Source organism: Nonomuraea sp. NPDC049141, assembly GCF_040648415.1.
GTDB lineage: Bacteria > Actinomycetota > Actinomycetes > Streptosporangiales > Streptosporangiaceae > Nonomuraea.
In genome coordinates, this window is sequence record NZ_JBEZDR010000008.1 from 280718 (window position 1) to 337396 (window position 56679).

Here is a 56679-nt window from a genome sequence, read left to right on the forward strand (position 1 = left end):
TCCAGACCTTCCTCGACATCTTCGCCAACCCGAAGACGAGCACGATCCCGGCGCACGTCAACAGCGTGTTCAACCAGGAGGCGCTGCAAGGGTTCATCACCTCGTGGGAGAAGGGCTCGGTCAAGGACCTGGACGCGGGGCTGAAGGGCGTCGACAAGACCATCGACGCCAAGTTCAAGCTGTCGGGCGGCTGACGTGGCGTCCGTACCTCTCAGGCGCCGGGAGGGGCTCCGGGCCCTGCTGTGGCTGTCGCCGTGGCTGGTGGGCTTCGGGGTGTTCTTCGCCTACCCGCTGCTGGCGACCGTCTACTTCTCCTTCTTCAACTACGACCTGTTCTCGCTGAAGTTCAACGGCCTGGACAACTACCGCTACTTCCTCCAGGACGACCGGGCCTGGCTCTCGATCCGGAACACGGCGTGGCTGGTGGCCGTCATGGTGCCCGCCCAGGTGCTGTTCGCCCTGGGCGTGGCGCAGCTGATCACCAAGCTGAAGTCCGGCGTGGGGTTCTTCCGCACGCTGTTCTACCTGCCGTCGCTGGTGCCGGTGACGGCGGGGACGGTGGCCTTCGTCTTCCTGCTGAACCCGGCCACCGGGCCGTTCAACCGGATCCTCGCGCTGGTCGGCATCTCCGGGCCCGACTGGTTCGGCGACAAGGACTGGTCGAAGCCGGGGCTGACGCTGCTGGCCATGTGGGGCGTCGGCAACATCATGGTGATCTTCCTGGCGGCGCTGCTGGACGTGCCCCGGCACCTGTACGAGGCGGCGGCCATCGACGGGGCCGGGGCGTGGCGGCAGTTCCGCAGCATCACGCTGCCGACGATCCGTCCGGTGCTGATGTTCTCGGCGGTGACCGGGGTCATCTACACGCTGCAGTACTTCACCCAGGCGATGATCGCCTCCCGGGTCGCGGCGGGCGTCACCGACGCGCCGGGCACCTCGTTCGTGCCCGGGTATCCGGAGATGTCGACGCTGACGCTGCCGCAGTGGCTGTTCCAGACGGGCTTCCGTGACTACACGATGGGCTACGCCTGCGTGCTGGCGCTGGTGCTGTTCGCGGCGTCGATGGTGTTCACACTGGTCCTGCTGCGGCAGTTCCGCGGGTTCGAGGAGGTGGCTTGATGACCGCCACACTGCTGGCGCCGTCCTCCCAGGCGGCGGGGCGGCGCGTCCGGGTCCGGCGTGGCCGTGCCAAGAAGGTGCTGTACTGGATCGCGACGCACGCGACGGCCGTCGCGCTGGGGATCGCGTTCATCGGGCCGCTGGTCTTCGTCCTGCTGACGGCGGTCATGTCCGACAATCAGACGCTGACCGACGAGCTGTGGCCGCACACCTGGAACTGGGCCAACTTCGGCGAGGTGTTCGCCAAGTCGCCGATCCTGCTGTGGCTGCGCAACACGATGATCTACGCGGGGCTCGGCACGCTGTTCACGCTGCTGTCGTCGATCCCGGTGGCCTACGCGCTGGCCCGGTTCCGCTTTCGCGGGCGCAGGGTGGCGTTCCTGCTGGTCATCACGATGATGATGCTGCCGCCCCAGGTGGTCGCGGTGCCGATCTACCTGATCTGGGCGCGGCTGAACCTGACCGGGACGCTGCTGCCGCTGATCCTGCCGATGCTGCTCGGCGACGCGTTCTCGATCTTCCTGCTGCGGCAGTTCCTTCTCTCCATCCCGCGCGACTACACCGACGCGGCGCGGGTGGACGGCTGCACCGACTTCAGGACACTCATCCGGGTGGTCCTGCCGATGGCCAAGCCGGGCATCGCGGCGGTGGCGCTGTTCCAGTTCTTCTACTGCTGGAACGACTACTACGGGCCGCTGCTGTACGCCGCCACCAACGTCGACAGCTGGACCCTGTCGGTGGGGCTGGCCTCGTTCAAGGCGCTGCACAGCGTGCAGTGGAACCTGACCATGGCGGCCACGCTGCTCGTCATGGCGCCGGTGATCATCGTGTTCTTCTTCGCCCAGAAGGTCTTCATCGAGGGCGTGACATTGACAGGAGTGAAGGGTTGAAACTGGCCGTGGTGGGGGGCGGCTCGACGTACACGCCCGAGCTGATCGACGGGTTCGCGCGGCTCCGCGACGAGCTGCCGGTCACGGAAATCTCACTGATAGATCCCGATTTATCGCGACTTGAGGTCGTTTCCGGGATGGCGCGCCGCATGCTTGCCCATGCCGGGCATCCGGCCCGGGTGCTGGCCACCTCCTCGGTCGAGGAGGGCGTCTCGGGGGCGCAGGCCGTCCTGTTCCAGCTGCGGGTGGGCGGGCAGGCGGCGCGCGACGTGGACGAGACGCTGCCGCTGCGGTGCGGCTGCGTGGGGCAGGAGACGACCGGCGCGGGCGGGCTGGCCAAGGCGCTGCGCACGGTGCCGATCGTGCTGGACATCGCCGAGACGGTCCGTACGCACGCGCCGGAGGCGTGGATCGTCGACTTCACCAACCCGGTGGGCATCGTCACCCGCGCGCTCCTGGACGCCGGGCACCGGGCGATCGGGCTGTGCAACGTGGCGATCGGCTTCCAGCGCCGCTTCGCCGCCGCGCTGGGCGTGCCACCGTCGCGGATCTCGCTCGGCCACGTCGGGCTCAACCACCTGACCTGGGAACGGGCCGTGTACCTGGACGGCGAGGACGTGCTGCCCGCGTTGCTCGCCGCGCACGCGGAGTCGCTGGCCGACGACCTTGCGCTGCGTCCCGCGCTGCTGCGCCGGCTCGGTGTGGTGCCGTCGTACTATTTGCGCTATTTCTACGATCATGACGCGGTGGTGGAGGAGCAGCGGGCCAAGCCGTCGCGCGCGGCCGAGGTGGCGGCGATGGAGACCCGGCTGCTGGAGATGTACGCCGACCCGTCGGTCGTCGAGAAGCCGGTGCTGCTGGGCGAGCGGGGCGGCGCGTACTACTCCGAGGCGGCGGTCGCGCTGATCGCCTCCCTGCTCGGCGACCGCCCCGGCACCCACGTGGTGAACGTCCGCAACCGCGGCACGCTGCCCTTCCTGGCCGACGACGCGGTGATCGAGGTGCCCGCGGCCGTCTCCGCCACGGGCGCCGAGCCGCTGCCGGTACCGCCGGTCGAGCCGCTGTACGCGGGGCTGATCGCGCACGTGTCCGCCTACGAGACGCTCGCCCTGGAGGCGGCTCGGAACGGCGGTGCGGACCGGGTCCGTGACGCCCTGCTGGCCCATCCCCTGATCGGCCAGGACGCCACCGCGGAGGAGCTGACCGGCCTGCTGCTGGAGGCCAACCGCGCGTACCTCCCGTGGACGGTGAGGTAGTGGAGCACCGCAGGCTCGTCCTCGCGGTCGACGGCGGCAACAGCAAGACCGACGTGGCGCTGGTCACGGAGGACGGCGAGGTGCTGGCCACCGGCCGTGCGGGCCCGTTCGCGCCGCAGAGCGAGGGCGTGGCGGCGGCGCTGGACGTGGTGGAGGAGGCGGTACGGCAGGCGCTCGCGCAGGTACCCCTGGGCGGCGCACCCGGCCCGGACCGCTCCCCCGACGCGCCCGGCCCGGACAACTCCCCCAACGACGCGTCAGGCCCGGACCACTTCCCCGACCGGCCCACCGTCCTGGGCCGGTTCGATCATGTGGCGGCCTATCTGGCGGGGGCCGACCTGCCGGTCGAGGAGGAGGCCCTGGCCCACGAGTTCGCCCGCCGGGGCTTCGGCCCGGACATCTCCGTCCGCAACGACACCTTCGCCGTACTCCGGGCGGGCGCGTCGGGTCCCTGGGGCGTGGCCGTGGTGTGCGGCGCGGGCATCAACGCGGTCGGCGTCTCCCCCACCGGCGAGGTGACCCGCTTCCCCGCGCTCGGCCACCTCAGCGGCGACTGGGGCGGCGGCCAGGGCATCGCGGAGGAGGCGCTGTGGCACGCCGCCCGCGCCGAGGACGGTCGCGGGCCCTCGACCGCGCTGGCGGAACTGTGCACACGGCACTTCGCCGTGGGCACGGTCGAGGAGCTGATCCTGGAGATCCACTTCGGCCGTCTGGACGAGTCCCGCCTGCACGAGCTCACCCCGGGCGTCTTCGCGACGGCCGCGGCGGGCGACCCGATCGCCAGATCGCTGGTGGAACGCCAGGCGGAGGAGATCACCGTGCTGGCGGAGGTCTGCCTGCGCCGCCTGGACCTGCTGGAGACGCCCACGGAGGTGGTGCTGGGCGGCGGCATCCTCCAGGCCCGCGACCCGCTCCTGACGGCCCTCCTGGACGCCTCGTTCGCCGCCAGGGCGCCCCGGGCCAAGATCCTGGTGGTGGACGTCCCGCCCATCGTCGGCGCCGCTCTCAACGGCCTGGAGCACCTGGGCGCGACGGACCTGGCCAAGGCCCGCCTGCGCGCCCGCTACGAACGGGCCTGACAGGCCCTGGAAGCGATCACGACAGCGACCACGACGGCGGTCACGGCGCCGGGACCGGCTGCGGTCACAGCGGCGGTCGCGGCAGCGGCCACGACGCCGAGGTCACGACGCCAGGACCGGCAGCGGTCACGACGCCGGGACCGGGCCGCCGGTGAGGAGCGTCTCGACTCGGGTCCGGACGTCGGGGGTGTCGAGGCCGCGGACCGTGAGGGTGGTGCGGCGCCGTACGACATCGTCGACCGTCGCCGCCCACTCGTGGTCGCGCGCGTAGACCGCCTGCGCCCAGATGTCCGGCCCGTCCGGATGGATGCGCTCGCCGAGCGCGGGCGTGTCCCGGATGAGCCTGGCCAGGTCGAACGCGATCGAGCCGTAGTGCGAGGCGAGGTGGCGGGCCACCAGCGGGTCCATCCGGGCGCCCGGGTCGCGGTCGGTCCACAGGCGCATCGCGACCGCGTCGGGGCTGGCCAGGCCGGGCAGCGGCATGGCGGGCAGGATGGCCGCGAGGTCGTCGCCGAGCGGGTGGCCAGGCAGGTGGGCGAGCGTGTCGAGGACGACCTTGCCGATGTGCCGGTAGGTGGTCCACTTGCCGCCGGCCACCGACAGCATGCCGCCCTTGCCCCGGCTGAGCACCGTCTCCCGCTTGGCCGACGACACGCCGCCGGGACCGCCCGGCAGCACGCGCAGCCCGGCGAAGGCGTAGGTGATGTCCTCGCGCCGCAGTTGCGAGTCGCGTACGGCGTGCCCGGCCTCGTCGAGGATCTGGGCCACGTCGGCGTCGGTGGCGCGCACGCCGGCGGGGTCGCCCTCGTAGGCCTCGTCGGTGGTCCCGAGCAGCAGGTGGTCCTCCCACGGGACGGCGAAGGACACGCGGTACTTGTCGATCGGCGTGGTCAGGGCCGCCTTCCACGGCTCGTGGCGGCGCATGACCAGGTGGGCGCCCTTCGACAGGCGGATGCTCGGCGCGGCGCCGGGGTCCTCCATGCGGCGCAGGTGGTCGACCCACGGGCCGGTGGCGTTCAGCACGAGGCGGGCGTCGACGCCGAACTCGGTGCCGTCGAGCCGGTCGCACAGCTCCGCCCCTGAGACCGTGCCGCCGCTCTCGCGCAGGCCGACGACCTCGGCGTGGTTGAGCACGACCGCGCCCGCGTCGACGGCGGCGCGCACGGTCATCACCGCGACCCTGCTGTCGTTCATCTGGTGGTCGCCGTAGACGGCGGCGGCGCGCAGCCCCTCGGGCCGGAGCGCGGGCACCCGAGCCAGCGCCTGGTTGGCGGTGATGACCCGGCCGAGCCCGTCGCCGAACACCGACAGCGCCGAGTAGAGGAACACGCCCGCGCCCAGCTTGGCGGCGCCGTGCGGGCCGCCCCGGTAGACCGGCACCACGAAGGTGAGCGGCTTGACCAGGTGGGGGGCGATGTCGCCGGCCAGCGCCCGGCGTTCGCGGTGGTTCTCGGCGACCAGCTTGACGTTGCCGGTCTGCAGGTAGCGCAGGCCGCCGTGGACGAGTTTGGAGGAGGCGCTGGAGGTGGCGCCGGCGAAGTCGCCGCCGTCGACCATGGCGACGCGCAGGCCCGCCTGGGCGGCCATCCAGGTGACCGAGGTGCCGAGGATGCCGCCGCCGATGACCAGCAGGTCATAGGTGCCCCTGGACAGCTCCTCGCGGGTCTCGGCGCGGGAGGCGATCGTGGTCATGGGGTGCTCCAGTCGAGGCTGCGTTCGATGGCCTTGCGCCAGTTGCGGTATTCGCTGTCGCGCACGTCCTGGCCGATCTTCGGCCGCCACTCGGCCGCCTTGTGCCAGTTGGCGCGCAGGCTGTCGGTGTCGGGCCAGTAGCCGGTGGCCAGCCCGGCCGCGTAGGCGGCGCCCAGGCAGGTGGTCTCCGACACCATCGGCCGCACCACCGGCACGGCGAGCACGTCGGCGAGGATCTGCATGAGCAGGTTGTTGGCGGTCATGCCGCCGTCGGCGCGCAGCGAGGTGAGCGCGAGCCCGGCGTCGGCGTTCATCGCGTCGACCACCTCGCGCGTCTGCCAGGCGGTCGCCTCCAGCACGGCCCGCGCGATGTGCCCCTTGGTGACGAACCCGGTCAGCCCGGCGATCACGCCGCGCGCGTCGGAGCGCCAGTGCGGGGCGAACAGGCCGGAGAACGCGGGGACGAAGTAGCAGCCGCCGTTGTCCTCGACGGTGCCCGCGAGGGTCTCGATCTCGGCGGCGCTGGAGATCAGGCCGAGGTTGTCGCGCAGCCACTGCACGAGCGAGCCGGTGACGGCGATCGAGCCCTCCAGCGCGTACGTGGCGGGGGCGTCGCCGATCTGGTAGCCGACGGTGGTGAGCAGCCCGTGCTTGGAGGCGACCGGCTCGGTGCCGGTGTTCATCAGCAGGAAGCTGCCGGAGCCGTAGGTGCTCTTGGTCTCGCCCGGGCCGAAGCAGGTCTGGCCGAACAGGGCCGCCTGCTGGTCACCCAGCGCCGCCGCCACCGGCACGCCGCCGTCGGCCGTGCCGTACACCTCGGCGGAGGGGCGGATCTCCGGCAGCATCGCGCGAGGCACGCCGAGCGCGGCGAGCAGCTCGTCGTCCCAGCTCAGCGTGCGCAGGTTCATCAGCATGGTGCGGCTGGCGTTGGTGACGTCGGTGACGTGGCGGCCGGTGAGCCGCCAGATCAGCCAGCTGTCCACGGTGCCGAACAGCACGTCGCCGCGCTCGGCCCGCTCCCGCAGCCCGGGGGTCTCGTCGAGCAGCCAGCGGATCTTCGGCCCGGCGAAGTAGGTGGCCAGCGGCAGCCCGGCCCGCTCGCGGAAGAGCTCCTCGTGCTCCGACAGGGACCTGACCAGGGCGTCGGTACGGGTGTCCTGCCAGACGATCGCGTTGGCCACGGGCCGCCCGGTGTGGCGGTCCCACAGGACGGTGGTCTCGCGCTGGTTGGTGATGCCGAGGGCGACGAGCTGGGCGAAGTCGATCCCGCTGCCGGTGACGGCGTCGGCCACCACGCCCTGGACGGCGTCCCAGATCTCGGCGGCGTCGTGCTCGACCCAGCCGGGCCTGGGGAAGATCTGCCGGTGCTCCCGCTGCGCCACCGAGACGATCCGGCCGTCCTGGTCGAACACCATGCACCTGCTGGACGTGGTGCCCTGGTCGATGGCGGCTACGTACTGCGGTCGGGGCACGGCTTCCTCACTTCGATGTGTTCGGCATTGCCGAACGGGTTTGCTTGGCGTCTCAACACGTCACCGGCTCAGGTCGCGGGTGATGGCGCGGGCGGCGTCGCGGACGTAGGAGACGATCGTGATGCGCGGCTCGCCGTCGTCGGCCAGCCGTTCGACGGCGCCTCTGACGCCGATGGCGCCGACGGTGACGCCGCGGCCGTCCCTGATCGGGGCGGCGATGGAGACCTCGCCCTCGACCAGCTCCTCCACGTCGCAGGCCCAGCCCCGGCCGCGGACCAGCTCCAGCTCCTTGGCCAGGTCGTCGGCGCCGGTGATGGTCCTGGGCGTGAAGGCGGGCAGCCCTTCGACGGCGGGCTCGTCGCCGCGTGTCGCCGTGGCGCTCGCGTGGGACGTCTCGGCGGTCGCATGGGGCGCCCCGCCGGACGCGTGAGGCGTGTTGGCGGACGCGTGAGGCGTGGCGCCGGACGGCGGGTCGAACGCCGCCCCCGCGTCGCCGTACGGGTCGTAGGCGAGCAGGACCTTGCCGAGCGCGGTCGCGTGCGCGGGCAGCAACGTGCCGACCTGCAGGACCTGCATGCTGTCGTCGGGCCTGAACACGTGGTGGACCACCAGGACGCCGCCCTCGTGCGCGGTGCCGATCCACACGCTCTCCCTGCTCCGCCCGGCCAGGGCGTCGGCCCAGTTGAGCGAGCGGGTGCGCAGCTCGTTGACGTCGAGGTAGCTGCTGCCCAGGTGCAGCAGCGTGCCGCCGAGCCGGTAGCGGCCCGTGGCGGCGTCCTGCTCGACGAAGCCGACATGGACCAGCGTGCGCAGGATGCCGTGCAGCGTGCCCTTGGGCAGGCCCATCGCCCGGGCCAGCTCGGCCACGCCCAGCTCGCGCGGGCCGGAGGCGAGCAGCCTCAGGATGCCGGCGGCCCGTTCGACGGACTGGATGGTCTCTCCCACGCCCCACACCGTACCGTGGTTCGGCAATGCCGAACAGATGCAGCGTGAACTGTCATCAGGAAGGGGGCGCGGGGCTGGACATCGGCTCGTCGGCGCCGTCGGCCGCCACCTCGGGCGGCCGGTGCTCGTACGGGGTGCTCAGCACGACGGTGGTGCGCGTGGAGACGTTCGCCGACGCGCGGATGTGCTGCAGCAACTCCTCCAGCGCCAGCGGCGTGGCGACACGCACCTTGAGGATGTAACTCTCGTCGCCCGCCACGCTGTGACACGCCTCGATCGCGGTCAGGTGGGCCAGCCGCTCGGGCGCGTCGTCGGGCGCGGCCGGGTCGATCGGCTTGATGGACACGAACGCCGTCATCGGCAGCGCGATCGCGTCATAGTCGATGATCGCGGCATAACCGCGAACGACCCCGCGCTTTTCCAGGCGGCGGACCCGCTGGTGCACGGCGGACACCGACAGCCCGGTCTCCCTGGCCAGATCGGTGAAGCTCATCCGGCCGTCGCGGGCCAGCAGCGTGATGATCTGGCGGTCGATCTCCTCCATCGGTCAAAGGTAGCCGGTCGTGGTCACGACATGGTCCCGACCGGGGTGGCACCTCTGTTCATGGCATGTTCGACCAGCGTGATGAGCACTTCCCGGCCGGAATCCCGCCTGCGGGCGTCGCAGCGCACGATCGGGATGTCCGGGTCGAGGCCGAGCGCCTGCCGTACCTCGCCGACGGTGAACGGGCGCGCGCCTTCGAAGCAGTTGAGCGCCACCACGAACGGCTGCCCGCGCCGCTCGAAGTAGTCGATGGCCGGGAAGCAGTCGGCCAGCCGTCGCGTGTCGGCCAGGACCACCGCCCCGAGCGCGCCCATCGCCAGCTCGTCCCACACGAACCAGAACCGTTCCTGCCCGGGCGTGCCGAACAGGTACAGCATGTAGTCGTCCCGGATCGTGATCCGGCCGAAGTCCATGGCCACGGTCGTGGTCGGCTTGGCCTCGACACCCGAGAGGTCGTCGATGTCCGTGCCGATGTGCGTCAGCGCTTCTTCCGTACGCAGCGGACGGGTCTCGGAGACCGCGCCCACCATCGTCGTCTTGCCCGCGCCGAACCCGCCCGCGATCAGGATCTTGATCGCGGTCGGCAACCTCCATCGATCAGTACGACCGAAGTCCATCCAGCACCGCCTGTACATCCCTCCGCGGCCGTGCCGCGCATGCACAAATCCGCCCCGAGGAGCCGTGGTCAGTGGAACCTGTCAAGGCGCAGAGAAAAGGTCGAATCACATGCCTGGCATCGAGACACCCTAGCAACGCCACATATTCCACTCAAGCCACAATCATCCTCAGGAATGAATATGTCATGGTTTGTCGTATCTAGACCAGTTATTCGCTCCTGCTGTCCACTGCGGTAAAGGCCCCTGTCATGGCAGGTTGCGAGACCGTAACGGCTTCAGAGGGCCTAGCCGGAAATGCCGTGCAGCCCCGCGTTGAACCCGATCTGCCGCCGCAGGTACACGGCGGTGCGCGGGCTGCGCTCGCGTACCGGCTTGAGCAGCTCCAGAGCCTCACGCGCCAGCTCCGCCATCGCGTCCGTGACCTCGGTGCGGCTGACGCCGAGCATGAGCACGTTGAGGTCGCCCCAGCTGACGTCCCTGCGGTAGGAGGCGAGGTCGCCCAGCAGGTGCAGGTAGCGCTGCACGTGCGCGCTGACGGCCCGCAGCTCCCCCAGATGATGCCGGGCCCACTCGTCGCCCGCGTAGATCCAGTGCGACAGGTCCACGAAGCAGGATCCCCGGCTGTCGGCGTTGTCCAGGTAGCGGGCGAAGGTGGGGATGACCTGGGTGTCGCGCCACACCCACGCCCTGGCCATCGCCTCGAACATGCCGGCCAGCTGATCCCGCCAGAGCACGCGATGGTCCTCGAAGTCCTTGACCGTCGCCAGCTCGTCACGCAGGTCGGCCAGGAACCGGGTGACCGCCGCCCGTGGCACCGCGCCGTCGGCCACCGCCAGGCAGTCGCGGGCCAGGGCGGTCACCTGGGAACGCGTCGTCGTCGTGTGGTCCACCAGCCGGTCGACGGCCGACACCCAGAGCGCGGTCCGATTGACGATCTTGAGCGCGTTGGACGTGGCCCACGGGGCGCTGAAGGCACCGGTCAGCGCCAGAGCGGCGTAGAAGTCCGCGTCGAAGGCCGCCGGCGGGAACAGCCCGCGGTACATCTGGGCGCACCGACGTAGATCCCTGCCGCACTCCGCGGCCAGTGCGCACGCCATGCCGAGCTCGAACGCCTCGTCCAGCTCGTCGTCCGCCATCCTAGAGCCATCCCATGGGCATGCGGATCATGGGCGACGACCCCCCCAACCGGCATTGCTGCCTCTACTGGCGAATTCTCACATGATCAATCACATTCGATCAAGGCGGGGACACCACCCTGTAACCCCGCACTGTCACCTCCATGTCATCGAGAGTGTCAGCGTCCATGTGCCAGCATCCACCGAGTCGGCCCGCCTGTCAGCCACTGTTCTCAGCCCGCCCCGATCGCGATGAACGAGACGTCGTCGCCGCGGGCCGCGCGGAGCGCCTCCGCCAGGCTGAGTCCGCGCCGCAGCCCGTCGTGCAGGGCCACCATGACGGGCACCGCCGCCGCGTCGTTCACCGGCACGACACTGGCCACGATGCCGGCCGTGCCGAGGCGGAGCAGCGCGGTGGCCGGCCCGAGCACCTCATCGGCCCCCACCGCAGCGACCTGCCCGGAGTCGCAGCTCGACAGCACGAGCCGGTAGGGGGCGCGGCGCAGCCGTTCGAGGTCGTACACGGTGAGGGGGCCGTCGTCCAGCAGCAGCGAGGAGAACAGCGGACTGTCGGCCCGGAACGTCCCGTGCGCCGCCAGGTGCGCGAGACGGCAGCCGTCGATGGCCGCCAGCACGCCCTGGGCCGTCGCCGAGCCATCGGCCAGCACGGTGGCGAGTCCCGCGGCTTCGCGGTACAGCTCGGCGATGGAGCGCACCTCGCCGTCGGCGTTCGCCACGCCGGGCCCGCGTACGAGCACCACACCGCCGTCGGCGGGCGGGACGGCCGTCCTGGCGCGCAGCCACGCCGCCGCCGACGGCGCCACGCTAAAGGCCCTGCGGCGCAACGCGGGCAACAACGCCCAGGGCGCCCCGTGCAGCGTGCTCGCCGGCACCACGACCAGCGGCTCACCGCACGGCCGTCCGTCGCTCGGCTGCCTGTCGCTTGGCCAGCCGTCGCCTGGCCGCCCATCGCCTGCCGACGCGCCGTCCGGCCGCTCGTTGCCGAGACGTGTCGCTACCGGTCCCAGGAGGGCGCGTTGCAGCCGGTCGCCGAGGCGGGCGAGCTCCTGGGGGGCCGCGCGGTCCTGGTAGGCCAGCCGCCGCAGTCGCGATCTGGCGAACTCGATCTCCGTGACGGCCGCCGCCACGGGACCGACCGTGAACCGGCGTACCCGGCCGTCACCGCACAGCAGCGCGTACAGCACCCCGTCGACCACCACCAGCTCGACCAGCCGGCCGCCGCCGATCGCCGCCAGCAGCCGCCGGCCGCCCGGGCCCGGGTCGTCGTCGCGGGCCCCGGCGCCGCGTACGCGCAGTGTGGCGGCCCGCACCCGCGCCTCCAGCCGGTCCCGGTCGCGTTCCAGCGTGGCCGCCGACGAGCTGCCCTCGGACCGTGCCCGGCCCAGCAGGTGGTCGGTCTCGCGCAGCGCGGCGAGCTGGGCGAGCAGCCAATGGTCGTCGGGCGGGCGTACGGGAGGCACGTCCAGCGAGGTCGCCCGCCACCGTTCGGTCCAGGCGAGCAGCCGCCGGGGCCGTCCCACGCGCAGCCAGTGCCGCTGGGCGAGCGTGACCAGCTCGGCGCCGTGCGCGGTCGCCAGGGCCCGCAGCTCCGACGAGCCGAACGCGAGCCGGTGTTCCTCGATCAGCGCCAGTCCCGCCCGGCAGGCGTGCAGCAGCCGCCGGGGCCGCCCCGCCGCCTCCGCCCGCAGCGCCTCGGCCAGCCAGCCACCCGCCCTGGCCGTCGCGGGACCACGGTGCCGGGCCCGCGCCGCCTCCGCCAGATGATGATCCGCCTCCCGCCCCCTGCCGAGCACCAGCGCCGTACGGCCGGCGAGCAGGTGAGCCTGCCACACCTCAGGCGAGCCGAGCCCCGCCAGCCTGGCGGCCAACCGCCCGGCCTCGGCCAGCGCCCTGGCAGACACCACCCCATCCCCTGAACCCACACCACCGGCGGGCTGCCCGACCAACGGCCCGGAGGCCGCCACACCACCGGCCGCCCGCCCAACCGACGCCGCACCACTCACCGAAGGGCCGGACCCGCCACCAAGCAACCGGCCGGCCCAAGGACCGGAGGGCGCCGCGCCACCAGTCGATGCCACGGCCTCGGCGAACCCGGCCTGGACCAGGATGAGCTGGGCGTGTGCCGCCCACCAGGCGCGGCGCTGGCCGGCGAACAGGGCCCGCGCCTCCCCCGCCCGCGCCCGGGCCGTACCCGGATCCCCGGCCAGCAGCCCGGCCCGCGCGGCGATGAGCAGCAGCTCGGCCCGCATGGTCGCCTGCCCCCGGAGCCGCGCCAGGTGCCCCAGCGCACCGTCGGCCTGCTCCAGCGCGTCACGCGCGAGCCCGGCCGCCAGCAGCACCGCGCACCGGTCGGCGGCCAGGTCGAACATCGGGGTGCCGAGCGCCTGGAAACCCCGTTCGGCCTCGTCCAGCAGATCCAGCGCGACCGGCAGGTCACCCGCCCTGAAGGCGACGACCCCGCGGTTCTGGATGGCGACCACCGAGTCGTGTTCCTGGCTGGTGGTGGCGAACATCCGCTGGGCCACCCGGAAGTCCTCGTCGGCCAGGGCGACCGAGCCGCGCGCGAGCCGGACGTGCCCGCGCAGGGTCAGCGCGCGGGCCGCCCAGACGGTGTCGCCCGCGCCGAGCAGCGCCGGGGCGGCGATCTCCAGGTCGTCGAACGCCTCACCGTGCCGGCCGAGGATCCATCGGGCACCCGCGCGTCTGAACAGCACCCGCGCCCTGGTGGTGCCGCTGGAGAGGGCGGCCGCCCTGTCGAGCGCGGACAGGCCGGCCCTGGTACGGCCGTGCTGAAGGAGGGCGATGCCGAGCGTGGCCAGCACGTCGGCCTCGCGGTCGGGCGAGCCGGAGCGCCGCGCCAGCCGTACCGCCTGCCGAAGTTCGCGGATCGCCGCGTCGAGGTCGCCGAACTCGCGGCGCAGGATGCCGATCGCCTGATGCGCGATCGAGGCATCGTACGGCCCCCGCCCGTCGGCGAGCATGGCCGTGGCGGCCGTCATGGCCTGTCGCGGACGCGCGAAGACCATGGCCAGCACATCGTGCGGATCAGCCGGAATCCGGGAATCCCTCGCCGTTTCCCCAGACACGGAGTCGATGGTAAACGCGGCCCATCCGGGCGTCCATGCGGCACGTGTATCAGGGACGCGGTACGCCGCTCATACATGGCAAGCCCGCAGTCACCCACCGAGGAGGCCCCGAAAGATGAGCACACCACGCCACGGACGCGACATGCGTTTCTGGGAGCAGCTCGAGATCCTCAACGAGGCGCTGCCGGAGGGCAGGCTGGCCGTGGCCGGGCCGCAGGGCGCGACCCCGGAGTCCGACGTCCTCCCGCGCTTCGCCTATCTCGCCGAGCACCTCCTGGTCCGCGCGCCCGACGTGGAACGTGCCATCGACCGCCTCCAGTCCGCCCTTCCGTCGGGGCAGCCGGTCCGCGTGGTCTGGCCCCCGGACCAGGACGCGCGGCGGGTCACGGTACGCAGGCTGTCCATCGGCTCCCGGGACGTCTTCCGCAGCCTCGCCCTGCTCAGGGAGGCCGGGATCCAGAGCACGCTGGTCCACTTCGTCACGGTCTCGGGCGTCAACCTGTGCCCGGGTGACGAGCCGGTGCCCAGCGGCGAGCCGCTCAAGCCGCCGATCGCCGGCCGCGACCGGGGCGAGGACGCGCACGTCACGGTGATCGACACCGGGCTCGTGCACGACTACCTCGACCACCAGTGGCTGGCGCAGAGCTCCGGCCAGCCGAACATCCCGATGGTCGACGGCGACGTCACCACCCAGGCCGAAGAGGTGGACGCCGACGGCTTCATCAAGCCGTACGTCGGCCACGGCACGTTCATCGCGGGCGTACTGCGCTGCGTGGCTCCCAGCACGGATGTACGCGTCTACAACGGCTTCCCGTACGGCGGCGCGGTCGAGGAGGACCAGCTCGGCCTGCTCCTCCTGCAGACGCTCGACACCCACGGCTGGCCCGACGTGCTGTCACTGTCGGCGGGCACCAGGACGAACGACGCCCAGGCGCTGCTCGGCCTGACCGACTTCATCGGCGAACTGGCCGACCACCCCGAGACGCTCCTGGTGGCCGCGGCCGGCAACGACGGCGAGACCGTGCCGTTCTGGCCGGCCGCGTTCGCCGCGGAGGCGGTGAACGCCACCGGCGACGTGATCCTGTCGGTCGGCGCGCTGCGCGAGGACGGGCTCGGCCGGGCGTGCTTCAGCAACCACGGTGACTGGGTGACGGTGTTCGCGCCGGGAGAGCGGCTGGTCAACGCCTACACCTCGGGTGACTACGAGTACGACTACCCGCACAACACGACCTGCCGCTTCCACCCGGTCGTCCCGCTGTATCCGGGCTGCACCTGCGTCGCGCCGCTGTCGGAGGGGGACGTGGTCAAGTTCAGCGGGATCGCGCAGTGGAGCGGCACGTCGTTCGCCACGCCGTTCATCGCCGGTCTCATCGCGGCGCGCATGTCCGAGGCCGGGGTGACCTCACGGCGGGCAGCCGGGGACCTCATCTCGGGACAGCTGGCGATACCTGATCTCAGTGGTTTTCTGCGATGACTCAACCACTCCCTGTTCTGGAGCGTCTCACGAAATATCATGAGCATCCCGCTCCAGGACAGGGAAGGACCGCCGTGGACGACACCGCAGCCCTCGTCAGAGCAGCCGCGGACGGGGACGCCGGTGCCTGGAAGGAGCTCTACCAGCGCCACAGCGGTCTGGTGTGGGCGGTGGCGCGTGCCTATCTCGTCAACGGGTCCGACGCGCAGGACGTCTGCCAGACGACGTGGTTCCGGCTGGCGGAGCACCTCACCAGGCTCAGGGATCCGGACAAGGTGGGCGCCTGGCTGGCCAGCACGGCCCGGCACGAGGCGCTGCGGGTGATCCGCGCGAGCGGGCGGGCCACGCCCGTCAGCGACATGGGGCTGCTGGGGATGGACATCGACGAGCGCTCCCCCGAGCACCTGATCCTGGAGGCGGAGGAGGCCATCGCCGACGCCGAGCGCGCGCTGGTGATGTGGGGCGCCTTCGAGGAGCTGTCGGACCGCTGCCGCCGCCTGCTGCGGCTGCTGATCGCCTCGCCGCGCCCCACCTATCAGGAGATCGCGTCAGGATTGGGCATCGCGGTGGGCAGCATCGGCCCGATCAGGGCGCGCTGCCTCCAGCGGCTGCGCACGCTGGTGGCCGAACGCGGAGTGACCGGAATACGCAGGTGAGGCATATGGACGATGAGGGCTTCGACCTGGAAGACGAGCTGGAGGACGAACTGCGCGAGATCGCCGGCCTGCTCGACCCCGTACCTCCCGCGCTGCTCGACGACGCCATGCAGGCGTTCACACTGAGAACCCTGGACGCCGAGCTGGCCGCGCTCACCTTCGACTCCTGGGACGAGGAGCCCTCGACCAGGGTCAGGGGCGCCGGGCTGCCGCGGCTGCTCACGTTCGAGGCGGGCGGCGTGGCGGTGGAGCTGGAGGTGTTCGCGGCCCGGGTGGTGGGGCGGCTGTCGCCGGAGGGGCCCGCGGAGATCGATGTCCAGCGGCGTGACGAGGAGCTGCGCGTACGCTCCGACGAGCTGGGCCGCTTCACCGCCGAGGGCCTGACCCGCGGCCCGCTACGGCTCCGCGTCACCCCTGACGGAGGCGCGCCGATCGTCACCTCGTGGACACGTCTCTAGGGCACGACGCCGCGCCGGTCCCCTCCTCCGGCGCGGCGTCGTGGTCTCTGGGGGTGGTTCAGGCGCTCTCCTCCAGCGCGGCCAGCTTGGCGGCGAGCGCGACCCGGGAGCCGATGCCGAGCTTGGTGTAGATCTTGCCGATGTGATACTCGACGGTCTTGACGCTGATCAGCAGCTCCCGGGCGATCTGCCGGTTGGTCAGGCCGCTGGAGACGAGCCTGGCCGTGCTGTACTCCTGAGGTGTCAGCCCCAGCCGTACGGTGCCCGGCGGTTCCAGGCCGCAGGCCTCCAGCTCCTGCGCGCAGGCGGCCACGAGCGGGCGGGCGCCCAGCCGGGCGAAGATGGCCTCGGCGGCCCGGAGCCGGGCGGCGGCGGCCCTGCGTCTTCCGGTACGTCGCTGCAACCGGCCCAGGTCCAGCAGGACGCGGGCCTCCTCCAGCGGGCAGGCGGCGCCGTCCAGGAAGCCCAGAGCGGAGGTGAAGCTCTCCTCGGCCCGCGCCGGAACATTCCTGGCCGCCAAGAGCAGCCCGGTGAGCCTGGCCCGCCGGGCCCGCGCCCGCGCTCCGTCGCCGGGCAGCGCGCCCAGCTCCGTCTCGGCCTCCTCCAGGCGTCCCTCCGCGACGAGGGTCTCGATGAGCTGCGGCCGGTGGTCGGGTACGAACGGGTCGTCGGCGCCCGCCGGCGCGGCTCCGGCGCCGAGCAGTGCCAGCGCCAGGTCCGCCTGGGTCTCGCCCATCACGTTGCGCTGGCAGCGGGCGACGGCCCTGGCGGCGGTGGCGTGGGCGAGGGCCCGTTCGTGCTCTCCCAGCGCGGCCAGCGGCGCGACGCACGCGACGTGCAGAGTGGGCAGCAGCCAGCGCTGGCCGAGCCCCTCCGCCTCGGCCAGCGCCCGCTCCGCCCCCGTCAGCGCGTCCTCCCAGCGCCCGTCGCCGTGCTCGGCCACGGCGAGCAGCGCGCTGCCGACCAGGCGATGGTGCGGCAGCCCCGCCTCATCCCGCGCCGTCACGACCCTGGCCAGCACCTCGGCCGCCGCACCGGCCTCACCCTCCCGCAGGAGCCCGACGGCCGCCAGGACGCCCTCTTGCGCGAGTTCACCGCCGAAGGCGCCCACCGCCGCCCGCCCGCCATCGCCGAGCGGCGCGTCGAGCTCGGCCTTTAACTCGTGTCCTTCCGCGCCGAGCTCGGTCTGGTCCCGGCGGTCCTCCGCGCTGAGAGTGGCCGTGCTCAGGGCCAGCGCGTCGTACGGACGGGCGGTCGTGCTCTTGATCGGCTGCCCGGCCGCCAGGCGGGCCCAGGTCGCCGCGGCGGCGGGATCTCCCTTGACCAGGTGCAGCCAGGCGAGCTGCTCGGCCGTGTCCGCGGCGAAACAGGGCGAGCGATCCCGCCATGCCCCCGCGAGCAGTTCGGCGGCCTCGTCGAGCCGCCCGGCGGCCAGCGCGAGCCGTCCCAGGATGTAGCGGCGCACGGGCCGCGGGTCGGTGTTGCGGACGGCGGCCAGCTCGGCCGCGCGGACGACGTCGCCGCCCAGCAGCAGGTGCTTCAACGCGGCGGTAAGCAGCTCGTCGCGCCGGCCCGTGGACTCGCAGAGCCCGGCGGCCAGCTCCAGGTGGGCGGCGGCGTCGAGCCAGAGGCCGTGCTGGGCCTCCTTGGCCGCGTACCTGGTCAGCTCCTCGGCCAGCGGCTGGTCGGGCCCGCCCGAAGCGGCGGCGCGGTGGCGCAGCGCCCTGCCGGTGGCCTCGACGACCCGGGCGGCGGCCAGGTGCAGCCGCGCGCGGACGCCCGCGCCGAGCGAGCCGTAGACGGTCGCCGCGGCCAGCGGGTCGGGGAAGGCGACGAACCGTCCGGGGAGCTCGTCGAGCAGCCCGGCGCCGACCGCCTCTTCGAGCGCGGCCAGCGGCTCGCCGGCGACCGCGGCCACCGAAGCGACCAGGTGCAGCGGGTTGGGCTCGCCGAGCACGGCGCAGGCGGCGACGAGCGCGCGCGCCTCCGCGCCGCACACGCGGAGGCGGCGGGTGAAGGACCGGGCATAACCCTCGGGAGCGGGCAGCCGGGCGCCGGGATCGGCCAGCGTGGTCGGCGCGAGGGTGGCGAGCAGTTCGCGGGCGTACAGCGGATTGCCCGACGTGTGCTCGCGCAGCCGCCTGGCGGCACGCTCGCTCAACGGGTCCGGGGCCAGGCCGGCCAGTTCCGCGGCGGACAGGCCGCCGAGGACGAGACGGAGCCTGCCCTCGCCGGTCAGCAGCCGCCGCAGCCCCTCCGGCAGCCACGGGTCGGCGGTGCTGCGGCAGATGACCACCACGAGCACGCGGCCGGTGCGCAGGCGGCGCAGCAGGTAGCCGAGCGCCCGCAGCGACGCCCTGTCGGCCCACTGGACGTCGTCGACCAGGACGACGACGGGCCCGTCGGCCTGCAGGCGGCCGACCGCCTCACACAGGGCCTCCCCCACGGACCACAGCTCCCGCGCCGCGGCGCTCCTGGTGGCCGCGCCCTCCGGACCGGCGCCTCTCGACCTCGCTCCAGCGCCCCCCGATCCGGTCCTCCCCAGGCCGCCGCTCCCCAGACCGGTCCTCCCGAGTCCGGCGCCCAGCGGTCCGCCGCTCCCCTGTCCGGCGCCGTCCAGGACGAACCGTGCCTGGTCGGCGAGCTGGCGGACGACCCCGTACCGCAGGTGCCGCTCGGCCTCGTCCCCGCTGGCCGCCAGCACCCGTACGTTCGCCGCCCCGTCGAGTACCTGGCGGATCAGCGCCGTCTTCCCGATGCCCTCGGGCCCCTCGATGACCATCCGCCGCACGGCGCCGTTGCCCGCAGCACGCAATTCCCCGCGCACCAGGGCGAGCTCCGTTGCTCTCCCGACGAACATCCCCTCTCCCTCCGTCGCCCCTCGACTTCCCAGAGCGCGCGCGGAGGGTCCTGATACACCTCTTTCACCGCAAACGTGCAGCGAAGGGGCGGTAACCGTTTTCCCTTTTCGAAACCGCCCCCGGCAGAGCCGTCAGACGATCACGAGTTCGCGGGAGGTGACGTTCAGCCGCTCGCCGCCGGTCTCCGTGCACACCACGATGTCCTCGATGCGCGCCCCATGCCGTTCGGGCAGGTAGATGCCCGGCTCCACGGAGAAGGCGAAGCCCGGCTCCATCGGCTCGGCGTTGCCGGACACGATGTACGGCTCCTCGTGCGTCTCCACGCCGATCCCGTGCCCGGTGCGGTGGATGAAGTAGTCGCCGTAGCCCGCCGCGGCGATCAGGTCGCGGGCCGCCGCGTCGATCGACTCGCACGGCACGCCCGGTCGTACGGCGGCGCAGGCGGCGTCCTGGGCGCGGCGCAGCACCTCGTAGTACTCGGCGAACTCGGCCGGCGGGGCGCCGACGGAGTACGTACGCGTGGAGTCGGAGCAGTAGCCGTTGTGCAGTTGCCCGCCGATGTCGACCACCACGGGCTCGCCCGCCTGGATCACCCGGTCCGACACGTCGTGGTGCGGGCTGGCGCCGTTGGGCCCCGAGGCGACGATGACGAAGTCGACCGTCTCGTGCCCGGCGGCCAGGATCGCCTCGGCGATGTCCCGGCCGACCTCACGCTCGGTCCGCCCGGCCCGCAGGAACTCCGGCACCCGCCGGTGCACCGAGTCGATGGCCTGCCCCGCCTCGCGCAGCGCCGCCACCTCGGCCGGCGACTTGCGCATCCGCAGCTCGCGCAGCACACTGCCGGCCAGCACCTGCTCGGTCTCCGGCAGGACCTCGCGGAAGCGCAGCGACGACATCGCCCACATCCGGTCGGCCAGCCCGACCTTGGCCACCCGGCCGAGCCGAGCGGCCGCGATGCCGTAGGGGTCGTCGGTCTCGTCCCACGCCACGAAGTCCAGGCCGAGCCGCGAGGCGGGCGACGCCTGCGCGGCGGCCAGCTCCAGCCGGGGCACCATCAGGAACGGCTCGCCGGCGGCCGGCACCACCAGGCAGGTCAGCCGTTCGAGCGGCTTGGCGTCGTAGCCGCTCACATAACGCAGGTCCGGGCCAGGCGTGAGCAGGAGGGCGTCAAGGCCGGATTTCGCGGTGGCCTCCTGCACGGAGGCCAGGCGGGACACGGGGTACAAGTCTGAGGACGTCACAGGCACAATCTACTCGGACCGCTCCTCCTAAAATCCACGAAAAGCTCTCACAACGCGGTAAGCCATGGCTACACTCCGCAGATGGACGATCACGTAGTGTGGTGTCAATTGTCCGGTTCCACCGCGTTTCGAGAGAGAGACTCATGGTCGACGTCTGGGGCAGCCACCAGCGCCGCCCGATGAGTGCCGCCGACCTGCTCCGGCGCCTCGCGCAGCCGCCCGCGGCCGAGCGCGACGCCGAGCTGCTCGCCGCACGGATGGCGCACGCCGAGCGGCTCGGCAACATGGGCTGGGCCGAATGGAACCTCCACACCGGTGCGGCCACCTGGTCCGACCACGTCTACCTGATCTTCGGGCGGGACCGGGACGACGGGCCGATCCACCTGCCCGACCTGCCCAAGCACGTCGAGCCCGGCGACCTGGACGCGCTCGACCGGCTCCTGTGGAGCGTCGTACAGGGTGAGGAGCCGGTCCAGGCCGAGTTCCGCATCCGGCGTGGCGCCGAGCTGCGCAACCTGCGCGTCGTCCTGGAGCCGCTGATGACGCCCGGCGGGCCGGAGGGCGTGCACGGAGTGGTCCAGGACATCACCGGCCGCCGCCGCGCCGAGCGCATCATGTCGGAGTCGCGCCGCCAGCTCCTGGAGGCGCGGGAGAAGGCGGCCGAGGAGCGCCACGTGATGCTGGCGCTGCGCGAGGCGATCCTGCCCGAACCGGTCGGCTGCCTCGACCTGCCGTGCACCCGGATCGCGGTCCGCTACGTGCCGGCCGAGAAGACGTCGAACCTGGGCGGTGACTGGTTCGAGGCCGCCGCGCTGCCCGACGGCCGGATGCTGCTGGCGATCGGCGACGTCTCCGGCCACGGCCTGCCCGCCATCGCGCACATGGCGCAGCTCCGTCATGCCCTCATCGGCCTGACGATGACCGGCGAGCCGCCGAACCGGCTGCTGGCCTGGCTGAACGAGCTGGTCATGCACCGGCTGCGGGAGACCACGGCGACCGCGATCATCGGCCACCTCGACCCGGCGAGCCGGATCTTCACCTGGGGTCAGGCGGGCAACCTGGCGCCGATCCTGGTCCGCGACGGCGTGGCGGGCCCGCTGAGCCAGCCGAAGGGCGTCCTGCTCGGCGCCACCGGTGACCAGCCGTACGGCCTGGCCAGTACGGCGCTGCGCGAGGGGGACGTGCTGCTGCTGTTCACCGACGGGCTGGTGGAGCGGCGTACCCGCGACATCGACGAGGGCCTCGCGCTGGCCACGGCGGCCGCCTGCGAGCTGCCGGGCCACGACCTCGACGCCGGGCTGGACCGGCTGCTGACCGGCATCGGCGGCCCCAACCCCGAAGACGACGCCTGCCTGCTTGCGGTGGGGCTGGGAGTGGGCGGCCGACCTGCGGGAGTGCGACCATAGGCGGGTGCTGATGCTTCTCGACACCCCGTCGCTGTACTTCCGCGCCTTCTACGGCATCCCGGAGTCGATCACCGCGCCCGACGGCTCGCCGGTGAACGCGGTACGCGGCCTCATCGACATGATCGCCACCCTGGTGCGCCACCACTCCCCCACCGAGCTGGTCGCCACGATGGACGCTGATTGGCGCCCCGCCTTCCGGGTGGCCGCGATCCCGACGTACAAGGCGCACCGGGTCGCCCACGGCGACACCGAGGAGGTGCCCGCGGCGCTGGTGCCGCAGATCGCGGTCATCGAGCAGGTCCTCGACGCGCTCGGCATCGCCCGGCTGGAGTCGCCCGGCTACGAGGCCGACGACGTGATCGGCACGCTGACCCACCGCGCCGGCGGGGCGGTCGACATCGTGACGGGCGACCGCGACCTGTTCCAGCTGGTCGACGACGCCCGCCCGGTGCGCGTCCTCTACACCGTGCGGGGCATCCGCAACCTGCAGACGGTCGACGAGGCGTTCGTGGCGGACAAGTACGGCATTCCCGGCCGCGCCTACGCCGACTTCGCCACCCTGCGCGGCGACCCCAGCGACGGCCTGCCGGGCGTGGCGGGTGTCGGGGAGAAGACGGCGGCCTCGCTCATCACCCGGTTCGGCTCGCTCGGCGCGCTGCTGGAGGCCCTCGACGCGGGCGCCACGGACGGCTTCCCCGCGGGCAGCCGCACCAAGCTGGCCGCCGCCCGCGACTACCTGCGGGTCGCCCCCGCCGTGGTGGAGGTGGCCCCGGACGCGCCACTGCCCGACACCGACCTGACGCTGCCGCGCAAGCCCCGCGACCCCGAGGCCCTCGTACGGCTGGCCGACCGGTACGGCCTCGACAGCCCGCTCAACCGCCTGCTGGAGGCGCTCGGCCAGAGGTGACCCCGGCCAGCGCGCCGCGACGCCCGGGAATCGGCCCGGCGGGCCTGTGGCGATAGGTTGGCCCGGTGACGAACATCCGGGTTCCCAGCGACGTCCCCGCCCGCCTCGACGACGGGTTCGAGCGCATCCGGCGGGAGCAGCGGCTGCCGGGCGAGTTCCCGAGGGCCGTGCTCGACGAGGCCGACTGGGTGGCGTCGGTGCCCAGGTTCGGCGGCAGGGACCTGACGGAGCTGCCGTTCGTCACCATCGACCCACTCGGCTCCATGGACCTCGACCAGGCCCTCCACCTGGAGCGGCTGCGCGGCGGCTACCGCGTCTGGTACGCGATCGCCGACGTCGGCGCGTTCGTGCGGCCGGGCGGCGCGATCGACGGCGAGGCCCGCACCCGGGGCGAGACCGTCTACATGCCCATGGACAAGGTGCCGCTGCACCCGAAGGTGATCTCGGAGGACGCGGCCAGCCTGCTGCCCGGCGTGACCCGCCCGGCCGCGGTGTGGCGGATCGACCTCGACGCGGAGGGCCGCACGGTTGGCGCCGACGTCCAGCGGGGCCTGGTACGCAGCCGCGAGCGGCTCGACTACGACTACGTGCAGGCGGCGGTCGACACCGGCACCGCCGGCGGCACACTCGCCCTGCTGGCCGAGGTCGGCAGGCTGCGGCTGGAGCTCGAACGCGAGCGCGGCGGCGTCACCCTGCCCACCCCCGAGCAGGAGGTGGTGCCGGACGGCGGCGGCTACCGGCTCGAATACCGGGTGCCGCTGCCCGCCGAGGCGTGGAACGCGCAGATCTCCCTGCTCACCGGCATGGCGGCGGCCTCGATGATGCTCGACGCGGAGATCGGCGTGCTGCGCGTGCTGCCGCCACCGCGCTCCGGCGACCTGGCCAAGGTGCGCCGGGTGGCCGAGGCGCTGGGCGTCCCGTGGCCCGGCGGCGCCTCCTACGGCGACGTGGTCCATGACCTGGATCCGAAGAACCCGCAGCAGGCGGCGTTCCTGCACGAGTCGAAGGTGCTGCTGCGCGGCGCCGGCTACGTGGCGTTCAACGGGGAGCCGCCGAAGCTGGCCGAGCACGTCGCGGTGGCCGCGCCCTACGCGCACGTCACGGCGCCGCTGCGGCGCCTGGTCGACCGTTACGCGACGGAGGTCTGCCTGGCGGTCGCCGCGGGCGAGCCGGTGCCGCAGGACGTGGAGGAGGCGCTGGCGGGCCTGCCGGACATCATGTCCGCGACCGGCCGCCGGGCGGGCGCGGTGGAGCGCGCCTGCGTCGGCCTGGTGGAGGCGTTCCTGCTGCGCGACCGCGTCGGCCAGGCGTTCGACGCGACGGTGATCGACACCGACGAGCACCGCGAGGGCGGCCAGGTCCAGCTCGCCGACCCGGCGGTGATCGCCCGCTGCGACGGCCCGCTCCCCCTGGGCGAGCAGGTCTCGGTACGCCTGACCCAGGCCGACCCGGCCACCCGGGAAGTACGTTTCACGCTGGCGTGAGCACGAAGGAGCCGCGTACGGAGATTCCATACGCGGCTCCTTGAGGTCCCGGCTACCGCTTCAGCGGCTTCCAGCCCGCCCCCAGCCCCATCAGGTGCAGCGCGACGCAGAGCAGTCCGGCGGTGGTGAGCGTGGTGGCCGTGAGCACGCCGCCCACGGCCACGTTGGCGATCTCGAAGATCAGCGCGAGCAGGAACAGAAGTGCGGCGACGAGAGCGAACATGGCGTCCTCCGGCTCAGGGAAAAACCGCTTCGACCTGGGCATGTCCGCCCCGAAACACACAGAAACTGACCACAAAGTGACGTTACGTATACAGCCGACTACATCCCCTTGACCGGACGGTCAGTCGGCCAGGAAGGCCCTGGTCAAGAGGACGCATGTCACGGCGCCCAGCCCCGTGAACCGGAGGAGCGTGCCCCTGGACAGGGCCCGGCCACGTATGGCGGATGGGGCTGGCCCATGCCGGCCGTAAAAAAATAATCAAGAAAGGGACGAATAAGCGACTACCCCCCGGCGCATGGCGTCCATGGCCTTGCCGGCGGTCTGCTTGACCTTGCTCCCCTGCGGGGCCGCGTTGCCGAGCTGGCCGAGCAGGTCCATCAGCTGCTTCACCCAGCGGACGAAGTCGCCGGCCGCCAGCTCGTTGCCGTTGATGCCGTCCATGAGCACCGCGTCGAGGCTGTGCCCCTTGGTCCAGCGGAAGGCCGCCCACGCGAACCCCAGGTCGGGCTCGCGGATCGTGGACAGCCCGTGGTCGGACTCGATGCCCTCCAGCTCCCCCCACAGCCGCATCATGGCCGTCAGCGCGTCCTGCGCCCGCCCGGCGGGGATCTTGGGGCGGCGGGCGTCGTCGGCGTTGCGCGACTCGAAGACCAGCGCCGACACGCACGCCGCCAGCTCCGCCGGGTCGAGCTGCTCCCACAGCCCGCTGCGCAGGCACTCCGCGGTGAGCAGGTCGAGCTCGGTGTAGAGGCGGCCCAGGCGGCGGCCCTCGTCGGTGACGGCCTCCTCGTGCAGGTAGCCGAGCTGCTCCAGCACCGAGCAGATCCGGTCGAAAGTACGGGAGATGACGTGCGAGCGGCCCTCGACGCGGCGCCGCAGCCCCTCGGTCTCACGCGACAGCTTGTAGTAGCGCTCGGCCCAGCGGGCGTGGTCCTCCCGCTCGTCGCAGCCGTGGCACGGGTGCTGGCGGATGCTCCGGCGCAGCTCGTTGATCTCCTCGTCCTCGATGGTGTGGTCGCGGGCCCTGGCGGGCTTGCCCAGGTCGCGGTCGCCGATCTTGGCGAGCAGCGTGGAGACGAGGTTGGCGCGCTCCTTCGGCGAGCGGCCGTTGAAGTTCTTCGGGATGCGCAGCTTCTCGATCGGCTCGACCGGGACGGGGAAGTCGGCCGGGTCGAGCTTCTTGACCTGCTTGCCGATCGTCAGCACCAGCGGGCTGGGGCCGTGACCACGCGGGTTGCGGCCCGGGTCGAGCACGATCGCCAGACCGGCCCGGCGCCCGCCCGGCACGCGGATGACGTCGCCGGGCTGCAGCGCCTCCAGCGACTTGACGGCCGCGGCCCGGCGCGCGGCGCCGCGCTGCTTGGACAGCTCTGCCTCACGGTCGGACAGGCGGCGGCGCAGTGCCGCGTATTCGGGGAAGTCGCCCAGGTGGCAGGTCATCGCCTCCTTGTAGCCCTCCAGCGCCTCCTCGTGCTTGCGCAGCTGCTTGGCCAGCCCGACGACCGCCCGGTCGGCCTGGAACTGCGCGAACGACTCCTCCAGCAGCGTACGGGCGCGCTCGCGGCCGAACTGGCCGACCAGGTTGACGGCCATGTTGTACGAGGGCTGAAAGCTGGAGCGCAGCGGATAGGTGCGGGTGCCCGCCAGCCCGGCGACCGACAGCGGATCCATGCCGGGCTGCCAGAGCACCACGGCGTGGCCTTCGACGTCGATGCCGCGCCGCCCGGCCCGGCCGGTGAGCTGGGTGTATTCGCCGGGGGTGAGGTCGGCGTGCGTCTCGCCGTTCCACTTGTCGAGCTTCTCGATGACGACGCTGCGGGCGGGCATGTTGATGCCGAGCGCCAGCGTCTCGGTGGCGAACACCGCCTTGACCAGCCCGCGGGTGAACAGCTCCTCGACGACCTCCTTGAAGGCCGGCAGCATGCCCGCGTGGTGGGCGGCCAGGCCGCGCTCCAGGCAGTCGCGCCACTCCAGGTAGCCGAGCACGGACAGGTCCTCGTCGGGCAGGTGCGCGGTGCGCTCGTCGACGAGCTGCCTGATCTCGTGCCGCTCCCGCTCGTCGGTGAGCCGGATGCCGGCGTACAAGCACTGCTTGACGGCCGCGTCGCAGCCGGCGCGGGAGAAGATGAACGTGATCGCGGGCAGCAGCGCCTCGGAGTCGAGCTTCTCGATCACCTGGGCGCGGTCCGGCGGGCGCGAACGCTGCGGCCGGCCGTAGCCCCGCCTGCCGCGCCCGGCGGTCAGCCGCTCGGTCTCACGGGTGACCCGCATCAGCGTGGGATTGAGGCGCGGCGTCAGCTCGTCGGTCATGAACAGGTCGTAGATGCGATTGCCGATCATCAGGTGCTGCCACAGCGGCACCGGCCGGTGCTCGTCGACGATGACCGTGGTGTCGCCGCGTACCTCGCCCAGCCATTCGCCGAACTCCTCGGCGTTGCTGACCGTCGCCGACAGCGCCGCCAGCCGCACCGACTCCGGCAGGTGGATGATCACCTCTTCCCAGACCGCGCCGCGAAAGCGGTCGGCCAGGTAATGCACCTCGTCCATGACGACGTAGCCCAGCCCGGCCAGCGTGGCCGAGCCGGCGTAGAGCATGTTGCGCAGCACCTCGGTGGTCATGACGACGATCGGGGCCTCGCCGTTGACGCTGTTGTCGCCGGTCAGCAGCCCGACCTTGGCCGTGCCGTAGCGTTTGACCAGGTCGTTGTACTTCTGGTTGGACAGCGCCTTGATCGGGGTGGTGTAGAAGCACTTGCGCCCCTGCTCCAGGGCCAGGTGGACGGCGAATTCGCCGACGACCGTCTTGCCGGACCCGGTGGGTGCCGCCACCAGCACCCCGTCGCCTGCTTCCAGCGCGCGGCAGCCGTCGATCTGGAAGTCGTCGAGCTCGAAGTCGTAGTGACTCCGGAACGATGAGAGGGCGACTCCGTCGTCCCCGTACTTCTCGCGGAAAGCCGCGTACCGTTCCGCTGGACTCGTCATAACCGTCACCCTACCGAAATCGCCATTCCGGTCCGTCCCGGCTAGCCCGCCAGATAGTCGCCGAGGCCGCCGCGGAGATGGCCTCGGTCAACTTGGCCTCGGCCTCGACGTGGAACAGCAGCAGCCTGGCCGCCAGCGAGGGGGTCTTCGTCAACTTGACCCGGCTCTGAAGGGACCGAGCTTGGAGGTAGGGCACCACTGGCTGTGGTGTGGCCTCCTCCGTCCAGACCACCTAGGGGGCGGCTGGGACGCGTGACTCACGCCCCGCAATCCACGCAGCCTCGCCGCGTGCGGCGATGTTGCGGGAGGCATTCCGGTCGGCGTGGGCAACGACCCCGCAGTTCCGGCAGATGAACAGGGCCTGGTTGACCCGGTTGTGCTTGTCGATGTGGTGGCAGTCGGCGCATTCCTGACTGGTGTACGCGGGATCGACGTGCACCAGCGGGACGCCCGCCCGCCGCGCCTTGTAGGCAAGGAAGGTCCCGAGCTGGTGGAAAGCCCAGGAATGGAACGTGACCCGTTGGGGCTTGCGGAGCCGTACCCTGTCCCGGATTGCGCCCAGGTCTTCCAGGGCGATACCGGAACAGGTGCGTGCGGCCTCGGTCACGATCTTCTTGGAGATGATGTGGTTGACGTTCGCGGCGTGCCGCTGCTCTTTGCGACGGCGGTGCTTGAGCCGCCGTCTGGCGGACTTGGTGGCCTTGGCCTGGAGCTTGCGGCGAAGTTCGAGTTGCCGCTTGCGGTGCCGGTTCAGGCCGCGTCCGGTGAACGGCGTCATGCCGTCCACGGTGGCGATGTTGACGATGCCCAGGTCCACGCCGAGCCAGCCGCCGGGCTGCTCGTTGAGCGGTGCTTCGGGTACCTCGCACACGGCGATCAGGTAGAACACGCCGTCGCGTTCGATCAGATCGGACTCACCCTTACGGTGTTCATGCAGCGTCTTGAGCGCGTCGGCGGAACAGACGAAGCGGACGTTCTTGATACGCCCGGCGGTGGTCCAGATACTGACCGTCTGAGCGTCGTACTGCCAGCTCAGACACCGGTCGTCAAACGGGTGCGCCGCCTGAGGGCGGAAGGTGATCGGCTTGGATTCGGCTTTGGTCCGGCGCTTGGAGCCCTTCTCGCCGAGGTTGCCCGCGCGGATGTTCGCCTGCAACGTGGTGTAGGCGTCGCGGACCTTCTTGATGGTGTGCTGAGCGGCCTGCGCCCCCAGCCCCCGCCGCTTCAACTCGGCGTAGGTGTGCTTGCGCAACACATACTCACGCGGCACACCGTGCTCGAACGCCACGCCCGACACCCAGTTCGCGGCGTCGTTGACCGCCCGCAGGGTCGCCGACAGCGCGTCGGCCTGATCGGCCTGCGGCATCAGCTTCACCCGCACGGCGATCTTCACAGGCAAGATCGTAGCGTTACTCTACGTGACCACGCGTGCGAACCCCGACATTCGCGGAGGCCCTACGGTCGTCTCCACCCTCCACACGCACGTGGTCTGCACACCCCAGCACCGGCGCGGACCGTTCACCGACGACATCCGCACCCGATGCGAACACATCATGCGGGCCGTCGGCGCCGAGTTCGACGGCGAGCGTGACCACGTGCACCTGTCGGCGTACTCCCCGCCGAAAATCTCCCCGTCCAGGCTGGCCGACTCCCTCAAGGGTGTGTCCGCCCGAAGATCGCAACAGCAATACCCCGACCACATCCGCACCTACCCGTGGGTGCCCACTTCTGGCCATCCTCGCACCTCGCAGCCTCCTGCGACGAAGCACCGCCGTCCATCATCATGCAGGTCATCGAGAACCAGAAACGCCCAGGCTGAGCCGCTCCCCGAACGTTGCCGTCACCGCACCGCCCGGCCCTTGGCGGGTCTCCCGCGCTGCCATTTCCTCCCGGGCGCCCAGACTGTCGGCCACCACCGCCAAGTGCTTCACGCCGAGGTCAACACCCACAGCGGCATCGGGCCGCGTCACGCGTTGTGTCTCGCGCTCGACCTCGACCTGGAAGGACACGAACCACCGGCCACGCTCGTGCCGGACGGTGGCGGACAGGATGCGGGCGGTGCCGTTATCGATGCGGCGCTGGACCTGTTCGTGATGGGCGTCGGGTTCGGCCTGGTGCTCGGCATCGTCGTACTGCTGGTACAGAACGCGGCGCCGGCCTCCCAGCTCGGCGTGGCCACCACGTCGATCCGCTTCGCCCAGGTGCTCGGCTCGGCGCTGGGCGCGGCCATGTTCGGCATCCTGCTGAACCGGGCCACCGCGTCACACCTGCCGCCGGGCTTCAGGGCCGGGAGCCTGGCGGGGGCGCTGCGGCCCGAGGTGCGCGAGCAGGCGGTCGGCGCGCTGGTGTCGGGCGTTCAGGTGGTGTTCCTGTCGGCGGCGGGCGTGATGGCCGCCGCCCTGGTGCTCGCCCTGTTCCTCAGGACCAGCCCCGCGCTGCCCGCCGACCCGCCCGCCCCACAACGCGTCACAGTCTGACCCCTCTGTACGGCCTGGCGCCCCATACGATCCGGCACCTCGTACGGCCCACGCCTTTACGTTGTAGATCTCAAGCGATGACCCGCAGCGCCCCCGGCTGGATCTCGCACGTGACGGGGACCGGCCCGATCCGCTCACCATCGGCGTAGGCCACCACATCGGGCGCCTCCAGCCGCACGCGCCGCACCCGCCTGACCGACACGGCCTCGTGAGAGACGTGCACCCCCCGGTAGACGCTCGGGAACACCCGGACGAACTCGGCCTTGGACACGGCCCCCAGCATCATCACGTCGAGCAGCCCGTCGTCAGGCCGGGCGTCGGGACAGACCCGCATCCCGGCACCGTAGGAGGAGGTGTTGCCCACCGCGACCAGCATCGCCTCCCGCTCGATCGGCTCATCGTCGTCGAAGGTGATGCGGAAGGGGATGGGCCGGAACCGCCGCAACTCCTGGAAGGTGGCCAGCAGGTACTTGGCCATCCCCGGCGGCCAGGTGAGCCCGTTGGCCCGCTCGTTCACCCGGGAGTCGAACCCGCAGCACACCACCCCGGCGAACAGCTCGTCGGCCTGACCGGCGCGGATGCGGGCGGCGTCGACCAGGCGGGATCTGCCGCGCAGCACCGCGCGGGCCGCCGCGATCGGGTCCTTGCGCGGCACTCCCAAGGCGGTGGCGATGTCATTGCCGGTCCCCGCGGGGATGATGCCGAGCGGCACGTCCGTCCCGGCGACCGCCTGCACGGCCAGGTGGACCAGGCCGTCACCGCCGAAGGCCACCAGCGCGTCGGGGCGCTCGGCGACGGCGGCGCAGGCCCGCTCCAGCGCGTCGGACGCGCTGTCACCGACGATCACCGACACGTCGGCCCCGCCCGCGCGCAGGCGGCGGGCCACGGGTCCGAGCAGGCGCACCGCACGGCCGCCGCGGGCGGCGGGGTTGACGAGCAGGACAAGTTGAGGGGCCACGCCCGGAACTTATCGCCTATCGGTCCGAATCGGAATCCTGTTCCAGGGGTGACGCTTCGGCTGCCAGAGGCGACGCCTCGTCGTCGGACAGATAGGAGAAGTCCTCGCCGGCGGGCATTCGCCGCTCGCGTACGTACATGAACAGCTCGGCCGCCGCGAACAGGATGATCATCGGTGCGGCCAGGGCCATCATCGCGAACGGATCGCCACCCGGCGTGATGACGGCGCCGAACACGAACATGAGGAAGATGACCATGCGCCGGTGCTTGGCCACCGTCGCGTGCGACAGCACCCCGAGCACGTTCAGGAAGACCAGGAAGAGCGGCAGCTCGAACGAGATCCCGAAGATGGCGATCATGATCAGGACGTAGTCGAGATAGTCGTCGATCGCGATGGTGGCGACCGTGTCGTCGAGCGAGAAGCCCAGCAGGAAGCCCAGGCTGGTGTGCATGATGATGTAGGCCAGCACCGCGCCCAGGGCGAACAGCGGGATCGCCAGGGCCAGGAACACCACCGTGTGGCGCTTCTCGTTGCGGTAGAGCGCCGGCGTGACGAACGCCCAGATCTGGTAGAGCCAGACCGGCGACGCCAGCACCAGGCCGATCATCGCCGACACCTTCAGCGTGATGAAGAAGGACTGGAAGATGCCGTTGTAGGTCAGGCTGCAATGGCCCGTGAGCTGCTTCGACTGGAAGGTGTCGCAGTAGGGCGCCTTCAGGATCGCCCACACCGGGTCGAAGAAGATCCAGCCGATGATGATGCCGACGACCACCGCGATCGTGGCGATGAGCAGCCGGTTACGCAACTCCCGCAAGTGGTCCATGAGCGGCATGCGGCCCTCGGGATCGCGGGCCGAACCTTCTCCGCTCGACTTCTTGAGCAGCGCCATCTAGCAGTCCCAGGAGTGCGAGGAGGGGCAGGGTCAGACTTTCTTGTCGGCGCCGGCGCGCAGCTTGGCCGCCTGCTCCTCCAACTGGCGGGCCTGCTCCTCCACCGACAGCGCGGGCGCGGCCTGGATGGGCTGCGCGGGCGCCGGCTGCGGCTGGGCGGGCGTCTGCGTCACCGTCTCGACCGTGGCCGGACGGTCGTCGTAGTCGTCTTCGCGCAGCTTGGCCGTCTCCGACTTGAAGATGCGCATCGACCTGCCGAGGCCCCTGGCCATCTCCGGCAGCTTCTTGGCACCGAACAGCAGGACGAGCACGCCGGCAATGATCAGAAGCTCAGTAGGTCCGAGGTTTCCCATGAAACGTCCTTTTTGAGCGAGTGCTGTTTCAGCCACGATCGTACGCTGCCTGGGGGTCGCTCTCATCCCCCCGGTGCCTCAATCTGGCCTGCCGCGGCTCGAGCTGGGCTCGCGCCCCGGCTACTTCCCTGTTCAGATTACGCGCCGCGGCGAGCAAGCGCGTACCCGCGACCGCCAGCGCGGCCAGCCCGGCGACGCCGAGCCCGGCCGCCACGATGATCCAGGTCATGACCGGTGAGCGTAGCGGCTCAGAGCCCGTTCGGCCTCCTCACGCACCCGGTCGGCCAGCGCGGGCGGCGTGACCACCCGGCCGGTGTCGCCCAGGCGCAGTGCCAGTTTGAGCAGCCAGTCCTCGTCGCGGGCCCGCAGCGCCACCCGCAGCCGCCCCTCGCCCAGCTCGGTGACCTCCTCGCACGGGTAGTACTCGGCCACCCAGCGGCCGGCGGCGGTCACCTCCAGCTCGACCAGCTCATCGGTGGGCGAAGGCCGGAACACGCCCTGCGCGACGTCGATCGGCTCGGCCTCGGCGGGCGGGTCGGCGGCCACGTCGAGCACCTCGACGCCGAGCATCCGGTCGAGCCGGAACAGCCGCATCGCCTCGGCCCGGTAGCACCAGCACTCCAGGTAGGTGCGGCCGTCGACGACGACCAGCCGCATCGGGTCGACCTCGCGCGGCGTCACCTCGTCGCGGCCCGGCACGTAGTAGCGCAGCGACAGGCGCCGCCGCCTGGTCAGCCCCTCACGCACGCGCAGCAGCGCGTCGGGGGTGGCGTCGACGTCGACCGCGACCTGGCTGCTGACGGCCGCCGCGCCCTCCCCCGCGGCCCGCTCCAGCTTGGCGACCACCCGGGGCAGCGCGTCGCCGGGCACCTCGGCCAGCTCCGGCATGGCGCCGAGCATGCGCAGCGCGACCAGCAGCGCGCTGGCCTCGTCGATGCCGAGCCGCAGCGGCCGGGCGATGGTGTCGGCGTTGTCGATGAGGATCTCGCCGCCGTCCCACGACACGTCGATCAGGTCACCGGGCGTGTGCCCCGGCAACCCGCACATCCACACCAGTTGCAGGTCGTCGATGAGCTGCTTCTCGCTCAGCCCGAACACCTCGGCCACCTCGCCGAGCTGCGCGCCCGGGTGCGACATCAGGTACGGCACGAGCGCGAGGAGCCTCGGCAGCCGGTCGGCGGATCCACTCACGCCAGTGCTCCCTTCAGGCGGCGGATGACGGCCTCGCGGGCGTCCGGCGGGTCGACCACCTCGACGTCGGCGCCCAGGCTGGCCATCCAGCCGGCCAGCCGTTCGGGGTCGGTGAAGCCCAGCTCGGCCTCGTCCCACCCGTCGGAGCCCGTGCGTACGACCCTGGACAACTGCCGCAGCCCCTCGCAGGCGCCCTGCCGTACGCGGATGACGGCCATGCGCTCCTCGACCGGCTCCTCGGGGAAGCCGACCATGGCCCGCAGGTCGACGCCGGGCGGCACCTCGATCGAGCCCGGCCGGCCGATGGTGACGACCTGACCGGTGATGCGGCTGAGCCGGAAGGCGCGCGGCGCGTCCCGGCCGCGGTCGAACCCGGCGAGGTACCAGCGGCCGCGGCGGCTGACCACGCCCCACGGCTCGACCGTGCGGCTGCGTACGTTCTCGCTGCCTGCGCCGCGGTAGTCGAAGCGCACCAGGCGCCGGTCGCGCACCGCGTCCCACAGCGCGGGGAAGGCCGGGTCGCGGGTGTCGAGGCGCAGCTCCAGCGCTCCGGCGCCGATGGTCTCGTCGGTGGCCACGCCGCCCGCGCGCAGCTTGAGCAGCGCGCCGGAGGCGGCCTCGGCCAGGCTGGCGCGCTGCCACACCTGCGCGGCCAGGCCGAGGACGGCGGCCTCGTCGGCCTCCAGGGTGATCTCCGGCAGCTCGTAGGACTGGCGCTCGATGCGGTAGCCGGGCTCGTCCTCCCACGGGTCGCGCACCACGTCGATGGGGATGCCGATCTCGCGCAGCTCGTTCTTGTCGCGCTCGAACATCCGCTGGAACGCCTCGTCACCCTCACGGTCGTAGCCGGGGACGGCCTGGCGGATCTGCTCGGCCGACAAAGGGCGGCGCGTGGCGAGCAGGCAGATCACCAGGTTCAGCAATCGCTCGGTCTTGCGGCGCGACATCTGCCTCACTCCTCCTTCTACGGACGCTACCCTGCCCGAGTGATCAGATGGCGCAAGGGCGAGGTCGTGCGGATCCGGCGCGAGTGGCCGGGAGCCATGGAACTGGATGTCGCCGTCTCCGGAGGGGACCACCAGCCGGGCGCGGAGCCTGGCGGGCTGTACCGGGCTCTGGCCTATCCGCTCCTGGTGGGCCGTCCGGAACCCGGCGACGAGGTCCTGCTCAACACGACGGCACTCGCGATGGGTCTCGGTACGGGAGGTTACGCCATGGTGGTGGCAGTCCCGAACCGTTTACCGGAAGATCCGCGGGGACCCGGGCACCTGGTGAAGGCCCGTTACACGCCGTTGCAGGCCACCGTGCTCGGCGCCGACGAGCAGGACTCGCCGTTCCACGAGGTCCTGCGCGAGGCCGACTCGATCGACGGTATGCCGGTGGTGGTCGCCGACCTGCACTCGGCCCTGCCGCCGATCCTGTGCGGCCTGTACGAGGCGCGCGCGGGCGTACGGGTCGCCTACGTGATGCAGGACGGCGGCGCGCTGCCGGCCTGGTTCTCCATGGCCGCCGCGAAACTGCGGGAGATCGGCTGGCTGACCGGGGTGGTGACGGTGGGCCAGGCGTTCGGCGGCGACGTCGAGGCGGTGACCGTCCACACCGGCCTGCTGGCCGCCAGGCACGTGCTGGAGGCCGACGTGGCGATCGTCGCGCAGGGGCCCGGCAACCTCGGCACAGGCACCCGGTGGGGATTCTCGGGCGTCTCGGCGGGTGAGGCGATCAACGCCGCCTCGGTGCTGCGCGGCCGCCCGGTGGCGGCGCTGCGGGTGAGCGAGGGCGACCTGCGGGAGCGGCACCTCGGCGTCTCGCACCACTCGCTGACCGCCTACGGCCGCGTCGCGCTGGCTCCGGCGCGGGTGGCCGTGCCGCTGCTGCCCGGGGAGTTCGGGGAGCGGGTCAGGGACCAGGCCGAGCTGCTCGCCGTCCGGCACGAGCTGGTGCCGGTGCCGGTCGACGGCCTGCACGAGGCGCTGCGCGCCTCGCCGGTCAAGCTCTCGACGATGGGCCGGTCCCTGGAAGAGGACCTGGCCTACTTCGTGGCCTCGGCCGCGGCGGGCAGGTGCGCGGCCTCGCTGCTGTCGTAGGAGTCCTTGAACGTGAACGCCTCGGGGCTGGGTCCCACGGCCTTGAGGCGTTCCAGGCGCTCCATGCCCTCGGCGAGGCTCGGGATGTGGCCCTCAGGGATCCACCACATCACCATGTACGGCTCGGCCATCCGCAGGAACCACTCCCTGCGGCGGCGCAGCACGCCCAGATGGGCGCTGCGGTAGGCGTAGTTCCACAGCGACTCGAGCGACTCCCACACCGAAAAGTTGATCAGCAGGTGGTCTCCGTACTTGTGCGTGAGGGTCGCGGTCGGGTCCTCGTCGCTCTCCTTCATCCGCCAGACGAATCCGGGGTACTCGTCGGCGAGGGTGTTGATGGGCTCCAGTTCGGCGACGAACTCGGCCAGTTCGGGGCTGTCGATCGAGGCGCGCAGATGGGCGATGTTGAGCTCGGCGAGATGCATGTCGCTCAGCACACCACCCTTCCCCGCTCTATGTCAATCTTCATTTGTTTTAGAAAGCGTCACGCAGCACTCCCCCGGCCGCGGATCCAGCGCGGCCCGCCCGGGATCGTCGCCGAGTCCTTCGAGCACCCCCTGGCAGAGGGCCAGGTTCATGGAGCACACGAGCAGCGGCTGCTCGTGGCTCAGCACGTGGAAGGGGCAGTTGCGCATGCGCAGCGTGCCGCCCTCGGCGTACGGCTCGTACCCCCGCTCACGCAGCACCGCCTCGACGGGCTCGTGCCGCCCTCGCCCCAGCCGCTCCCCAGCCGCGCGCGCCGCCTTCTCGGCCAGTTCGTCGGCGCCGAGGGCGTCGACGACCTCGGCCAGCACGGAGGCGAGCGCCACGTAGTCGCGCGGCGGCAGGCTCACCGACCGTTCTTTCCCGGCCCGGCGGTAGATCTTCGCGGGCCGTCCGCTGCCGGGCCCCTTCTTGTCCTGCTGCCGGAAGGCGCTCTCCAGCAGCCCGGCTTCGACGAGCTTGTCCAGGTGGTGCCCGGCGAGCGTCCTGGACACCCCGGCGAGCTCGGCGGCCTCTCCCCTGCCCAGGTCGCCGCCGCTGGCCGCCACGGCCTCGTACAGGCTGCGCCGTACCGGGTCGTGCAGCAGCGCCAGGGCCTCGAGGTCGTCATCGCTCACAGCGCGAGTCTAGGCGTCCGTCACCGCGCCGGGCCGCACCCTCTAGGCTGCTGCGCGTGAGCGAAACCTCCCCCCTCCTCGCCGCCTACGACCGCACCCGGCTGCACATCCCCGAGAACACCGCCGAAGGGCTCGTCTACGAGATGGACGGCCCCGTGCTGCGCGTCACCGGTATGTTCCGCGGCTTCGTCGAGGGGCCGCCCGTGCTCGGCGTCGAAGGCGCCGAGCTGGACGCGCTGATCGCCCGCCAGCGCGAGCACTTCGCGGCCCGCGGCGAGGCCGTGGAGTGGAAGACCCGGGCCCATGACCGGCCCGCCAACCTGGCCGAGCGGCTCGTACGCGCCGGCTTCGCGCCGGAGGAGAGGGAGACGGTGCTCGTCGGCGTCGCCAAGGAGATGCTGGACGCGCCGCCCCTGGCCGACGGGGTGACCATCCGCCAGGTCACCGCCGACGCCGACCTGCGGGCGATCGCCGCCATGGAGTCCACCGTCTGGGGCGAGGACTGGAGCTGGCTGGGCGACGACCTGATCCGGCGGGTCACGACCGACCCCGGCGGCATCGCCGTACTGGTGGCCGAGGCCGGCGGCCGGGTCGTCTCGGCCGCCTGGCTGGTGCACAAGCCGGGCACCGGGTTCGCCGGGCTCTGGGGCGGCTCGACGCTGCCGGAGTGGCGGGGCCGCGGCATCTATCGCGCCCTGGTCGCCCGTCGCGCCCAGCTCGCCGTGGCGGCCGGGGTCGACCATCTCCAGGTGGACGCCTCGGACGACAGCCGGCCGATCCTGCGCCGCCTGGGCTTCCACGCGGTGACCACGACCACCCCGTACGTCTGGACGCCCTGATCAGTACGCGGCCAGGACGTCCACCACGAAGACCAGCGTGTCGGCGGCGCGGATGCCGAAGGCGGGCTGGCCCGTGGGCCCGTAACCGTAGGCGGGCGGGACGATCATCAGCACCCGGCTGCCGACCGGGACACCCACCAGCGCCCGGTCCCAGCCCTTGATCACGCTGCCGTCGCCGATCGTGAACGCCTTCGGCCGCCCGGTGCTCCAGGTGGCGTCGAAGATCCGGCGCTGCCCCCAGATCGCCCCCTCGTACTGGGTGACCAGCAGTTGCCCCGCCTGCGTCCGGCGGCCCGCCCCCTTGGCCAGCACCTTGGCGGCGAACCTGCGTGGCGGCGCGGTCGCGGGCACCGCGAGCCCGGGCCGGGCGGCGCCGGTGACCCGCACGCCCGCGAGCGACCCGCCCCGCCCCTTGATCGAGGCGTTCTTCGGGTGCGTGCCGAGGATGTCGATCACGTAGAACAGGTCGTCACCCGAGGCGACGCCCTGCGGCGGGTTGGCGCCGAAGCCGTCGGCGGGCGGGATGGCGGCGATCACCCTGCTGCCCACCCGGCGGCCCTGCAGCGCCCGGTCCAGGCCGGGGATCAGCCGGCCGACCGGGAAGGCGGCCGGGGCGCCGCGGTTGAAGCTGGAGTCGACGAGCCGGTTCTCCCGGCCGTCCCAGACGTGCGCGGTGTACTGGACGATCGCCACGTCGTCCTTGCCCAGCAGCGCGCCCTTGCCCGCCGCGAGCTGGTCCACCTGCAGCCCGGCCGACGGCTTGCCGGCCGGGAAGACGATCGTGGGCTTGGCGCCGAACCTGCCGCCCACCTTCAGCTCCGGATCGCCCGTCTCGGTGCCGGTGCAGGCCGTCAGCAGCGCCAGCGGTAACAGCAGCGCGACGGTACGGCGGCGCATCGAACCCCTCCCCAAGCGGGCGGCCCGGCGACGGTGTCGTCGCCGGGCCCCGAGATGCTACCGCTTGATCAGTCCACCCATCAGTAAGCCGACAGAACGTCCACCACGAACACCAGCGTGCTGTTGCCCGGGATGCCGTTCTGCTCCTGGGCGCCGTAGCCGAGGTCCGGCGGGATGCTCATCACGACCCGGCTGCCGACCGGAACCCCGACCAGGCCCTTCTGCCAGCCCTGGATCACGTTCGCGAGCGGGAACGAGGCCGGCTCGCCCTTGGTCCAGCTGGAGTCGAACTCCTTGTCGGTGCCCCAGATCTTGCCCGTGTAGTGGGCGACCACCGTCTGGCCCGCCTGCACCTTCGCGCCGGTGCCCTGGATCACGGTCTTGACCACGAGCTCCTTGGACGGCTTGTCCTTGGTCTTGGTGGTCAGCGTGGGCGCCTTCTCGCCGCCCGGGTTGACGACCTTGACACCCTTGATGCTCTCGCCGACCTCCTTGCCGGTGGCCGCCTTCAGCGCGGCGGGCGGCGCCCCGACCACGTCGACGACGAACACCTTCGTCGGCTGCGGCGCCTGGCCCTGCTGCTGCTGAGCGGCGTCGGCGGCCATCACGGCCAGCACCCGGCCGCCGTGCTTGACCTTGGTGAAGCCCTCCTGCAGCACCTGCGGCAGTTGCTGGTCGACCGCGATGGTCTCCGGCGCCTTGGAGTCGTAGGAAGAGCCTTGGAAGGCGTTCTGCTTGCCGTCCCAGTTGTAGACGGTCAGGTTGACGATGATCTTGTCGCCGCTCTTCACCTGCGGGCCCGTGCCAGGGGTCAGCACCTCGTACGAGGACTTGGTGGCGGGCGTGCCGGCGGGGAAGGCCACCGTGGGCTTGGCGCCCACATTGCCGGTGACCTTCACCTTGCCCGGCACGCTGCTCGCGGTGGCGGCGGCCCCGTTGGCGCCCGAGTCGGAGCCGCCGCACGCGGCGGCGAAGAAGATCAAAGGCACGGCGGCCAGAGCGGCCAGAGCGCGGCGCATGGATTTCCCTCGGAAAGACGTCAGATTCGCGTCACCCTATCCGACATCCAAGTAGGGCCGGGGTAAACCAGTCGCTACATTCCGGCGATGAGCTTGTCCACTCGCTCGTCGACGCTGCGGAACGGGTCCTTGCACAGCACCGTACGCTGCGCTTGATCGTTCAGCTTGAGATGCACCCAGTCGACGGTGAAGTCGCGCCGCTTCTCCTGCGCCTTCCGGATGAACTCGCCCCGCAACCGCGCCCTGGTCGTCTGCGGCGGCACCGACTTGGCCTCGAAGATCTTCAGGTCGGACGCCACCCGCTCCACCGAGCCGCGCTTCTGCAGCAGGTAGAACAGGCCGCGCTTGCGGTGCACGTCGTGGTAGGCCAGGTCGAGCTGCGCCACCCTCGGCGAGGACAGCGGCAGGTCGTACTTCCTGCGGTAACGCTCGATGAGCTGGTATTTGGTCACCCAGTCGATCTCGCGCGCCACCAGGTCGAGGTTGCCGGTCTCGACCGCGTGCAGCGTCCGCTCCCACAGCTCCAGCACCCGGCGCGCGATCGGGTCGCCGCCCCGCCGGTCGACGAAGTCCTTGGCCTTCGACAGGTATTCCATCTGGATCTCCAGGCTGGACGCCTCACGGCCGTTGGCCAGCCGCACCCGGCGCCGCCCGGTCATGTCGTGGGACACCTCGCGGATCGCCCGGATCGGGTTCTCCAGCGACAGGTCGCGCATCACCGTGCCCGCCTCGATCATGCGCAGCACCAGGTCGGTGGCGCCGACCTTGAGCAGCATGGTGGCCTCGCTCATGTTCGAGTCGCCGACGATGACGTGCAGGCGGCGGAACCGCTCGGCGTCGGCGTGCGGCTCGTCGCGCGTGTTGATGATCGGCCGGGACCGGGTCGTCGCCGAGGAGACGCCCTCCCAGATGTGCTCGGCGCGCTGCGACACGCAGTAGACCGCGCCGCGCGGGGTCTGCAGCACCTTGCCCGCGCCGCAGATGATCTGCCGGGTGACCAGGAACGGGATCAGGACATCGGCCAGCCGGCCGAACTCGCCGTGCCTGCCGACCAGGTAGTTCTCATGACAGCCGTAGGAGTTTCCCGCGGAGTCGGTGTTGTTCTTGAAGAGATAGATGTCACCGGCGATGCCCTCTTCGCGCAGCCGCTTCTCGGCGTCGACGAGGAGTCCCTCGAGGATGCGTTCGCCGGCCTTGTCGTGGGTGACGAGTTCGATGACGTTGTCACACTCGGGTGTTGCGTATTCAGGATGGCTGCCCACGTCGAGGTACAGACGTGCGCCGTTGCGGAGGAAGACGTTGCTCGATCGGCCCCAGGACACGACCCGCCGGAACAGGTAGCGCGCGACCTCGTCGGGGGACAGCCTGCGCTGCCCCCTGAACGTGCAGGTCACGCCGTACTCGTTCTCCAGCCCGAAGATGCGACGATCCATCACCTCACACTATGCCCACGGATCGACAAGCGGGAGAGATCTTCCCCGTGTTTCCCGCGCGCCCTCGTCAGATGCCCATCCCCCGATGACCATCCCCCGGTCGGCGCCGCGCGCTTCCGCTCCCCGTCCCGCCCGTGCTATTTCCGGCCCCGCCCCATCCGCACTTCCGGTCCCCGCCCCGTCCGTGCTTCTGGTCCGGTCGCATCCGGGTAGGCCTTCGCCCGCTCATTCCCCGGTCCCGCGCCCTGGCTCCCGCCCCGCCCGCGCGGGCGTCTCAACCTTTTCTCTTTGTACGGCAGGCATGGGGCACCCCCACCCACCGCACAGGGCTGGGCCCTGTCCAGGGAAACGCTCCTCCGGTGATGCGTGGCCGGGCGCCGTGACGAGACGGCGACAAGCCATGAGCCGCCGGGGCGTCAGGGCGTGTAGATCTCCTGGACCTTGACGATCTCGCCCTTGTAGACCGTGATCAGCGACGGGTGGGCGGCGCGCTTGTGCCGCTTGATCAGGATGGACCTCGAGCAGCTCTTGGCGCCGAGAGCGTCCTTCTTGCCGACCGTGAGGTCGCCTTCGGCCACCTTGCAGCCGAACGCCGACAGGAACACCACGTTCTTGGCGATCCGCGAGGAGTAGGCCATCGCGTCACCCTCGGGCGGAGTGACGAACTGCCCCTCCGTCACGGTGCCCTTCTTCCACTTGACCGGCGTGTACTCGGCGGTGCTGCCGCTGAGGTGCGTGATCAGGCCGCGCAGGATGCCGTCGTGCCGGGAGGAGATGTGCTTGGTGAAGTCGTGCTTCGGGTCGGGCTGGAAGGTCGTGCCGAAGGTCTTGGGCGCCTTGAACGTGGGGATGTCCGTGGTGGCGGCATTCGCGGCCGTACCGGCGGTCAGGACGACGGCTGCTGCGGCGGCGCCTGCCAGGAGGGTGCGCATCGGATTATTCATGCTCTCTTCGATACGAGATGCCGTTCGCCGGTTCGCCCAAATATGTGTGAACCAGGTCACACTGGCCCATGGCTTGTCGCCGTCTCGTCACGGCGCCCGGCCCCGCATCACCGGAGGAGCGTTTCCCTGGACAGGGCCCAGCCTTGTGCGGTGGGTGGGGGTGCCCCATGCCTGCCGTACAAAAAGAAAAAAGGCCCGGGCGGTCGAAGACCGCTCGCCCGAGCAGAAGGGGAACCAGCGCCCGAGCGGGACGGGAACCACACCACGAGACCAGCGCCCGGGCGCGGGAAGACCGCCTGCCTGAGCGGGACGGGACCAGACAACGGAACCAGCGCCCGGGCGGGCGACGAACGCCCGCCCGAGCGGAACCACATCAGAGTTGGCTAGAGCGACGTGCCGTCGTCGACGTCGCCCTCGGGGCCGGTCGGGGGTGGGGTGTCGGATCCGGAGTCGTCGGCTTCGAGCGGCGAGCCGGCGGCGGCGCCCGGCGTGGCGGCCAGGAGGCGTTCCAGGCGTGGCCCCACCAGCCGCTGGAACTTGCGGTGCTCGCGGTTGCGGTCCAGCACCGCCACCTCCAGCTGCCCCACCGGCGGGCGCTCCCCACCGGGCTCCGTGAGGGCCGCCAGCGCCACCTCCAGCGCGTCGGCCAGCGGCATGCTCTCCCGGTAGCCCTCCTTCAGCCGCGTGCCCACCGCCTCCGCCTGGCCGCCCATGGCCGCGAAGCCATGTTCGTCGAAGACGGAGCCGTCGAACGTCAGCCGGTAGATCGCGTCGCCGTCCGGCACGTCGCCGACCTCGGCCACCACGACCTCCACCTCGAGCGACTTGATCGACTCGGTGAAGATGCGGCCCAGGTTGGACGCGTACAGGTTGGCCAGCCCGCGGCCGGTCACGTCGGAGCGGTCGTAGGTGTAGCCGTTGATGTCGGCGTAGCGGATGCCGCCCAGCCGCAGTTCTTCGAACTCGTTGTAGCGGCCCACCGCCGCGAACCCGATGCGGTCGTAGATCTCGCTGATCTTGTGCAGGGCCCGTGAGGGGTTGGGGGCGACGAACAGGATGCCGTCCTCGTACTGCAGCACGACGACGCTGCGGCCCCGCGCGATGCCTTTGCGCGCGTAGTCGGCCTTGTCCCGCATGATCTGCTCAGGGGACGCATATCCAAAAGGCATGGACACGGATGGGGTCCTTTCTAGCGCAGCGGGGCGATGGGGCCGTCAGGGGAGATGAGACGTGCTTCGAGCATCTGCTCGACGTAGCCGGTCACCTCTTCCTCCGCCAGCCGTCGGAAGCCGTCGGCGTCGATCACCGAGACGATCGGCCAGATCTTCCGCGTCACATCGGGCCCGCCGGTGGCCGAATCGTCGTCCGCCGCGTCGTACAACGCCTGGATCAGCGTCATCGCCATGTCGTCCGCCGACGCCCCGTCGCGGTAGAGCTTCTTCAGCGACCCCCGCGCGAAGATCGAACCCGAACCGATCGCGTCGAACCGGTCACGCTCGTACGGCCCGCCCGCCACGTCGTAGCTGAAGATCCGCCCGCCGTCCCGCTCCGCGTCGTAGGCGGCGAACAGCGGCACCACCACCAGCCCCTGCATCGCCATGCCGAGATTGCCGCGGATCATCGCCGCCAGCCGGTTGGCCTTGCCGTTGACCGATAGCGTGCGGCCTTCCAGCTTCTCGTAATGCTCCAGCTCCACCCGGTAGAGCCGGGCCATCTCGATGCCCGTGCTGGCCGTGCCCGCGATGCCCATGCACGAGTAGTCGTCCGTCCGGAACACCTTCTCCACGTCACGCTGAGAAATGATGTTGCCGGACGTCGCCCGCCGGTCGCCCGCCATGACCACGCCGCCCGCGAACGTGGCGGCGACGATCGTCGTCGCGTGCGGAACCTGGTCGCCGATCGGCGTGGCCAGAATCTCACCACGCACCGGAAGCAGCCCCGGCGCGTGCGAACCGACGAACTCCGTGAACGAGGAACTCCCGGTGTTGTGGAAAAGCTGGTCCATCAAGCCGGTGGGCAGATCCATGTGCGATGCCACGCGACTCCCTCCCAAACGTCACTGTCCCTAAAGGGACCCTACTCATGTTGCGTCGCTGTCTGCACTTCCCACGATCAGCCCACGGCGAACCGGTCACCAGATCGTTTCTTTACGCCCAGTAGAGGCCGTGCGATTGTCGGTATGTCTGCACGTCCTCAACAGGAGGCCGACATGCGACTCCCCAGCCGACCTGCGGTGATCGCGGTTCTCACCATCCTGGCGCTCAGCGCCTGCGGATCCGGCGCCCCCGCCGGAGGGGAGGACGTCACCCTCGTCATCGCGGCCAACTCGATCTCCGGCGGCAAGAACTCCGAGTCCGCCGATTGGATCAAGCGGTGGGTGATCCCCAACTTCGAGCAGGCCCACCAGAACGTCAAGGTGCTCTTCCAGCCCAGCGGCGTCGACGACGAGCAGTACAAGACCAAGATCGCGCTCGACCTCAAGTCGAAGGCCGGGGCCGACGTCATCGACCTCGACGGCATCTGGGTCGGCGAATTCGCCCAGGCCGGCTACATCAAGCCGCTCACCGACGTGGGCGGGCCGGCCGTCGACTCCTGGGAGGGCTGGTCGCAGATCCCGCAGGCCGTACAGGGACTCGGCATCTTCGACGGCAAGAAGTACGGCCTGCCCCAGGGCACCGACGGCCGGGTCCTGTTCTACAACAAGACCCTGTTCAAAAAGGCCGGCCTGCCCGAGCCGTGGCAGCCCACCAGCTGGGAGGACATCTTCGCGGCCGGCGGCAGGCTGAAGGCCGCGGGCGTGCCCACCCCCATCCAGATCAATGCCGGCACCGCCATGGGCGAGGCCACCACCATGCAGGGCGTGCTCCCCCTCCTCGCCGCCGCCGGGTCCGAGATCTACACCGACGGCAAGTGGACCGGCGCCTCCACCGCCATGAAGGACGTGCTCGGCTTCTACCAGCGGCTCTACGCCTCCGGGCTCAGCGACCCCAAGCTGCAGCAGGAGGCCAAGGGGCGCGACAAGTCCTTCGCCCAGTTCGCGGCCGGCAAGATCGGGATCCTGGCCGAGAGCGACTACTTCTGGCGATCCGTCATCGAGCCGAAGGCCGGGGTCGCCCCCATGGCGGACCGCGACTCGGCCGTCGGCTTCGCCAAGATCCCGGCCAAGAACCCCGGCGCCGCCATCCGCGGCCAGGACTTCGCCAGCATGTCGGGCGGCGCCGTACGGGTACTCAACCCGTTCTCCAAGAACCCCAAGCTGGCCTGGGAACTGCTCGCGTTCATGCACTCCGCGGCGGCCACCAAGGCACAGCTCGCCGGACAGGCCCGCATCAGCTCCCGCGGCGACGTCAACGGCGAGGTGCTCCACGCCGACCCGATGCTGGCGTACGTCGCCGACGAGGTGCTGCCCATCACCGCCTACCGCCCCGGCCTCGCCGTCTACCCGCAGGTCTCCGTCGCCCTGCAGGAGGCCACCGCGGCGATCGTCAGCGGCAAGAGCGCCGACGAGGCGGCCGCCGCCTACCAGGCCAAGCTGGAGGGACTGGTCGGTGGCGCGGACCACGTCGCCAGGTGACGCGGCCGGGCTGGGCAGGGCGAGAGCGGCGGGGTTCGTGCTGCCCGCGCTCGTCCTCATCGGCGTCTTCCTCGTCTTCCCCGCCCTCTGGACGATCTACCTCGGGCTCACCGACTATCGCCTCACCGGCCTGGCCGCCGCCGACCCCCAGGTCGTCGGCCTCGGCAACTACACCCGCGCGCTGAGCGACCCGCGCTTCCTCAGCTCGCTCTGGCTCACCGTCGTCTACGTCGGCGGCTCCGCCATCCTCGGCCAGGCCGGGCTCGGCTTCACCCTCGCCTGGCTGCTGCGCACCCGCGGCGGGCCGCTGCGACGGGCCGTCGAAGGCGTCGTGCTGCTGTCCTGGATCCTGCCCAGCACGGTCGTCGGCTTTCTCTGGTTCGCCCTGCTCGACCGCGACGACGGCACGCTCAACGCGCTGCTGGGCACGCCCGGGTTCGGCTGGCTGCTGGACTACCCGCTGCTGTCCATCGTCGTCTTCAACGTCTGGCGCGGCACCGCCTTCTCGATGATGTTGTACGCCGCGGCGCTGGAGAACGTGCCGCCCTCACAGCTCGAAACGGCCCGCCTGGCCGGCGCCTCCGTGCCGCAGCAACTGCGCGACGTGGTCTTCCCGCTCATCCGGCGGCACGTGCTGACGAACCTGCTGCTGATCAGCCTGTGGACGTTCAACGACTTCACCCCGTTCGTCCTGACCGGCGGCGGCCCGGAAGGACGCTCCGAGATCCTGCCCGTCTACGTCTACAACATCGCCCTCAAAGGCGGAGAACTCGGCGCGGGCGCCGCCGTGTCCTTCCTCATCCTGCTCATCAACCTCGTCTTCGCCCTGGCATACCTGAGACTGCTGCGCGGCCGGCGCCGCGCGGCGGGACGGCCACCGGCATGATCCGGCACGCCATCGGACGGCTCGCCGCCACCGTGTTCATCGCCGTCGTCCTGGCCTTCTTCACGCTGCCCATGCTCTGGCTGGCCAGCGCCCCCTTCGACGCCACTCCGGCGATCACCACGTCCGTCCCCGAGTTCACGCTGCGCAACTTCGCCGCCATCCTCGACAACCCCTACGCGCTCGGGTCCATCCGCAACTCCCTCATCCAGGGCGGCGGCGCCGCCGCGCTCGTCGTCGTCCTGGCCGCCCTGGCCGCCTACGCCCTGTCCAGGGTCCGCATCCCGGGCCGCGACGTGCTGCTCTACGTGCTCCTGCTGCTGTCGTCCGTCGTCACCGGCACCGCCGCCATGGTGCCCATCTTCGAGCTGGCCACCCGGCTCGACCTCATCGACACCCACCTCGGCGTCATCCTCGTCGTCTCCGGCGGCCTGCTGCCCGCCGCCATCTTCATCCTCAAGGACTTCATGGACGAGACGCCCACCACCTACGAGGAGTCCGCCCGGGTCTTCGGCGCCTCGTCGCTGCAGATCCTCCGCCACATCGTGATCCCGCTGGTGCGGCCCGGCCTGGCCACCATCGCCGTCTGGGCCCTGGCCAGCGTCTGGGGCGGCTTCCTGTTCCAGTTCATCCTGCTGCGCGACCCCGGCAAAGCCCCCGGCTCCGTCATCCTCTACACCCTCTACACCGAGGGCGGCTCGCCCAGACTCGACCTCATCTCCACCTTCTCCCTGCTCTACTCGCTGCCGGTGGTGGCGATGTACCTGTTCGTCTCGCAGCGGTACGGCTTCCGCTTCCACGGAGGGATCAAACGGTGATCTCGCTGCACGGCCTCACCAAGGTGTTCGCCGGCGGAGTGCGCGCCCTCGACGACCTCGACCTCACGATCGCCGACGGCGAGTTCTTCGCCCTGCTCGGCCCGTCGGGCTGCGGCAAGACCACCCTCCTGCGCACCATCGCGGGCCTTGCGACCCCCACCTCGGGCAGCATCCGCATCAACGACACCGACGTCACCACCCTGCCGCCCGGCCGCCGCGACGTCGCCATGGTCTTCCAGGACTACGCCCTCTTCCCTCACATGACCGTCTCCGAGAACATCGCCTACCCCCTGCGCATCAGGAAGGTCCCCCGCCTGGAACGCGCCGCCAAGGCCGCGGAAGTCGCCCGGCGCCTCAGCCTGCCCGACCTCCTTCACCGCCGCCCCGCCCAGTTGTCCGGCGGCCAGCAGCAACGCGTCGCCCTCGCCCGCGCCATCGCCTGCCACCCCACCGCCTTCCTCTTCGACGAACCCCTGTCCAACCTCGACGCCCGGCTCCGCCTGGAAGCCCGTACGTTCCTCAAACGACTGCAGCGCGAACTAGCCGTCACCACCGTCTTCGTCACCCACGACCAGGCCGAGGCCCTCGCCCTCGCCGACCGCGTCGCCGTCATGTCCCACGGCCGGATGATCCAGGTCGGCACCCCCGCGGAGGTGTTCCAGCGCCCCGCCACCACCTTCGTCGCCGCCTTCATCGGCTCCACCCCCATGAACCTGCTGCCCGGCGAGATCATCTCCGGCGCCCTCCACGTCGCCGGCGCCACCCTCCCCGCCCCGGCGGGCGTCCCCGACGGCGACGTCGTGTACGGGGCGCGGCCCGAATACCTGGAACTCCTGCTCGAAGCCCACCCGGGCGCCTTCCCCGGCACCGTCTCCGTCCTGGAGAACCTCGGCACCAGCACCCTCGTCACCCTCGAAACCGACGGCACCCTCATCCAGGCCGTCGTCCCCGAAGGCGACGAACCCCCCATCGGCACCCCCGCCTGGGCCCTCCCCCGCCGCTCGCTCCTCTACCGCGACGACCGGCTGCTCCGCCCCTGACGGCATACTGGACACATGTCCGCCAAGGACTGGATCCTGCACGTCGACCTCGACCAGTTCATCGCCGCGGTCGAGATCCTGCGGCACCCCGAGCTCCGCGGCAGACCCGTCGTGGTCGGCGGCACCGGCGACCCCACCCAGCCGCGCACCGTCGCCGCCACCGCCACCTACGAAGCCCGCGAGCACGGCGTCCACTCCGGCATGCCGCTGCGCACCGCGCTCAGGCGCTGCCCCGACGCCGTCTTCCTGCCCAGTGACCCACCCGCCTACGAGGCCGCGTCCGAGCGGGTCATGGCCACGCTGCGCGAGTTCCCCGTCCTGGTGGAGGTCTGGGGCTGGGACGAGGCGTTCATCGGAGCCCGCACCGACGACCCCGAGGCACTGGCCGCCGCCCTACGGCGGGCCGTCCTGGACAGGACCGCGCTGTCGTGCTCCGTCGGCATCGGCGACAACAAACACCAGGCCAAACTCGCCTCCGCGTTCGCGAAACCGGCCGGCGTCTTCCGCCTCACCGACGACAACTGGGCCGAGGTCATGAACGACCGGCCCACCGACGCGCTCTGGGGCATCGGCGCCAAGATCGCCAAAAAGCTGGCCGACCTGGGACTCCACACGGTCGCCCAACTCGCCGCCGCCGACCCCGCCGACCTGGCCCGCCGCTTCGGCCCCACGAACGGCCCCTGGTATCGCTACCTCGCCCTCGGCAAAGGCGAAGCCGAAGTCGTCACCACCCCATGGGTGGCCCGCGGGCACAGCCGGGAGACCACCTTCCCGCACGATCTCACCGACAGCACCGAAATCTCCACCCACGTAGCCACACTGGCCCGACAGGTCGCCTCAGACGCGACCGCCGCCGGACGGATGATCGTCCGGGTGTCGGTGAAAGTACGCTTCACCCCGTTCCTCACCCGCAGCCGTCAATCCAAGCTGCCGACACCCACCACCGATGCGGTCGAGCTGTCACGCGCCGCCCTCACCGTGCTCGACCGCTTCGACCTCTCCCGGCCGGTCCGCCTCCTCGGCGTGGCCGTCGAATACGCCCCACTCGATCAGACTCGGACCGCTCTCCCATAGAAGCCGGCGCGGCGACGCCCCCCGTTTCTATGTCCGATCTGACCTACTCTCCGCCCTTTTGGACGTAGCTGCGAACAAACTCCTCTGCGTTCTCTTCGAGAACTTCGTCAATTTCGTCCAGGATCGCGTCGACATCGTCGGTCAGCTTCTCCTGGCGCTCCTGAACGTCCGGCGCCGCCGACGCCTCGGTCTCCTCGACCTCGCTGTCGCGCCGACCAGCCTGCTTCTGGCCACCGGTGTCCTTGCTTGCCATGTCCTACCTACCTCCGCTTGGGGGACTGCTCTCTAGGCATATCTTCCCCGAACCGGGCGACATTTCGCGCCGATCGTCCCGCGATCTTGCCGACTTGACTAGATAGTTCCCCTATCCAATAATGAGGCCCCTGCCCTACAGGAGGTTTCGATGTCCCCCTCGTCCCTGAGCACGGCAGGTGTGCTCCTCATCACAGTCCCCGCGGTGGCGTTCGGTGGCGTGTCGCTGCTGACGTTCCTGATGCGGAACGTGCCCGGCTACAACGACAATCCGGTGCGCCGCAGCCTCTGGCGGGCGGGGCACGCTCACGCGGGCGTGCTGGTGCTGTTCAGCCTCGTAGCGATGCTCTATGTGGATCAGGCGGACCTTTCGGACGGCCTGAAGGGCCTGGTGCGCACGCTCATCGTGGCCGCCCCGATCCTGATGCCGCTCGGCTTCTTCCTGTCGGTGGTCCGCCCCAGCGACACCAAGCCGAGCAGGCTCATATGGCTGACCGTGGCGGGCGGCGCGGCGCTGGCCGTGGGCACGCTGACGCTGGGCGTGGGCCTGCTCTGAGCGGACGTGCGCGCGTTGGCGTCTTCCCGTGCCGTGCCGTGCCGTAAAGAAGCCGCTTGTACGAAGTGAGCGCCGCTACGGCGGGAGGCCGGAGACGTACAGCGGTCAAGCTTCGCCGGTGAGCGGTTAGTCTCCGCCGGTGAGGGCGGCGACCAGGTCGGCGGCGGTGCGGCAGCGGTCGAAGAGTTCGCCCACGTGGGCCTTGGTGCCCCGGAGCGGTTCGAGGGTCGGTACGCGCTGCAGGGATTCGCGGCCGGGGATGTCGAAGATGACCGAGTCCCAGGAGGCCGCCGCGACGGACTCGCTGTACTGGCGCAGGCAGCGGCCGCGGAAGTAGGCGCGGGTGTCCGTGGGCGGGTTCTCGACGGCGCGCTGGACGTCGTCCTCGGTGACCAGGCGCTGCATGCGACCACGGGCCACGAGGCGGTTGTAGAGGCCGCGGTCGGGGCGGATGTCGGAGTATTGAAGGTCGACGAGCTGCAGCCGGGGGTGGGACCAGGCGAGCGAGTCGCGGGTCCGGTAGCCCTCGAGGAGTTCGAGTTTGGCGACCCAGTCGAGTTCGCGGGAGAGCTGCATGGGGTCTTCGGCCAGGCGGGTGAGGACGGACTCCCAGCGGTCGAGGATGTCCTTGTTCATCTCTTCCTGGGCGGTGCCGCGTTCCTCGACGTACTTGCGAGCCTGTTCGAGGTATTCCATCTGCAGCTGGATGGCGGTGAGCTTGCGCCCGTCTCGCATCGGGATCTCGTAGCGGCAGGTGGGGTCGTGGGAGACGGCGCGCAGGGCCTGGACGGGGTTCTCGACGGCGAGGTCGCGGCTGAGGAAGCCGTCTTCGATCATGGCGAGGACGAGGGCGGTGGAGCCCAACTTCAGGTATGTCGAAATTTCCGACATGTTGGCGTCGCCGATGATCACATGCAGCCGCCGGTACTTCTCCGGGTCGGCGTGCGGCTCGTCCCTGGTGTTGATGATCGGCCGCTTGAGCGTGGTCTCCAGGCCGACCTCGACCTCGAAGAAGTCGGCCCGCTGGCTGATCTGGAAGCCTTCGCCGCGCGAGTCCTGCCCGATGCCGACCTTGCCCGCGCCGACGACGACCTGCCGGGAGACGAAGAACGGCGTGAGGTGGCGGACGATGTCGGCGAAGGGGGTGGCGCGCCGCATGAGGTAGTTCTCGTGGCAGCCGTAGCTGGCGCCCTTGGCGTCGGTGTTGTTCTTATAGAGCTGGATGGGCGCGTTCGACGGGATGGCCGAGGCCCGCTGGGCGGCGTCGTACATCACGCGTTCGCCGGCCTTGTCCCAGATGACCGCGGCGCGGGGGTTGGTGCATTCGGGGGTGGAGTATTCGGGGTGGGCGTGGTCGACGTAGAGCCGGGCGCCGTTGGTGAGGATGACGTTGGCCAGGCCAAGGTCCTCATCGGTGAGCTGGCTGGGGTCGGCGACCTCTCTGGCCAGGTCGAAGCCGCGAGCGTCGCGCAGCGGATTCTCCTCTTCGAAGTCCCACCTCGCCCTTCGCGCTCTGGCGGCGGAGGCCGCCAGGTAGGCGTTCACCACCTGCGAGGACGTGACCATCGCGTTGGCGCCTGGCTGACCTGGTACGGAGATGCCGTACTCGGTCTCGATGCCCATCACCCGACGCACCGTCATGCAACACCCTCTGTTCGTCCGGATCTGTCTATCCGCCGTTTATATGCCCGAGCCTATGCCCTTCACAGTGCCCCAGGGTCACAGAGTTATGGCACCGCAGCCTTTTCCACATTTACGGCGGAAGCTGGTGGGGTTTGTGGACGTCTGCGTGGCTTAAGGAGGCGCTGGATGGGGCGTTCGGCAAGGGAGTAAACGAGATAGGACAGGAGCACGGCCGCGAGCGTGGTGGTGAGGGCGGCGGCCCAGGGGGCCATTCTGGCGGCCAGGAGCGGGATGAGAGCGACGCCGACGACGGAGTGGAAGAGATAGAGCGGGTACGTGGTCGCGCCGAGCGCAGCGAGCGTTCTGGACGGTCGCAGCCGGAAGGCGCCGAGCGCGACGAGCGACATGACGGCGAAGACGAGCGTGATGGTGATGATCACGCTGAGGTCGCTGACGGGCATGCTCCTGATCCCGGCGAGCTTGATCCGGCCGTGGACGCGTTCCAGCGCCGAGTGGACCGCCAGCACATAGCCGCCGGCGACGTAGAGCCAGGGCAGCACGGCGTTGCGGTTCTTGTGGACGAGGTAGAGGGCCATGCCGGCGACGAAGTAGGGGGCGTAGCGGGGCATGACGATCTCGTTGAGCACCTCGTTGCCGAGCAGTTCGGCGCCGAGCGCGGCGGCCAGCCAGAGACCGGCGAAGATCATGACGCGGCCGTAGGTGACGCCGATGATGACGAGGACGGCCATGAGCAGATAGAAGCGGAGTTCGGCCCAGAGCGACCAGTACACACCGCTGGCGTCCAAGACCTTGAACAGACGCTGGAACATACTGGCGTTCACCAGATACTCCCCTGGCGAAAGCTTGGGGTCGAGCGCCTTGGCGCCGGTGAGGCCGTAGAGAGCCGCGACGGCGGCCAGGCTGATCCAGTAGGCGGGGTAGAGCCGGACGAACCTGCTCCAGGCGAACGCCCCGAGCCCCCTCCCCCACGCGCTCATGAGGATGACGAAGCCGCTGATGACGAAGAACAGCTCGACGCCGAGGATGCCGAGCCCCGCGATCGGGGCGACGGCGGGGAAGAGCTCGGCGGGCCGGTCTCCCCAGACGGAGGCGAACGCGATCAGGTAGTGGAAGGCGAGCACCGCCAGAGCGGCGACGAACCGCAGCAGGTCGAGCTCGGCCAGCCGGCCGTCCCCTCGCACGTGCCTCGGCCGGTTGGGTGGTTGCACGCCCTGTTGGACGGCACATCGATCACTTTGGTTCCGTTGGTCCCAATTTTCACACGGGTCCCTCGGTGCCGATGAGCAGGATCCGGGCATCCGAATCGAGGTGGAGGGCCCGGCGGGTGGCGGCGTCGAGTGCCAGCAGACCTGCGGCCCCGGCAGCCCCGCAGGGCGAGACGGAGACGCCCTCGGCCGCCAGCCGGGCTGCGGCATCGGCGGCCTCGCCGTCGGTGATGGTGACGAAGGCGTCGGCCAGGTGGGACAGGAGCTCGTAGGCGATCAGGGACGGTTCACGGCAGTCCAGGCGGCCGAGCGTCGTGGGCGAGCCTTCGACGTGGACGGGTTCGCCGGCGCGGGCGCTTTCGAGCAGGCAGGGGGCGCCTTCGGGTTCGACGACGACGATGGCGGGCCGTTCGCCCCAGCGGTCGCGGACGTACGCGGCGGCCGCGGCGGCGAGCCCGCCGACTCCGGCCTGGACGAACACGTGGGTGGGCGCCTCGGCCAGTTCGTCGAACAGGACGGTGTAGCCGCGCATGACGTCGAGGGGGATGGCGGTGTAGCCGTCCCACGAGCTGTCGGAGACGAGCTGCCATCCGTTGTCGTCGGCGGCCTGGAGCGCGGCGAACATGCTCTGGCCGTAGTCGCCGCCCCAGCGCCGTACCTCCGCGCCGAGGGCGCGCAGGCGGTCGGCGAAGGGTTCGGGGACGTCGTGGCCGAGGTAGACGACGAAGGTGCCGCCGATCTCGCGCACCCCGGCGGCGACGGACAGCCCGTGGTTGCCCGCGCTGGCGCAGACGAAGGTGGTGCTCGCGTCGGCCTGGCCGCGCTGGACGAGGCGGTGCACGGCGTACGCGCCGCCGAGCGCCTTGAAGCTGCCGAGCCCGAGCCGCCCGCTCTCGTCCTTGACGCCGACGATCCCGGCTCCCGCCGCGCGGGCCAGGGCGGGCAGGAGGTGGAGCGGGGTGGGCCGGTAGCGGCGGTGGGTCTCGAAGTGGGCGCGGGCCTGGCGGGCGTGCTCGACACCGATGAGGGCACGGTCTCGCTCGGTGTACGGCGTGCGGGCGGGGTTCAGCCAGCTCGTGCTCATGGGGATCATCGTACGAAGCCGGACGTGAAAAGGGGCCGCGCGGAGATCCGCGCGGCCCTTCTCAGCAGCCTCTTACAGGTACTGGCCGGTGTTGGCGACGGTGTCGATGGACCGACCCGCCTCCGCGCCCTGCTTGCCCGACACGAGCGTGCGGATGTAGACGATCCGCTCGCCCTTCTTGCCGGAGATGCGGGCCCAGTCGTCCGGGTTGGTGGTGTTGGGCAGGTCCTCGTTCTCGGAGAACTCATCCACGCAGGCCGTGAGCAGGTGCTGCACCCGCAGGCCCTTCTGGCCGCTCTCCAGGAACTGCTTGATGGCCATCTTCTTGCCCCGGTCGACGATGTTCTGGATCATCGCGCCGGAGTTGAAGTCCTTGAAGTAGAGGACTTCCTTGTCGCCGTTGGCGTAAGTCACCTCGAGGAAGCGGTTCTCTTCGCTCTCGGTGTACATGCGCTCCACGACGCTCTGGATCATGCCGTGAATGGTGGCCTCGCGGGAGCCGCTGTGCTCCGAGAGGTCCTCGGGGTGCAGCGGGAGCTCGGCGATGAGGTACTTGGAGAAGATGTCCTTCGCCGCCTCGGCGTCCGGCCGCTCGATCTTGATCTTGACGTCCAGGCGGCCGGGCCGCAGGATCGCCGGGTCGATCATGTCCTCGCGGTTGGAGGCGCCGATGACGATGACATTTTCCAGTCCCTCGACGCCGTCGATCTCCGACAGCAGCTGGGGAACGATGGTGTTCTCGACGTCCGAGGAGACACCGGAGCCTCGGGTGCGGAAGATCGAGTCCATCTCGTCGAAGAACACGATCACCGGGGTGCCCTCTGAGGCCTTCTCACGAGCCCGCTGGAAGACCAGGCGGATGTGCCGCTCGGTCTCGCCGACGTACTTGTTGAGCAGCTCGGGGCCCTTGATGTTGAGGAAGAAGCTCTTGCCTTCCTGGCCGGTGCGCTCCGCGACCTGCTTGGCCAGGGAGTTGGCGACAGCCTTGGCGATGAGCGTCTTGCCACAGCCGGGCGGGCCGTAGAGCAGAACGCCCTTGGGCGGGCGCAGCTTGTGCTCGCGGAACAGGTCGGCGTGCAGGTAGGGCAGCTCGATGGCGTCCCTGATCTGCTCGATCTGCCTCATGAGGCCACCGATCTCCTCGTAGGAGATGTCGGGGACCTCTTCGAGCACGAGCTCTTCGACTTCGGACTTGGGGATCCGCTCGTAGACGTAGCCCGAGCGGGGTTCGAGCAGCAGCGAGTCGCCCGCCCTGATCGGCTGCCCGACCAGTGACTCGGCGAGCCGCACCACGCGCTCCTCGTCGGCGTGCGAGATGACCAGTGCGCGCTGCCCCTGGTCGAGGAGCTCCTTGAGCATCACGATCTCGCCGACCTCTTCGTAGCCGAGGGCTTCGACCACGTTGAGCGCCTCGTTCAGCATGACCTCCTGGCCACGGCTGAGCGACTCGACGTCGACGGCGGGGCTGACGTTCACCCGCAGCTTGCGGCCGCCGGTGAACACCTCGATCGTGCCGTCTTCTCTGGCCTCGAGGAAGGTGCCGAACCCGGATGGCGGCTGCGCCAGCCGGTCGACTTCTTCCTTGAGGGCAACGATCTGGTCCCTGGCCTCCTTGAGTGTGGCGACCAGGCGCTCGTTCTGGCCGGTGACGGCCGCGAGGTTCGCCTGCGCCTCGTGGAGACGCTCTTCAAGGACTCTGGCCTGACGGGGTGACTCGGCCAGCTTCCGCCTCAGCGCGGTGATCTCCTCTTGGAGGAAGGAGACCTGTGTTGAAAGATCAGCGACCTCCCGTTCGCGCTGCGCGGCTCGAGCCTCAGCATCATCGCGAGCTGCCACGCCCCGTCACCTCCTTCCCAGTCGAGGGCGACTACTTAGGACCTTACCTATCTCGGGCCCCTCCGTAACCTGGCCGGGCAGTGTTCGTCGTGTGACAATCTGTGTTCGGCGAATAATCCCTAATAGTGCGTTTAACAGTGCCAGCATCTGAACACGACGATCTGTTCCCGTGTCACGCACCAACGCGGCCTCGTAGCCAAATTGTCATAGTTCCTCGGTGGTCCCCTTCGGTCGTCGACGGCGTGGCGGCGGCGCCACGCCGTCCGCCATGCGGCGGGCGCTGACGAGGAACCCGGTGTGGCCGATCATCCGATGATCCGGTCTTACGGCGAGCCCTTCGACATGCCAGTCGCGAACCAGGGTCTCCCACGCATGAGGCTCCGTGAAACTCCCGTGATCCCGAATCGCCTCGACGGTCTTGGACATCTGGGTGGTCGTGGCCACGTAACAGCAGATGACCCCGCCCGGTGTGAGGGCCTTGGCGGCGGCGTCCACGCACTCCCACGGGGCGAGCATGTCGAGGATGACGCGGTCGACGTCCACCTCGTCGATCGAGGCGACCAGGTCGCCGACGACGAGCCGCCAGGTGTCGTCCATGGAGCCGCCGTAGAACTTCTCCACGTTCTTGCGCGCGACGTCGGCGAACTCCTCGCGCCGCTCGTAGGAGGTGACGTGGCCCTCGGGTCCGACGGCGCGCAGCAGGAAGCAGGTCAGCGCGCCGGAGCCGACGCCGGCCTCGATCACCCGGGCGCCGGGGAAGATGTCGGCCATGCCGACGATCTGCGCGGCGTCCTTGGGGTAGATCACCGCGGCGCCGCGCGGCATGGCCAGAGTGTAGTCCTGGAGCAGATGGCGGAACGCGAGGTATTGGGTACCGCCGGAGGAGCGCACCACGGAGCCTTCGGGCTGCCCGATCAGCTCGCTATGAGGGATGGCGCCCTTGTGCGTGTGGAAGACGCCGTCCTCTTTGAGCGTGATCGTGTGGCGCTTGTTCTTGGGG

General features: G+C 70.9%; 53 protein-coding genes (2 of these 53 only partly in view). 20 read left to right on the forward strand and 33 right to left on the reverse strand.

The window, feature by feature from the left end:
- The 5 genes in view from AB0B91_RS25700 to AB0B91_RS25720 are tightly spaced (at most 1 nt apart) and all read left to right on the forward strand, a layout consistent with a single transcriptional unit that may run on beyond the window.
- On the forward strand, positions 1-194 hold the 3' end of the coding sequence (locus AB0B91_RS25700; RefSeq protein ID WP_358324325.1) for an ABC transporter substrate-binding protein. Its footprint begins 1144 nt before the window's first position; the window shows 194 of its 1338 coding nt (coding positions 1145-1338); the start codon falls outside the window, past its left edge; the stop codon is at positions 192-194.
- A 1-nt stretch (position 195) separates the two neighbouring features.
- Complete coding sequence (locus AB0B91_RS25705) at positions 196-1119, forward strand: sugar ABC transporter permease (protein ID WP_358324328.1); 924 nt, start codon at positions 196-198, stop codon at positions 1117-1119.
- Positions 1119-2009 carry a carbohydrate ABC transporter permease gene (locus tag AB0B91_RS25710; RefSeq protein ID WP_358324331.1) on the forward strand — a complete coding sequence of 297 codons (891 nt, stop codon included), beginning with the start codon at positions 1119-1121 and terminating at the stop codon, positions 2007-2009. The genes AB0B91_RS25705 and AB0B91_RS25710 overlap by 1 nt, the downstream gene beginning before the upstream one ends.
- Complete coding sequence (locus AB0B91_RS25715) at positions 2006-3265, forward strand: 6-phospho-beta-glucosidase (RefSeq protein WP_358324334.1); 1260 nt, start codon at positions 2006-2008, stop codon at positions 3263-3265. The genes AB0B91_RS25710 and AB0B91_RS25715 overlap by 4 nt, the downstream gene beginning before the upstream one ends.
- On the forward strand, positions 3250-4344 hold the full coding sequence (locus tag AB0B91_RS25720) for a BadF/BadG/BcrA/BcrD ATPase family protein (RefSeq protein ID WP_358324338.1): 1095 nt from the start codon (positions 3250-3252) through the stop codon (positions 4342-4344). Before AB0B91_RS25715 ends, AB0B91_RS25720 begins: the two co-directional genes overlap by 16 nt.
- A gap of 126 nt (positions 4345-4470) precedes the next feature.
- On the opposite strand, the gene AB0B91_RS25725 is transcribed toward AB0B91_RS25720, so the two are convergent.
- The 7 genes from AB0B91_RS25725 to AB0B91_RS25755 all read right to left on the reverse strand — a co-directional run bounded on the left by AB0B91_RS25725 (position 4471) and on the right by AB0B91_RS25755 (position 13836).
- Entirely contained in the window at positions 4471-6036 is a 1566-nt protein-coding gene (locus tag AB0B91_RS25725) for a glycerol-3-phosphate dehydrogenase/oxidase (RefSeq protein WP_358324341.1), read from the reverse strand.
- Positions 6033-7508, reverse strand: coding sequence for a glycerol kinase GlpK (gene glpK, locus AB0B91_RS25730; protein ID WP_358324344.1), 1476 nt, complete (start codon positions 7506-7508; stop codon positions 6033-6035). The genes AB0B91_RS25725 and glpK overlap by 4 nt, the downstream gene beginning before the upstream one ends.
- Before the next feature lie 60 nt (positions 7509-7568).
- Complete coding sequence (locus AB0B91_RS25735) at positions 7569-8453, reverse strand: IclR family transcriptional regulator (protein ID WP_358324348.1); 885 nt, start codon at positions 8451-8453, stop codon at positions 7569-7571.
- Positions 8454-8508: 55 nt separating this feature from the next.
- Positions 8509-8997, reverse strand: a complete 489-nt coding sequence (locus AB0B91_RS25740) for an Lrp/AsnC family transcriptional regulator (RefSeq protein ID WP_358324351.1) — start codon at positions 8995-8997, stop codon at positions 8509-8511.
- A gap of 23 nt (positions 8998-9020) precedes the next feature.
- Positions 9021-9614, reverse strand: coding sequence for an ATP/GTP-binding protein (locus AB0B91_RS25745; RefSeq protein ID WP_358324354.1), 594 nt, complete (start codon positions 9612-9614; stop codon positions 9021-9023).
- 284 nt (positions 9615-9898) lie between these two features.
- Positions 9899-10750 (reverse strand): terpene synthase family protein, encoded by an 852-nt coding sequence (locus AB0B91_RS25750; RefSeq protein ID WP_358324357.1) that lies wholly within the window; start codon positions 10748-10750, stop codon positions 9899-9901.
- A gap of 212 nt (positions 10751-10962) precedes the next feature.
- A complete protein-coding gene (locus AB0B91_RS25755; RefSeq protein ID WP_358324360.1) occupies positions 10963-13836 on the reverse strand; it encodes a CHAT domain-containing tetratricopeptide repeat protein in 2874 nt (957 codons plus the stop codon).
- Between the two features lie 115 nt (positions 13837-13951).
- Here AB0B91_RS25755 and AB0B91_RS25760 point away from each other — a divergent pair, with 115 nt between their 5' ends.
- From AB0B91_RS25760 to AB0B91_RS25770, 3 genes are all read left to right on the forward strand, one after another.
- Positions 13952-15310 (forward strand): S8/S53 family peptidase, encoded by a 1359-nt coding sequence (locus AB0B91_RS25760; RefSeq protein ID WP_358324363.1) that lies wholly within the window; start codon positions 13952-13954, stop codon positions 15308-15310.
- 74 nt (positions 15311-15384) lie between these two features.
- Positions 15385-15966 (forward strand): sigma-70 family RNA polymerase sigma factor, encoded by a 582-nt coding sequence (locus AB0B91_RS25765; protein WP_358324365.1) that lies wholly within the window; start codon positions 15385-15387, stop codon positions 15964-15966.
- Positions 15967-15971: 5 nt separating this feature from the next.
- Positions 15972-16424, forward strand: a complete 453-nt coding sequence (locus AB0B91_RS25770) for a hypothetical protein (protein ID WP_358324368.1) — start codon at positions 15972-15974, stop codon at positions 16422-16424.
- 58 nt (positions 16425-16482) lie between these two features.
- On the opposite strand, the gene AB0B91_RS25775 is transcribed toward AB0B91_RS25770, so the two are convergent.
- Together AB0B91_RS25775 and AB0B91_RS25780 are read right to left on the reverse strand one after the other, a co-directional pair.
- Complete coding sequence (locus AB0B91_RS25775) at positions 16483-19284, reverse strand: AAA family ATPase (protein WP_358324371.1); 2802 nt, start codon at positions 19282-19284, stop codon at positions 16483-16485.
- Between the two features lie 132 nt (positions 19285-19416).
- Positions 19417-20511: a Xaa-Pro peptidase family protein gene (locus AB0B91_RS25780; protein ID WP_358324875.1), complete on the reverse strand. Its 1095-nt coding sequence runs from the start codon at positions 20509-20511 to the stop codon at positions 19417-19419.
- 158 nt (positions 20512-20669) lie between these two features.
- Here AB0B91_RS25780 and AB0B91_RS25785 point away from each other — a divergent pair, with 158 nt between their 5' ends.
- From AB0B91_RS25785 to AB0B91_RS25795, 3 genes are all read left to right on the forward strand, one after another.
- Positions 20670-21932 carry a SpoIIE family protein phosphatase gene (locus AB0B91_RS25785; RefSeq protein WP_358324374.1) on the forward strand — a complete coding sequence of 421 codons (1263 nt, stop codon included), beginning with the start codon at positions 20670-20672 and terminating at the stop codon, positions 21930-21932.
- Positions 21933-21942: 10 nt separating this feature from the next.
- The gene (locus AB0B91_RS25790; RefSeq protein WP_358324878.1) at positions 21943-22839 is read left to right on the forward strand and encodes a 5'-3' exonuclease; all 897 of its coding nucleotides are present in this window, start codon (positions 21943-21945) and stop codon (positions 22837-22839) included.
- Between the two features lie 65 nt (positions 22840-22904).
- The gene (locus AB0B91_RS25795) at positions 22905-24323 is read left to right on the forward strand and encodes an RNB domain-containing ribonuclease (protein WP_358324377.1); all 1419 of its coding nucleotides are present in this window, start codon (positions 22905-22907) and stop codon (positions 24321-24323) included.
- A 52-nt stretch (positions 24324-24375) separates the two neighbouring features.
- Here the strand turns inward: AB0B91_RS25795 and AB0B91_RS25800 are convergent, their stop codons facing one another.
- The 4 genes from AB0B91_RS25800 to AB0B91_RS25815 form a co-directional block, all read right to left on the reverse strand.
- The gene (locus tag AB0B91_RS25800) at positions 24376-24546 is read right to left on the reverse strand and encodes a hypothetical protein (RefSeq protein ID WP_358324380.1); all 171 of its coding nucleotides are present in this window, start codon (positions 24544-24546) and stop codon (positions 24376-24378) included.
- Positions 24547-24804: 258 nt separating this feature from the next.
- On the reverse strand, positions 24805-27528 hold the full coding sequence (locus AB0B91_RS25805; protein WP_358324383.1) for a DEAD/DEAH box helicase: 2724 nt from the start codon (positions 27526-27528) through the stop codon (positions 24805-24807).
- A gap of 10 nt (positions 27529-27538) precedes the next feature.
- Positions 27539-27682, reverse strand: a complete 144-nt coding sequence (locus AB0B91_RS25810) for a hypothetical protein (protein WP_358324386.1) — start codon at positions 27680-27682, stop codon at positions 27539-27541.
- 78 nt (positions 27683-27760) lie between these two features.
- Positions 27761-28921 (reverse strand): transposase, encoded by a 1161-nt coding sequence (locus AB0B91_RS25815; RefSeq protein WP_358324389.1) that lies wholly within the window; start codon positions 28919-28921, stop codon positions 27761-27763.
- A gap of 25 nt (positions 28922-28946) precedes the next feature.
- Between AB0B91_RS25815 and tnpA the strand changes: the two genes are divergently transcribed.
- On the forward strand, positions 28947-30005 hold the full coding sequence (gene tnpA, locus AB0B91_RS25820) for an IS200/IS605 family transposase (RefSeq protein WP_358324392.1): 1059 nt from the start codon (positions 28947-28949) through the stop codon (positions 30003-30005).
- 70 nt (positions 30006-30075) lie between these two features.
- Here the strand turns inward: tnpA and AB0B91_RS25825 are convergent, their stop codons facing one another.
- From AB0B91_RS25825 to AB0B91_RS25850, 6 genes are read right to left on the reverse strand one after another with little or no spacing between them, the layout of a single operon-like run.
- Positions 30076-30963: a YegS/Rv2252/BmrU family lipid kinase gene (locus tag AB0B91_RS25825; protein WP_358324395.1), complete on the reverse strand. Its 888-nt coding sequence runs from the start codon at positions 30961-30963 to the stop codon at positions 30076-30078.
- A gap of 16 nt (positions 30964-30979) precedes the next feature.
- Positions 30980-31852: a twin-arginine translocase subunit TatC gene (tatC, locus tag AB0B91_RS25830; RefSeq protein WP_358324398.1), complete on the reverse strand. Its 873-nt coding sequence runs from the start codon at positions 31850-31852 to the stop codon at positions 30980-30982.
- A 33-nt stretch (positions 31853-31885) separates the two neighbouring features.
- The gene (tatA, locus tag AB0B91_RS25835; protein ID WP_358324401.1) at positions 31886-32206 is read right to left on the reverse strand and encodes a Sec-independent protein translocase subunit TatA; all 321 of its coding nucleotides are present in this window, start codon (positions 32204-32206) and stop codon (positions 31886-31888) included.
- Positions 32207-32234: 28 nt separating this feature from the next.
- The gene (locus AB0B91_RS25840) at positions 32235-32435 is read right to left on the reverse strand and encodes a hypothetical protein (RefSeq protein ID WP_358324404.1); all 201 of its coding nucleotides are present in this window, start codon (positions 32433-32435) and stop codon (positions 32235-32237) included.
- On the reverse strand, positions 32432-33397 hold the full coding sequence (locus tag AB0B91_RS25845) for a WYL domain-containing protein (RefSeq protein WP_358324407.1): 966 nt from the start codon (positions 33395-33397) through the stop codon (positions 32432-32434). The genes AB0B91_RS25840 and AB0B91_RS25845 overlap by 4 nt, the downstream gene beginning before the upstream one ends.
- Positions 33394-34344: a WYL domain-containing protein gene (locus AB0B91_RS25850; protein ID WP_358324410.1), complete on the reverse strand. Its 951-nt coding sequence runs from the start codon at positions 34342-34344 to the stop codon at positions 33394-33396. The genes AB0B91_RS25845 and AB0B91_RS25850 overlap by 4 nt, the downstream gene beginning before the upstream one ends.
- A gap of 39 nt (positions 34345-34383) precedes the next feature.
- On the opposite strand from AB0B91_RS25850, the gene AB0B91_RS25855 reads away from it, so the two are divergent.
- Positions 34384-35481 carry a DUF3866 family protein gene (locus AB0B91_RS25855; RefSeq protein ID WP_358324413.1) on the forward strand — a complete coding sequence of 366 codons (1098 nt, stop codon included), beginning with the start codon at positions 34384-34386 and terminating at the stop codon, positions 35479-35481.
- Here the strand turns inward: AB0B91_RS25855 and AB0B91_RS25860 are convergent.
- Together AB0B91_RS25860 and AB0B91_RS25865 are read right to left on the reverse strand one after the other, a co-directional pair.
- Entirely contained in the window at positions 35427-35915 is a 489-nt protein-coding gene (locus AB0B91_RS25860) for a DUF3291 domain-containing protein (RefSeq protein ID WP_358324881.1), read from the reverse strand. The genes AB0B91_RS25855 and AB0B91_RS25860 overlap by 55 nt on opposite strands.
- Positions 35916-35939: 24 nt before the next feature.
- The gene (locus tag AB0B91_RS25865) at positions 35940-36581 is read right to left on the reverse strand and encodes a helix-turn-helix domain-containing protein (RefSeq protein WP_358324416.1); all 642 of its coding nucleotides are present in this window, start codon (positions 36579-36581) and stop codon (positions 35940-35942) included.
- Between the two features lie 56 nt (positions 36582-36637).
- On the opposite strand from AB0B91_RS25865, the gene AB0B91_RS25870 reads away from it, so the two are divergent.
- Positions 36638-37420 (forward strand): GNAT family N-acetyltransferase, encoded by a 783-nt coding sequence (locus AB0B91_RS25870; RefSeq protein ID WP_358324419.1) that lies wholly within the window; start codon positions 36638-36640, stop codon positions 37418-37420.
- Here the strand turns inward: AB0B91_RS25870 and AB0B91_RS25875 are convergent, their stop codons facing one another.
- The 6 genes from AB0B91_RS25875 to prcB all read right to left on the reverse strand — a co-directional run bounded on the left by AB0B91_RS25875 (position 37421) and on the right by prcB (position 43751).
- Positions 37421-38317, reverse strand: coding sequence for an FKBP-type peptidyl-prolyl cis-trans isomerase (locus tag AB0B91_RS25875; protein WP_358324422.1), 897 nt, complete (start codon positions 38315-38317; stop codon positions 37421-37423).
- Between the two features lie 80 nt (positions 38318-38397).
- On the reverse strand, positions 38398-39336 hold the full coding sequence (locus tag AB0B91_RS25880) for an FKBP-type peptidyl-prolyl cis-trans isomerase (RefSeq protein WP_358324425.1): 939 nt from the start codon (positions 39334-39336) through the stop codon (positions 38398-38400).
- Between the two features lie 74 nt (positions 39337-39410).
- Positions 39411-40769: a Pup--protein ligase gene (gene pafA, locus AB0B91_RS25885; protein WP_358324428.1), complete on the reverse strand. Its 1359-nt coding sequence runs from the start codon at positions 40767-40769 to the stop codon at positions 39411-39413.
- Between the two features lie 416 nt (positions 40770-41185).
- A complete protein-coding gene (locus AB0B91_RS25890; protein WP_358324431.1) occupies positions 41186-41713 on the reverse strand; it encodes a hypothetical protein in 528 nt (175 codons plus the stop codon).
- Between the two features lie 383 nt (positions 41714-42096).
- The gene (gene prcA, locus AB0B91_RS25895; protein WP_358324884.1) at positions 42097-42882 is read right to left on the reverse strand and encodes a proteasome subunit alpha; all 786 of its coding nucleotides are present in this window, start codon (positions 42880-42882) and stop codon (positions 42097-42099) included.
- A gap of 20 nt (positions 42883-42902) precedes the next feature.
- Positions 42903-43751, reverse strand: coding sequence for a proteasome subunit beta (gene prcB / locus AB0B91_RS25900; protein WP_358324434.1), 849 nt, complete (start codon positions 43749-43751; stop codon positions 42903-42905).
- Positions 43752-43922: 171 nt separating this feature from the next.
- Between prcB and AB0B91_RS25905 the strand changes: the two genes are divergently transcribed.
- From AB0B91_RS25905 to AB0B91_RS25925, 5 genes are read left to right on the forward strand one after another with little or no spacing between them, the layout of a single operon-like run.
- A complete protein-coding gene (locus AB0B91_RS25905) occupies positions 43923-45287 on the forward strand; it encodes an extracellular solute-binding protein (protein ID WP_358324437.1) in 1365 nt (454 codons plus the stop codon).
- Entirely contained in the window at positions 45262-46173 is a 912-nt protein-coding gene (locus AB0B91_RS25910) for a sugar ABC transporter permease (RefSeq protein ID WP_358324440.1), read from the forward strand. The genes AB0B91_RS25905 and AB0B91_RS25910 overlap by 26 nt, the downstream gene beginning before the upstream one ends.
- On the forward strand, positions 46170-46988 hold the full coding sequence (locus AB0B91_RS25915; RefSeq protein WP_358324443.1) for a carbohydrate ABC transporter permease: 819 nt from the start codon (positions 46170-46172) through the stop codon (positions 46986-46988). Before AB0B91_RS25910 ends, AB0B91_RS25915 begins: the two co-directional genes overlap by 4 nt.
- The gene (locus tag AB0B91_RS25920) at positions 46985-48028 is read left to right on the forward strand and encodes an ABC transporter ATP-binding protein (protein ID WP_358324446.1); all 1044 of its coding nucleotides are present in this window, start codon (positions 46985-46987) and stop codon (positions 48026-48028) included. The genes AB0B91_RS25915 and AB0B91_RS25920 overlap by 4 nt, the downstream gene beginning before the upstream one ends.
- 15 nt (positions 48029-48043) lie before the next feature.
- On the forward strand, positions 48044-49102 hold the full coding sequence (locus tag AB0B91_RS25925) for a DNA polymerase IV (RefSeq protein ID WP_358324449.1): 1059 nt from the start codon (positions 48044-48046) through the stop codon (positions 49100-49102).
- 43 nt (positions 49103-49145) lie between these two features.
- On the opposite strand, the gene AB0B91_RS25930 is transcribed toward AB0B91_RS25925, so the two are convergent.
- Positions 49146-49355 (reverse strand): ubiquitin-like protein Pup, encoded by a 210-nt coding sequence (locus AB0B91_RS25930; RefSeq protein ID WP_214636360.1) that lies wholly within the window; start codon positions 49353-49355, stop codon positions 49146-49148.
- A gap of 150 nt (positions 49356-49505) precedes the next feature.
- Here AB0B91_RS25930 and AB0B91_RS25935 point away from each other — a divergent pair, with 150 nt between their 5' ends.
- Positions 49506-49910, forward strand: a complete 405-nt coding sequence (locus AB0B91_RS25935) for a hypothetical protein (RefSeq protein WP_358324452.1) — start codon at positions 49506-49508, stop codon at positions 49908-49910.
- 126 nt (positions 49911-50036) lie between these two features.
- Here the strand turns inward: AB0B91_RS25935 and dop are convergent, their stop codons facing one another.
- The 5 genes from dop to AB0B91_RS25960 form a co-directional block, all read right to left on the reverse strand.
- A complete protein-coding gene (gene dop, locus AB0B91_RS25940) occupies positions 50037-51551 on the reverse strand; it encodes a depupylase/deamidase Dop (RefSeq protein ID WP_358324455.1) in 1515 nt (504 codons plus the stop codon).
- A gap of 86 nt (positions 51552-51637) precedes the next feature.
- On the reverse strand, positions 51638-52735 hold the full coding sequence (locus tag AB0B91_RS25945; protein WP_358324458.1) for an acyltransferase: 1098 nt from the start codon (positions 52733-52735) through the stop codon (positions 51638-51640).
- A 76-nt stretch (positions 52736-52811) separates the two neighbouring features.
- The gene (locus AB0B91_RS25950; RefSeq protein WP_358324461.1) at positions 52812-53843 is read right to left on the reverse strand and encodes a pyridoxal-phosphate dependent enzyme; all 1032 of its coding nucleotides are present in this window, start codon (positions 53841-53843) and stop codon (positions 52812-52814) included.
- Positions 53844-53915: 72 nt separating this feature from the next.
- Complete coding sequence (gene arc / locus AB0B91_RS25955; protein WP_219528479.1) at positions 53916-55679, reverse strand: proteasome ATPase; 1764 nt, start codon at positions 55677-55679, stop codon at positions 53916-53918.
- 204 nt (positions 55680-55883) lie between these two features.
- Positions 55884-56679, reverse strand: the 3' portion of a protein-coding gene (locus AB0B91_RS25960) for a tRNA (adenine-N1)-methyltransferase (RefSeq protein ID WP_214636355.1). The gene runs 56 nt beyond the window's last position; 796 of the gene's 852 nt are visible here — the last part of the coding sequence; the start codon falls outside the window, past its right edge — the gene reads right to left on this strand; the stop codon is at positions 55884-55886.

What these genes read in the sequence shown, in the direction of transcription:
- AB0B91_RS25710 (WP_358324331.1), top strand. Translation starts at nt 1,119, where the DNA reads ATGACCGCCACACTGCTGGCGCCGTCCTCCCAGGCGGCGGGGCGGCGC.
- AB0B91_RS25725 (WP_358324341.1), bottom strand. Translation starts at nt 6,036, where the DNA reads ATGACCACGATCGCCTCCCGCGCCGAGACCCGCGAGGAGCTGTCCAGG.
- AB0B91_RS25740 (WP_358324351.1), bottom strand. Translation starts at nt 8,997, where the DNA reads ATGGAGGAGATCGACCGCCAGATCATCACGCTGCTGGCCCGCGACGGC.
- AB0B91_RS25745 (WP_358324354.1), bottom strand. Translation starts at nt 9,614, where the DNA reads ATGGACTTCGGTCGTACTGATCGATGGAGGTTGCCGACCGCGATCAAG.
- AB0B91_RS25750 (WP_358324357.1), bottom strand. Translation starts at nt 10,750, where the DNA reads ATGGCGGACGACGAGCTGGACGAGGCGTTCGAGCTCGGCATGGCGTGC.
- AB0B91_RS25760 (WP_358324363.1), top strand. Translation starts at nt 13,952, where the DNA reads ATGAGCACACCACGCCACGGACGCGACATGCGTTTCTGGGAGCAGCTC.
- AB0B91_RS25770 (WP_358324368.1), top strand. Translation starts at nt 15,972, where the DNA reads ATGGACGATGAGGGCTTCGACCTGGAAGACGAGCTGGAGGACGAACTG.
- AB0B91_RS25775 (WP_358324371.1), bottom strand. Translation starts at nt 19,284, where the DNA reads ATGTTCGTCGGGAGAGCAACGGAGCTCGCCCTGGTGCGCGGGGAATTG.
- AB0B91_RS25785 (WP_358324374.1), top strand. Translation starts at nt 20,670, where the DNA reads ATGGTCGACGTCTGGGGCAGCCACCAGCGCCGCCCGATGAGTGCCGCC.
- AB0B91_RS25790 (WP_358324878.1), top strand. Translation starts at nt 21,943, where the DNA reads ATGCTTCTCGACACCCCGTCGCTGTACTTCCGCGCCTTCTACGGCATC.
- AB0B91_RS25800 (WP_358324380.1), bottom strand. Translation starts at nt 24,546, where the DNA reads ATGTTCGCTCTCGTCGCCGCACTTCTGTTCCTGCTCGCGCTGATCTTC.
- AB0B91_RS25805 (WP_358324383.1), bottom strand. Translation starts at nt 27,528, where the DNA reads ATGACGAGTCCAGCGGAACGGTACGCGGCTTTCCGCGAGAAGTACGGG.
- tatC (WP_358324398.1), bottom strand. Translation starts at nt 31,852, where the DNA reads ATGGCGCTGCTCAAGAAGTCGAGCGGAGAAGGTTCGGCCCGCGATCCC.
- tatA (WP_358324401.1), bottom strand. Translation starts at nt 32,206, where the DNA reads ATGGGAAACCTCGGACCTACTGAGCTTCTGATCATTGCCGGCGTGCTC.
- AB0B91_RS25840 (WP_358324404.1), bottom strand. Translation starts at nt 32,435, where the DNA reads ATGACCTGGATCATCGTGGCGGCCGGGCTCGGCGTCGCCGGGCTGGCC.
- AB0B91_RS25850 (WP_358324410.1), bottom strand. Translation starts at nt 34,344, where the DNA reads ATGTCGCGCCGCAAGACCGAGCGATTGCTGAACCTGGTGATCTGCCTG.
- AB0B91_RS25875 (WP_358324422.1), bottom strand. Translation starts at nt 38,317, where the DNA reads ATGCGCCGCCGTACCGTCGCGCTGCTGTTACCGCTGGCGCTGCTGACG.
- AB0B91_RS25880 (WP_358324425.1), bottom strand. Translation starts at nt 39,336, where the DNA reads ATGCGCCGCGCTCTGGCCGCTCTGGCCGCCGTGCCTTTGATCTTCTTC.
- pafA (WP_358324428.1), bottom strand. Translation starts at nt 40,769, where the DNA reads ATGGATCGTCGCATCTTCGGGCTGGAGAACGAGTACGGCGTGACCTGC.
- AB0B91_RS25890 (WP_358324431.1), bottom strand. Translation starts at nt 41,713, where the DNA reads ATGAATAATCCGATGCGCACCCTCCTGGCAGGCGCCGCCGCAGCAGCC.
- prcA (WP_358324884.1), bottom strand. Translation starts at nt 42,882, where the DNA reads ATGCCTTTTGGATATGCGTCCCCTGAGCAGATCATGCGGGACAAGGCC.
- AB0B91_RS25905 (WP_358324437.1), top strand. Translation starts at nt 43,923, where the DNA reads ATGCGACTCCCCAGCCGACCTGCGGTGATCGCGGTTCTCACCATCCTG.
- AB0B91_RS25915 (WP_358324443.1), top strand. Translation starts at nt 46,170, where the DNA reads ATGATCCGGCACGCCATCGGACGGCTCGCCGCCACCGTGTTCATCGCC.
- AB0B91_RS25925 (WP_358324449.1), top strand. Translation starts at nt 48,044, where the DNA reads ATGTCCGCCAAGGACTGGATCCTGCACGTCGACCTCGACCAGTTCATC.
- AB0B91_RS25930 (WP_214636360.1), bottom strand. Translation starts at nt 49,355, where the DNA reads ATGGCAAGCAAGGACACCGGTGGCCAGAAGCAGGCTGGTCGGCGCGAC.
- AB0B91_RS25935 (WP_358324452.1), top strand. Translation starts at nt 49,506, where the DNA reads ATGTCCCCCTCGTCCCTGAGCACGGCAGGTGTGCTCCTCATCACAGTC.
- dop (WP_358324455.1), bottom strand. Translation starts at nt 51,551, where the DNA reads ATGACGGTGCGTCGGGTGATGGGCATCGAGACCGAGTACGGCATCTCC.
- AB0B91_RS25950 (WP_358324461.1), bottom strand. Translation starts at nt 53,843, where the DNA reads ATGAGCACGAGCTGGCTGAACCCCGCCCGCACGCCGTACACCGAGCGA.